The sequence below is a fragment of the Tsukamurella sp. NPDC003166 genome, from assembly GCF_040611135.1.
In the GTDB taxonomy this organism is placed as follows: Bacteria; Actinomycetota; Actinomycetes; order Mycobacteriales; family Mycobacteriaceae; genus Tsukamurella.
Map to the genome: position 1 here is coordinate 1 of NZ_JBEXNL010000014.1, position 54157 is coordinate 54157.

Annotated in this window: 63 protein-coding genes and 4 tRNA genes (1 of these 67 cut by a window edge); 21 read left to right on the plus strand and 46 right to left on the minus strand. The window is 70.4% G+C overall.

Annotated features, from left to right (window positions below; all coding sequences use genetic code 11):
- Positions 1-562: 562 nt before the first annotated feature.
- The 4 genes from ABZX10_RS15760 to ABZX10_RS15775 are packed head-to-tail and all read right to left on the minus strand — an operon-like array spanning position 563 to position 2814.
- The gene (locus tag ABZX10_RS15760) at positions 563-937 is read right to left on the minus strand and encodes a VOC family protein (RefSeq protein ID WP_355541538.1); all 375 of its coding nucleotides are present in this window, start codon (positions 935-937) and stop codon (positions 563-565) included.
- A gap of 41 nt (positions 938-978) precedes the next feature.
- Positions 979-1581 carry a dienelactone hydrolase family protein gene (locus ABZX10_RS15765; RefSeq protein WP_355541541.1) on the minus strand — a complete coding sequence of 201 codons (603 nt, stop codon included), beginning with the start codon at positions 1579-1581 and terminating at the stop codon, positions 979-981.
- The gene (locus tag ABZX10_RS15770) at positions 1578-2168 is read right to left on the minus strand and encodes a TIGR03086 family metal-binding protein (protein ID WP_355541544.1); all 591 of its coding nucleotides are present in this window, start codon (positions 2166-2168) and stop codon (positions 1578-1580) included. The genes ABZX10_RS15765 and ABZX10_RS15770 overlap by 4 nt, the downstream gene beginning before the upstream one ends.
- A gap of 55 nt (positions 2169-2223) precedes the next feature.
- Entirely contained in the window at positions 2224-2814 is a 591-nt protein-coding gene (locus ABZX10_RS15775) for a TIGR03086 family metal-binding protein (RefSeq protein WP_355541547.1), read from the minus strand.
- Between the two features lie 63 nt (positions 2815-2877).
- Here ABZX10_RS15775 and ABZX10_RS15780 point away from each other — a divergent pair, with 63 nt between their 5' ends.
- Entirely contained in the window at positions 2878-3792 is a 915-nt protein-coding gene (locus ABZX10_RS15780; protein ID WP_355541550.1) for a WYL domain-containing protein, read from the plus strand.
- Here the strand turns inward: ABZX10_RS15780 and ABZX10_RS15785 are convergent.
- Positions 3779-4114 (minus strand): hypothetical protein, encoded by a 336-nt coding sequence (locus ABZX10_RS15785; protein WP_355541553.1) that lies wholly within the window; start codon positions 4112-4114, stop codon positions 3779-3781. The two genes, ABZX10_RS15780 and ABZX10_RS15785, sit on opposite strands and share 14 nt — an antisense overlap.
- A gap of 34 nt (positions 4115-4148) precedes the next feature.
- Between ABZX10_RS15785 and ABZX10_RS15790 the strand changes: the two genes are divergently transcribed.
- The gene (locus ABZX10_RS15790) at positions 4149-4523 is read left to right on the plus strand and encodes a YccF domain-containing protein (protein ID WP_355541556.1); all 375 of its coding nucleotides are present in this window, start codon (positions 4149-4151) and stop codon (positions 4521-4523) included.
- A gap of 10 nt (positions 4524-4533) precedes the next feature.
- On the opposite strand, the gene ABZX10_RS15795 is transcribed toward ABZX10_RS15790, so the two are convergent.
- The 12 genes from ABZX10_RS15795 to ABZX10_RS15850 all read right to left on the minus strand — a co-directional run bounded on the left by ABZX10_RS15795 (position 4534) and on the right by ABZX10_RS15850 (position 20972).
- Entirely contained in the window at positions 4534-5202 is a 669-nt protein-coding gene (locus ABZX10_RS15795) for a hypothetical protein (RefSeq protein ID WP_355541559.1), read from the minus strand.
- Positions 5203-5244: 42 nt separating this feature from the next.
- Entirely contained in the window at positions 5245-5667 is a 423-nt protein-coding gene (locus ABZX10_RS15800) for a DoxX family protein (RefSeq protein ID WP_355541562.1), read from the minus strand.
- Between the two features lie 794 nt (positions 5668-6461).
- The gene (locus tag ABZX10_RS15805) at positions 6462-10418 is read right to left on the minus strand and encodes a DNA-directed RNA polymerase subunit beta' (protein WP_355541565.1); all 3957 of its coding nucleotides are present in this window, start codon (positions 10416-10418) and stop codon (positions 6462-6464) included.
- 30 nt (positions 10419-10448) lie between these two features.
- Positions 10449-13967 (minus strand): DNA-directed RNA polymerase subunit beta, encoded by a 3519-nt coding sequence (gene rpoB, locus ABZX10_RS15810; protein ID WP_355541568.1) that lies wholly within the window; start codon positions 13965-13967, stop codon positions 10449-10451.
- Positions 13968-14481: 514 nt separating this feature from the next.
- A complete protein-coding gene (locus ABZX10_RS15815) occupies positions 14482-15633 on the minus strand; it encodes an ABC transporter ATP-binding protein (protein WP_355541571.1) in 1152 nt (383 codons plus the stop codon).
- 241 nt (positions 15634-15874) lie between these two features.
- Positions 15875-16267, minus strand: a complete 393-nt coding sequence (gene rplL, locus ABZX10_RS15820) for a 50S ribosomal protein L7/L12 (RefSeq protein WP_355541574.1) — start codon at positions 16265-16267, stop codon at positions 15875-15877.
- A gap of 98 nt (positions 16268-16365) precedes the next feature.
- Entirely contained in the window at positions 16366-16896 is a 531-nt protein-coding gene (gene rplJ / locus ABZX10_RS15825; RefSeq protein ID WP_355541577.1) for a 50S ribosomal protein L10, read from the minus strand.
- A 409-nt stretch (positions 16897-17305) separates the two neighbouring features.
- Positions 17306-17785, minus strand: a complete 480-nt coding sequence (locus ABZX10_RS15830) for a TIGR04338 family metallohydrolase (RefSeq protein ID WP_355541916.1) — start codon at positions 17783-17785, stop codon at positions 17306-17308.
- A 4-nt stretch (positions 17786-17789) separates the two neighbouring features.
- Positions 17790-18710 (minus strand): hypothetical protein, encoded by a 921-nt coding sequence (locus tag ABZX10_RS15835; RefSeq protein ID WP_355541580.1) that lies wholly within the window; start codon positions 18708-18710, stop codon positions 17790-17792.
- Positions 18707-19438 carry a hypothetical protein gene (locus tag ABZX10_RS15840; protein WP_355541583.1) on the minus strand — a complete coding sequence of 244 codons (732 nt, stop codon included), beginning with the start codon at positions 19436-19438 and terminating at the stop codon, positions 18707-18709. The genes ABZX10_RS15835 and ABZX10_RS15840 overlap by 4 nt, the downstream gene beginning before the upstream one ends.
- A complete protein-coding gene (locus ABZX10_RS15845) occupies positions 19435-20160 on the minus strand; it encodes a hypothetical protein (RefSeq protein WP_355541586.1) in 726 nt (241 codons plus the stop codon). Before ABZX10_RS15845 ends, ABZX10_RS15840 begins: the two co-directional genes overlap by 4 nt.
- Positions 20157-20972 (minus strand): DUF2786 domain-containing protein, encoded by an 816-nt coding sequence (locus ABZX10_RS15850; protein ID WP_355541589.1) that lies wholly within the window; start codon positions 20970-20972, stop codon positions 20157-20159. The genes ABZX10_RS15845 and ABZX10_RS15850 overlap by 4 nt, the downstream gene beginning before the upstream one ends.
- A 151-nt stretch (positions 20973-21123) precedes the next feature.
- On the opposite strand from ABZX10_RS15850, the gene ABZX10_RS15855 reads away from it, so the two are divergent.
- Positions 21124-21540, plus strand: a complete 417-nt coding sequence (locus tag ABZX10_RS15855) for a hypothetical protein (RefSeq protein ID WP_355541592.1) — start codon at positions 21124-21126, stop codon at positions 21538-21540.
- A 3-nt stretch (positions 21541-21543) separates the two neighbouring features.
- On the plus strand, positions 21544-21999 hold the full coding sequence (locus ABZX10_RS15860) for a DUF4190 domain-containing protein (RefSeq protein WP_355541595.1): 456 nt from the start codon (positions 21544-21546) through the stop codon (positions 21997-21999).
- An 87-nt stretch (positions 22000-22086) separates the two neighbouring features.
- Here ABZX10_RS15860 and rplA read toward each other — a convergent pair whose 3' ends face one another.
- From rplA to ABZX10_RS15915, 11 genes are all read right to left on the minus strand, one after another.
- Positions 22087-22800: a 50S ribosomal protein L1 gene (gene rplA / locus ABZX10_RS15865; protein ID WP_355541598.1), complete on the minus strand. Its 714-nt coding sequence runs from the start codon at positions 22798-22800 to the stop codon at positions 22087-22089.
- 124 nt (positions 22801-22924) lie between these two features.
- Positions 22925-23356: a 50S ribosomal protein L11 gene (gene rplK / locus ABZX10_RS15870; RefSeq protein ID WP_068523954.1), complete on the minus strand. Its 432-nt coding sequence runs from the start codon at positions 23354-23356 to the stop codon at positions 22925-22927.
- Between the two features lie 62 nt (positions 23357-23418).
- Complete coding sequence (nusG, locus tag ABZX10_RS15875; RefSeq protein ID WP_355541602.1) at positions 23419-24267, minus strand: transcription termination/antitermination protein NusG; 849 nt, start codon at positions 24265-24267, stop codon at positions 23419-23421.
- A gap of 42 nt (positions 24268-24309) precedes the next feature.
- Entirely contained in the window at positions 24310-24702 is a 393-nt protein-coding gene (gene secE, locus ABZX10_RS15880; protein WP_355541605.1) for a preprotein translocase subunit SecE, read from the minus strand.
- Between the two features lie 75 nt (positions 24703-24777).
- Positions 24778-24850: transfer RNA gene (locus ABZX10_RS15885), tRNA-Trp, on the minus strand.
- Between the two features lie 200 nt (positions 24851-25050).
- Positions 25051-25476, minus strand: coding sequence for a (3R)-hydroxyacyl-ACP dehydratase subunit HadB (gene hadB / locus ABZX10_RS15890; RefSeq protein ID WP_355541608.1), 426 nt, complete (start codon positions 25474-25476; stop codon positions 25051-25053).
- Positions 25463-26029, minus strand: a complete 567-nt coding sequence (gene hadA, locus ABZX10_RS15895) for a (3R)-hydroxyacyl-ACP dehydratase subunit HadA (protein ID WP_355541611.1) — start codon at positions 26027-26029, stop codon at positions 25463-25465. The genes hadB and hadA overlap by 14 nt, the downstream gene beginning before the upstream one ends.
- A gap of 93 nt (positions 26030-26122) precedes the next feature.
- The gene (rpmG, locus tag ABZX10_RS15900; RefSeq protein WP_013125415.1) at positions 26123-26290 is read right to left on the minus strand and encodes a 50S ribosomal protein L33; all 168 of its coding nucleotides are present in this window, start codon (positions 26288-26290) and stop codon (positions 26123-26125) included.
- A 34-nt stretch (positions 26291-26324) separates the two neighbouring features.
- Positions 26325-26398: transfer RNA gene (locus ABZX10_RS15905), tRNA-Met, on the minus strand.
- A 32-nt stretch (positions 26399-26430) separates the two neighbouring features.
- Positions 26431-26503, minus strand: a tRNA-Thr gene (locus ABZX10_RS15910).
- Between the two features lie 139 nt (positions 26504-26642).
- Positions 26643-26724: transfer RNA gene (locus ABZX10_RS15915), tRNA-Tyr, on the minus strand.
- 96 nt (positions 26725-26820) lie between these two features.
- On the opposite strand from ABZX10_RS15915, the gene ABZX10_RS15920 reads away from it, so the two are divergent.
- Positions 26821-27312, plus strand: coding sequence for a YajQ family cyclic di-GMP-binding protein (locus ABZX10_RS15920; RefSeq protein WP_355541615.1), 492 nt, complete (start codon positions 26821-26823; stop codon positions 27310-27312).
- Here the strand turns inward: ABZX10_RS15920 and ABZX10_RS15925 are convergent.
- From ABZX10_RS15925 to menD, 8 genes are all read right to left on the minus strand, one after another.
- Positions 27309-27437 carry a hypothetical protein gene (locus ABZX10_RS15925; protein ID WP_355541618.1) on the minus strand — a complete coding sequence of 43 codons (129 nt, stop codon included), beginning with the start codon at positions 27435-27437 and terminating at the stop codon, positions 27309-27311. The two genes, ABZX10_RS15920 and ABZX10_RS15925, sit on opposite strands and share 4 nt — an antisense overlap.
- Before the next feature lie 462 nt (positions 27438-27899).
- Positions 27900-28814, minus strand: coding sequence for a hypothetical protein (locus ABZX10_RS15930; RefSeq protein ID WP_355541621.1), 915 nt, complete (start codon positions 28812-28814; stop codon positions 27900-27902).
- A 235-nt stretch (positions 28815-29049) separates the two neighbouring features.
- Positions 29050-29910 carry a M48 family metalloprotease gene (locus ABZX10_RS15935; RefSeq protein WP_355541624.1) on the minus strand — a complete coding sequence of 287 codons (861 nt, stop codon included), beginning with the start codon at positions 29908-29910 and terminating at the stop codon, positions 29050-29052.
- A 9-nt stretch (positions 29911-29919) separates the two neighbouring features.
- Complete coding sequence (locus ABZX10_RS15940; RefSeq protein WP_355541627.1) at positions 29920-30912, minus strand: polyprenyl synthetase family protein; 993 nt, start codon at positions 30910-30912, stop codon at positions 29920-29922.
- A gap of 4 nt (positions 30913-30916) precedes the next feature.
- A complete protein-coding gene (locus ABZX10_RS15945) occupies positions 30917-31606 on the minus strand; it encodes a demethylmenaquinone methyltransferase (protein ID WP_355541630.1) in 690 nt (229 codons plus the stop codon).
- 10 nt (positions 31607-31616) lie between these two features.
- Entirely contained in the window at positions 31617-32771 is a 1155-nt protein-coding gene (locus tag ABZX10_RS15950; protein WP_355541633.1) for a glycosyltransferase family 1 protein, read from the minus strand.
- A gap of 37 nt (positions 32772-32808) precedes the next feature.
- Complete coding sequence (locus ABZX10_RS15955) at positions 32809-33276, minus strand: DUF3592 domain-containing protein (protein WP_355541636.1); 468 nt, start codon at positions 33274-33276, stop codon at positions 32809-32811.
- Entirely contained in the window at positions 33273-34910 is a 1638-nt protein-coding gene (gene menD, locus ABZX10_RS15960) for a 2-succinyl-5-enolpyruvyl-6-hydroxy-3-cyclohexene-1-carboxylic-acid synthase (RefSeq protein WP_355541639.1), read from the minus strand. Before menD ends, ABZX10_RS15955 begins: the two co-directional genes overlap by 4 nt.
- Before the next feature lie 90 nt (positions 34911-35000).
- Between menD and ABZX10_RS15965 the strand changes: the two genes are divergently transcribed.
- Positions 35001-35657: a Fic family protein gene (locus ABZX10_RS15965; protein ID WP_355541642.1), complete on the plus strand. Its 657-nt coding sequence runs from the start codon at positions 35001-35003 to the stop codon at positions 35655-35657.
- A 4-nt stretch (positions 35658-35661) separates the two neighbouring features.
- Here the strand turns inward: ABZX10_RS15965 and ABZX10_RS15970 are convergent, their stop codons facing one another.
- Positions 35662-36075 (minus strand): MarR family transcriptional regulator, encoded by a 414-nt coding sequence (locus tag ABZX10_RS15970; RefSeq protein ID WP_355541645.1) that lies wholly within the window; start codon positions 36073-36075, stop codon positions 35662-35664.
- Between the two features lie 74 nt (positions 36076-36149).
- Here ABZX10_RS15970 and ABZX10_RS15975 point away from each other — a divergent pair, with 74 nt between their 5' ends.
- Positions 36150-37229 (plus strand): AbrB family transcriptional regulator, encoded by a 1080-nt coding sequence (locus tag ABZX10_RS15975; RefSeq protein WP_355541648.1) that lies wholly within the window; start codon positions 36150-36152, stop codon positions 37227-37229.
- Positions 37230-37279: 50 nt separating this feature from the next.
- On the opposite strand, the gene ABZX10_RS15980 is transcribed toward ABZX10_RS15975, so the two are convergent.
- Positions 37280-37786 (minus strand): hypothetical protein, encoded by a 507-nt coding sequence (locus ABZX10_RS15980; protein WP_355541651.1) that lies wholly within the window; start codon positions 37784-37786, stop codon positions 37280-37282.
- A gap of 101 nt (positions 37787-37887) precedes the next feature.
- Positions 37888-40458 carry an AAA family ATPase gene (locus ABZX10_RS15985; RefSeq protein ID WP_355541654.1) on the minus strand — a complete coding sequence of 857 codons (2571 nt, stop codon included), beginning with the start codon at positions 40456-40458 and terminating at the stop codon, positions 37888-37890.
- Between the two features lie 136 nt (positions 40459-40594).
- Between ABZX10_RS15985 and ABZX10_RS15990 the strand changes: the two genes are divergently transcribed.
- Both ABZX10_RS15990 and ABZX10_RS15995 read left to right on the plus strand, forming a co-directional pair.
- Positions 40595-40876, plus strand: a complete 282-nt coding sequence (locus ABZX10_RS15990) for a nickel-binding protein (protein WP_355541657.1) — start codon at positions 40595-40597, stop codon at positions 40874-40876.
- Positions 40877-40956: 80 nt separating this feature from the next.
- Positions 40957-42222, plus strand: coding sequence for a saccharopine dehydrogenase NADP-binding domain-containing protein (locus tag ABZX10_RS15995; protein WP_355541660.1), 1266 nt, complete (start codon positions 40957-40959; stop codon positions 42220-42222).
- On the opposite strand, the gene ABZX10_RS16000 is transcribed toward ABZX10_RS15995, so the two are convergent.
- Both ABZX10_RS16000 and ABZX10_RS16005 read right to left on the minus strand, forming a co-directional pair.
- Positions 42219-42479: a metal-sensitive transcriptional regulator gene (locus ABZX10_RS16000; RefSeq protein WP_355541663.1), complete on the minus strand. Its 261-nt coding sequence runs from the start codon at positions 42477-42479 to the stop codon at positions 42219-42221. The genes ABZX10_RS15995 and ABZX10_RS16000 overlap by 4 nt on opposite strands.
- On the minus strand, positions 42476-42871 hold the full coding sequence (locus ABZX10_RS16005; protein ID WP_355541666.1) for a DUF302 domain-containing protein: 396 nt from the start codon (positions 42869-42871) through the stop codon (positions 42476-42478). The genes ABZX10_RS16000 and ABZX10_RS16005 overlap by 4 nt, the downstream gene beginning before the upstream one ends.
- Positions 42872-42963: 92 nt before the next feature.
- Here ABZX10_RS16005 and ABZX10_RS16010 point away from each other — a divergent pair, with 92 nt between their 5' ends.
- Positions 42964-43125, plus strand: coding sequence for a hypothetical protein (locus ABZX10_RS16010; protein ID WP_355541669.1), 162 nt, complete (start codon positions 42964-42966; stop codon positions 43123-43125).
- A gap of 10 nt (positions 43126-43135) precedes the next feature.
- Here ABZX10_RS16010 and ABZX10_RS16015 read toward each other — a convergent pair whose 3' ends face one another.
- Complete coding sequence (locus ABZX10_RS16015) at positions 43136-44566, minus strand: amidase (protein WP_355541672.1); 1431 nt, start codon at positions 44564-44566, stop codon at positions 43136-43138.
- Positions 44567-44676: 110 nt separating this feature from the next.
- On the opposite strand from ABZX10_RS16015, the gene ABZX10_RS16020 reads away from it, so the two are divergent.
- Positions 44677-45309 (plus strand): TetR family transcriptional regulator, encoded by a 633-nt coding sequence (locus tag ABZX10_RS16020; protein ID WP_355541675.1) that lies wholly within the window; start codon positions 44677-44679, stop codon positions 45307-45309.
- Between the two features lie 99 nt (positions 45310-45408).
- Here ABZX10_RS16020 and ABZX10_RS16025 read toward each other — a convergent pair whose 3' ends face one another.
- Positions 45409-45888: a hypothetical protein gene (locus ABZX10_RS16025; protein ID WP_355541678.1), complete on the minus strand. Its 480-nt coding sequence runs from the start codon at positions 45886-45888 to the stop codon at positions 45409-45411.
- Positions 45889-45986: 98 nt separating this feature from the next.
- Here ABZX10_RS16025 and ABZX10_RS16030 point away from each other — a divergent pair, with 98 nt between their 5' ends.
- Positions 45987-46451 carry a hypothetical protein gene (locus ABZX10_RS16030; protein WP_355541681.1) on the plus strand — a complete coding sequence of 155 codons (465 nt, stop codon included), beginning with the start codon at positions 45987-45989 and terminating at the stop codon, positions 46449-46451.
- 2 nt (positions 46452-46453) lie between these two features.
- On the opposite strand, the gene ABZX10_RS16035 is transcribed toward ABZX10_RS16030, so the two are convergent.
- The gene (locus tag ABZX10_RS16035; protein ID WP_355541919.1) at positions 46454-47377 is read right to left on the minus strand and encodes an o-succinylbenzoate synthase; all 924 of its coding nucleotides are present in this window, start codon (positions 47375-47377) and stop codon (positions 46454-46456) included.
- Between the two features lie 75 nt (positions 47378-47452).
- Between ABZX10_RS16035 and ABZX10_RS16040 the strand changes: the two genes are divergently transcribed.
- From ABZX10_RS16040 to ABZX10_RS16055, 4 genes are all read left to right on the plus strand, one after another.
- Positions 47453-48379 (plus strand): 1,4-dihydroxy-2-naphthoyl-CoA synthase, encoded by a 927-nt coding sequence (locus ABZX10_RS16040; RefSeq protein ID WP_355541684.1) that lies wholly within the window; start codon positions 47453-47455, stop codon positions 48377-48379.
- A gap of 6 nt (positions 48380-48385) precedes the next feature.
- On the plus strand, positions 48386-48805 hold the full coding sequence (locus ABZX10_RS16045) for an HIT family protein (RefSeq protein ID WP_355541687.1): 420 nt from the start codon (positions 48386-48388) through the stop codon (positions 48803-48805).
- 32 nt (positions 48806-48837) lie between these two features.
- Positions 48838-49287 carry an SRPBCC family protein gene (locus ABZX10_RS16050; protein WP_355541690.1) on the plus strand — a complete coding sequence of 150 codons (450 nt, stop codon included), beginning with the start codon at positions 48838-48840 and terminating at the stop codon, positions 49285-49287.
- Positions 49288-49460: 173 nt separating this feature from the next.
- Entirely contained in the window at positions 49461-49901 is a 441-nt protein-coding gene (locus ABZX10_RS16055) for a hypothetical protein (RefSeq protein WP_355541693.1), read from the plus strand.
- A gap of 31 nt (positions 49902-49932) precedes the next feature.
- Here ABZX10_RS16055 and ABZX10_RS16060 read toward each other — a convergent pair whose 3' ends face one another.
- Positions 49933-50277, minus strand: a complete 345-nt coding sequence (locus ABZX10_RS16060) for an extradiol dioxygenase (protein WP_355541696.1) — start codon at positions 50275-50277, stop codon at positions 49933-49935.
- 26 nt (positions 50278-50303) lie between these two features.
- Positions 50304-51443, minus strand: coding sequence for a BTAD domain-containing putative transcriptional regulator (locus ABZX10_RS16065; RefSeq protein WP_355541699.1), 1140 nt, complete (start codon positions 51441-51443; stop codon positions 50304-50306).
- 207 nt (positions 51444-51650) lie between these two features.
- Here ABZX10_RS16065 and ABZX10_RS16070 point away from each other — a divergent pair, with 207 nt between their 5' ends.
- The 5 genes from ABZX10_RS16070 to menE all read left to right on the plus strand — a co-directional run.
- The gene (locus tag ABZX10_RS16070; RefSeq protein ID WP_355541702.1) at positions 51651-52889 is read left to right on the plus strand and encodes an inorganic phosphate transporter; all 1239 of its coding nucleotides are present in this window, start codon (positions 51651-51653) and stop codon (positions 52887-52889) included.
- 14 nt (positions 52890-52903) lie between these two features.
- Positions 52904-53203, plus strand: a complete 300-nt coding sequence (locus ABZX10_RS16075) for a hypothetical protein (RefSeq protein ID WP_355541705.1) — start codon at positions 52904-52906, stop codon at positions 53201-53203.
- A gap of 10 nt (positions 53204-53213) precedes the next feature.
- Positions 53214-53525, plus strand: a complete 312-nt coding sequence (locus ABZX10_RS16080; protein WP_355541708.1) for a DUF3349 domain-containing protein — start codon at positions 53214-53216, stop codon at positions 53523-53525.
- A gap of 146 nt (positions 53526-53671) precedes the next feature.
- Complete coding sequence (locus tag ABZX10_RS16085) at positions 53672-54046, plus strand: DUF3349 domain-containing protein (protein WP_355541711.1); 375 nt, start codon at positions 53672-53674, stop codon at positions 54044-54046.
- Positions 54047-54076: 30 nt separating this feature from the next.
- A protein-coding gene (gene menE, locus ABZX10_RS16090) for an o-succinylbenzoate--CoA ligase (protein WP_355541714.1) crosses the window boundary here: on the plus strand, positions 54077-54157 show its 5' portion. Its footprint extends 1071 nt past the window's final position; 81 of the gene's 1152 nt are visible here — the first part of the coding sequence; its start codon is at positions 54077-54079; its stop codon lies off the right edge, out of view.

The following is a 54157-nucleotide window of genomic DNA, read 5'->3' on the forward strand; positions in this document are numbered from 1 at the left end:
GTCTCGGTGAAGGAGAGCTTGCAGTACTCCAGCCCGGTGCACGCGATGAGGTTGCGGCGCCACCGCGAGGGCCGGGGCCGGGGCCGGGGCCGGGGCCGGGGCCGGGGCCGGGGCCGGGGCCGGGGCCGGGGCCGGGGCCGGGGCCGGGGCGATGGTAGTCGATGCGAGAAGTCATGCGCCCCGCGCATACCCCGCATTCATGCAGGTCAAAACACATTTCCTGGCGACAGGGTATGCGTGGATGGCATAACCGGGTACAGCCGGTGGGACAGCACTCCGTGGGTTGTAAGGCGCAGTGCGTGTGGGCGATCCCTCGCGTGGTCCCAGTTCCGCCGATCATCCCCGCGACCCCACCGAGTGCCGCCGCCCCGACGCCGGCGGGCAGTCGTCCCCCGCGCGGCGCCGACAGGCGGGGCGGGCGCTCGCTCCCTCGTCAGACGCCGCGCTTCTCATGAGGGCTCGGCCGTCCCCCGCGCCGCGCCGCCGTCCCCCACGCCACGCCGCCGTCCCCCGCGCCGCGCCGCCGTCGCCCACGCGGCGCCGTCGTCCCCCGGGTGGCGACTCAGGCGGCGGTGAGGGCTTCGAGGGCGTGGCCGTCGGGCGAGGGGAAGTAGACACCGCGGCCGCCGAAGCGGTGGTTGATCTCGCCGACGCCGGACCCATCGGGGTGGGCGTGGAACGCGAGGCCGCGCTCGCGGATGCGGGCGAAGATCTCGTCGAACTCCTGCTCCGAGACGAGGAACGCGTAGTGCTGCGGGTGGATCGGCCCGGGCACGGTCATGACATCGAGGACGACGTCGTTGGCCAGACGGACCTGCTGGAAGTGCCCGCCGCCGACGTCCACCGGCGCCTCGAGACCGAGCAGCTGGGTGAGGAACCGCGCGGTCTCGAGGTTGTCGGACGCGGCGACGATGGTGTGGTTCAGTGCGATGCTCATACCGGCGACGCTAGGACCTCAACCGCCGTTCATGTCAATGACTAACGGCCGCCGGCGTCCCCAGCGGCGCCCGCGTCCACGAACCGGAGCACCGCATCCCAGAAGACCTCGGTGGAGGCACCGTCGAACTCGTCGGGCAGGGACGGATCGGTGAACAGGTGACCCGCCCCGGGGTACTGGACGAACTCGCCGATCGCGCCCGCCTCGCCGACGGAGCGCAGCACGGATTCGACGGAGCCCGGGGTCAGGAACGGGTCGTCGAGCGCGTAATGCAGCTGTGCGGGCACGCCTTGCGGCCAGTGCTCCTGGCCGATCATCTCGAGCGGCAGCGCGCCGGAGCACAGCACGGCGCGACTCACCGGCCGGTTGCACGCGACGTAGGTGGGCATGCCGCCGCCGTTGGAGAAGCCCATGACCACCAGCTCGTCCGGCAGCCCCTCGACCGCTGCCAGCGCCGACGCCATGAGCGCCGGGTAACCGATGCCCTCCGCGAACGCGGCGGCTTCGTCGTACGAGTCGAAGACGCGGCCGTCGTACTGGTCGACCACGTGCACGGTGTGCCCCGCCGCGCGGAGCCGGTCCGCGGCCACCCGCACACCCTCCCGCACGCCGAGAACCGAGTGGAACACCGCGACGGTGCTCATGCGCCCCAACCTACTGCGCTGCGGCCGTTCCAGTTGGCGAGGCGCTCGGTGGGGCCCGCACCGTCGCGCGGTTCGACGACGGGGCCGAACGGGAACTCCGGCACCGCACGCAGTTCCGCCGGAATCGCGACCCGCGCCACCTCGAGGGCGGCCGCGGCGACGGCACCGTCGGGGATCTCGGCGGGCTGCCCGGTGGCCACGGCGATGTCCCACCCGTGCACCAACGCCTCGTTGACGTAGGTCGCCAGCGCCTCGGCGCCGGAGGCCGGACCCCACGGCGCGGTCACCGTCCCGTCGAGCGACGCGTCCGCCCACGCGGCGAGCGACCGCGCCCGGGCATCGGCGTAGGTCGCGGCGTCGTGCTCCGTCACCGTGTTCGGCAGGCCGGCGACGGTGCCCGTCTCCGCGAGCGCGGTCAGCTGCAGGCAATGGGCGGTCAGGTGCCCCGCCAGCGCACGGACATCGAGCTCGCCACCGGACGGCGTGGGCCTGTCCAGCTGGTCGGCGGTGACGCCCTCCAGCAGGGACAGGACCCACGCCGTGGCCGTGGCGTAGTCGGGGCGGGGATCGGAAACGGACTCTGTCATGACGTCGATTCAACAGGTCCCAGCGGTCAGTTCCCGACCTCAATGAGCTCCGGCGTCACGCCACCCAGCCGACGGCGCTGCGGCCGTTCCAGTTGGCCAGACGCTCGGTGGGGCCGGCACCGTCGCGCGGTTCGACGACGGGCCCGAAGGGCACGCCCTCCATCCCGCGGATCTCGGCCGGAAGTGCCGCGTGGACAGCCGCGAGCGCACCCTCGACGACGGCCGGATCACCGCCGAACTCGGCGGGCTGCCCCGTGGCGACGGCGAGGTCCCAGCCGTGGACGAGCGTCTCGCTGATGTACATGCCCAGCGCCGCGAAGCCGGGGACCACGCCCCACGGGACGGTGACCTCGCGGTCGAGCGGGGCGACGTCCCAGGCCGCGAGGGCGCGTTCCCGAGTGGCGCCGTAGGCCTCAGCGCTGTAGTCGTCGGCGAGGAAGGGCTGCCCCTCGACGGTGGCGACCTCGGCGAGCGCGACGGACCGCAGGCCGACGGCGCCGATGTGCTGGGCGAGGGCGCGGACGTCGAACTCGTCGCACGGCGTGGGGAGACTGAGCTGCTCCTCCCGGATGCCCTCCAGGAGGGATTGCATCCAGGCGGAGACGGCGGCGTAGGCGGGGCGGGGGTCAATGGCTGCGTTGGTCATGGCACCGATTCAACCGCCCGAACATGACACCTTCTGTCATGTTTCTCTGACACTCTGAAGGACATGCGCGCCGACCGTCTCCTCTCCGTCCTCATGCTGCTGCGCCACCGCGGCACCATGACGGCCGCACAGCTCGCCGCGGAGCTCGAGGTGTCCACCCGCACCGTGCTGCGCGACGTCGAGGCGCTCTCCACCGCCGGCGTGCCCGTCTACACCGATCGCGGCCGCGGCGGCGGCATCCGCCTGCTCCCCGGTTATCGCACCGACCTCACCGGACTCACGCTCGATGAGGCCAAGGCGCTGCTGTCCGGAGCGCCGTCCCCCGCGTTCGCGAACGCGATGCGCAAGGTCGCCGCCGCGCTGCCGGAGGCGCACCGTCGGGAAGCTGCGGCCGCCGCCCAGCGGATCCACGTGCGCCCCGACGGGTTCGCCCGCGCGCCCGAGCCCGACCCGTTCCTCGGCGAGCTGCAGCGCGCCGTGATCGACGGGCTGCGCGTGCGGGCCGACTACCGCCCGCGCGGGGGCCGGGCGGCGGAACGCGTGCTGGACCCCGTCGGGCTGGTGCACGCCGGGCAGGCCTGGTACCTCATGGCCCTGCGCGACGGCGAGCGGCGCACCTATCGCACCTCGCGGTTCTCCTCCGTCACAGTCCTTTCCGAGCCCGCACAGCGGCCCGACCAGGTGGACCTGGCCGCCGAGTTCGAGGCCTCCCGCGCCTCCTTCCGGTCCGGGCACACCGGAACGACGGTGACCGTGCGCGCCGACGAGTACGGCTGGGCGAAGCTCGCGACGTTCGGCACCGTCGTCACGCCGCCCGGGCCCGACGGTGCCGGGGTCCTGGAGTTCGGCGACACCGGCCGGGCGATCTGGACACTGTGGGGCGCACTGCCCTTCGTCACCGTTCTCGGCCCACCCGAGATCCGGGCCGCCCTCGCCGCGCGGCTGGCGGAGGTGACCGAGGCGCTCAGCGCAGGGTGACGGTGACGGCCGTGCCCTTCGGACCCGACGAGGCGACGGCGCGGCCCGTGCGGTCACCGTCGGCGAAGTGGAGCGTGAGGTCGGCGCCCTCGCCGGAGAAGTTGCGCCACCACTGCTTCTGGTCCGGCATCGCGACGCCGATGACGACCTCGTCGCCGCGGCGCCGATACGCGACCGGCAGCGAGAACGACTTGCCGGACTTGCGGCCGGTGTAGCTGATGGTGACCATCGACTTGCCCAGCGCCGGCCCGACGACGGGGAGGGAGAGCAGGGGCGTAAAGGCGGTGTTGAACAGCTTGGTTCCGCGCTGGAAGAGGTTCATGCCACCACGGTAGCCGCGTCGGCATACTGGGGTGGTGAAGCTGATCCTCAACATCATCTGGCTGGTGCTGTGCGGGTTCTGGATGGCGCTGGGCTACGCGGTGGCCGGTGTCATCTGCTGCGTGCTCATCGTGACGATCCCGTTCGGGCTGGCGTCGTTCCGGATCGCGAACTACGCGCTGTGGCCCTTCGGGCGGACCGTCGTCGACCGGCCCGGCGCCGGCGCGGCGTCGCTGGTGGGCAACATCATCTGGCTGCTGGTGGCGGGCATCTGGCTGGCGATCGGGCACATCGTGACCGGGATCGCGCTGTGCCTGACCATCATCGGGATCCCGCTGGGGATCGCGAACTTCAAGATGATCCGGCTGTCACTACTGCCGCTCGGTTCGGAGATCGTGCCGACGGCGTAACCGGTCAGCGTCAGGCCGCCGCCACGACGATCATGAGCAGCAGCATCAGCACCAGCAGCGCGATCGGTACGGCCATGACCGCGACGAGGATCCCCACGCCGTTGTACTTCTGCTCCCCCTCGCCGAGCGACCCGGCGCTGAAGGTCCACACCGGCGCCTTGTACTGCAACTCGGTGGGGCGGCCGGGTACGACGTCGACGACGAGGTCCGCAGGGCCCGTCCGCGACGGGAAGACGTACGGCACGTGCACGTGCACGTGGTGCCGGCCGGGCCCGACCGGGATCGGGTTCGGGCCCCAGACGCCGCGGGACTCGTGGCCGTCGACGGCGATCACGGGCTTGCAGAACGCGAACATCCACGACAGCGGGAAGTACTTGGTGGTGATCACGAGGCCCGGCACCCCCTGCTGCGCGTAGGCGGCCGGGGGCTGCTGAGGCCCGCCGTAGGGCGGTCGGCTCACGGGCGGGTAGCCCGACGGTGCCGCCTGCTGGGGGTTGCCCGGGTGCTGGGGCCGGCCCGGCTGGTGCAGATGGTCCGGCAGGGACGGGAATCCCTGCCGCTGAGGCGGGAAGCCCTGCTGCTGAGGCGGGAGCGGCTGCTGGCCGCCCTGCTGCGGCGCGGGGCCACCGGGGCCACCGGGGCCACCGTACGGACCGTGGGGCGGGACACCAGCGTTCATGCGGGAAGGATATGCGCCCGGCGGCCGCGTCGTGCACGCGCCCTACCGTCCGAGGATCGCGCGGCGCAGGTCGGGACGGCGCAGGATCATCGCGACCCAGATGAGCACTCCCACGTACGCGCCGGACAGCACGAAGCCGGCGATCGGCTGCTCCGCGCGCAGGTTGATCGCCACGGCCCCGCCGAGGTAGCCGGTGAGGTAGATCGCGCCGATCACCGCGGTGCGCGGGATCGTCCACAGCACGACGCCGGCGAGCAGCACCAGCCCGATGACCAGGATGTGCTTCTCCTGGAAGCCGAGCTTCAGCGTGCCGTCGATGACGGCCTGCGGCTTCGTCAGCTTGCCGACGACGTCGAAGACGAGGAACGCCCAGACCAGCACGGTGATCACCATGCCCGCGATCCAGGACTTCGAGCGGCCCTGTGCGGCGGATTCTGCGGTTGCGGGTGCGACATCGGCGGTCATAAGAGGCTCCTCTGTTCAGTGTTCACGGCGTGAACATCAGCAATGTTCACACCGTACACACAACCGATCGGTTGCGTCAATGGGTCGACCCCGCGGCGTTCGGGAAATCGGTGTCCGGTGTGGGAGAGCCGGCTCCTCATGGGGATCGGCGTGCGGTGTGGGAGAGCCGGCTCCTCATGGGGGAATCGGCGCCGCGAGGGGGACGACGCCTCCCCCACCGCACGAACGGCGTCTCATGGGGGACGGAACGCCGGGGCCGCGGATCGGCGCGGCGCGGGGGACGAACACGCCGCGTGGGGGACTACGCCTCCCCCATGGGAAGCCGGTCGTCTCGTGGGGGACCGACTCTCCCCCACGCCCCGTCGACGCCGCGCGGGGGACGACGCCGGCGACACCGGTTTCCCAGCGGTTTCGGTGGACGATTCGCAGGTCACCGCCACCGAGACTACAAACAATCGCGCCGAACCCCGCACGCCGGCGGCACCTGCTGCCGATATCCGCGAGCGCTGCCGACTACCGGCAGCGCCGGCAGTCATGGGCAGCGCCGGCAGTCATCGGCAACGCCGGGCGCCGACTGTCTAGGAGGGATGGGGTGGGAGGACGCTGCGAACGATTCTGCAGCCCCCGAAGCGCTAGCGAAGTGGAGCGAAGCCTAGTGAGCAACGGCCTCCCACCCCAGCCCGGCCCTGAGCAGCGACGCCCCCGCCCGGCCCGGCCGACAGTCACCGTCGGACCAACGAAAACGGCCCCCGACCTGCTTACGCAGGTCGGGGGCCGGATTCGGCTAGCTGTGGCTACCGGTAGCCGTCGGAGAAGCCGTAGTCGTCGAGCGGCACCGCGGCGCCGGACGGGGCGCCGAACGCACCCTCCGGGCCGTAGTACTGGTCGTCGAAGGTCGGCACCGAGTACGCGGCCGCGCGGGCCTCCTCGGTCGGCTGCACCTGGATGTTCCGGTACTTGTTGATACCCGTACCGGCCGGGATGAGCTTACCGATGATGACATTCTCCTTGAGGCCCACCAGCTTGTCGGAGCGGGTGTTGATCGCGGCGTCGGTGAGCACGCGGGTGGTCTCCTGGAAGGAGGCCGCCGACAGCCACGAATCGGTCGCGAGCGAGGCCTTCGTGATGCCCATGAGCACCGGGCGGCCGGCCGCGGGCTCGCCGCCCTCGGCCACGACACGACGGTTCGCGGCCTCGAACTCGGCGCGCTCGGTGAGCGAGCCGGGCAGGAACTCCGTCGAACCCGAGTCGATGATCGTCACGCGACGCAGCATCTGCCGGACGATCGTCTCGATGTGCTTGTCGTGGATCGACACACCCTGCGACCGGTACACCTCCTGGACCTCGTTGACCAGGTGCACCTGCACCTGACGCGGACCCATGACGCGCAGCACCTCGTGCGGGTCGGCAGCGCCCTCGAGGAGCTGCTGGCCCACCTGCACGTGGTCACCGTCGGCCAGCAGGCGCTCGCTGCCGTCCTCGTGCTTGAACACGCGGAGACGCTGGCGCTTGCTGATCTTGTCGTACACGACCTCCTCGCCGCCGTCGTCCGGCGTGATGGTGATCGTGTAGAACCGGTCGTCGTCCTCCAGGCGGATACGGCCGGAGACCTCGGCGATCGGGGCCTTGCCCTTGGGGACACGGGCCTCGAACAGCTCGGTGACTCGCGGCAGACCGCCGGTGATGTCGTCACCGACGCCACCCTGGTGGAAGGTACGCATGGTCAGCTGCGTGCCGGGCTCACCGATCGACTGCGCGGCGACGATACCGACGGCCTCGCCGATGTCGACGAGCTGGCCCGTCGCCATCGAGCGGCCGTAGCAGGTGGCGCAGACGCCGGTGCCGGTGGTGCAGGTGAGCACGGAGCGCACCTTCACCTCCGCGACGCCGGCGGCGAGCAGCGCCTCGATCTGCGGGTCGCCCAGGTCGTGGCCGCGCTCGACGATGACGTTGCCGCCCTTGTCCTTCGCGTCCTCGGCCAGGGTGCGGGCGTACGCCGAGGTCTCGACGTGCGCGTCGCGGATGAGCGAACCATCGGCCTGCACCTCGGCCAGCGGCACGACGATGCCGCGGCTGGTGCCACAGTCGGTCTCGCGGACGATGACGTCCTGCGAGACGTCCACCAGACGACGGGTCAGGTAACCCGAGTCGGCGGTACGGAGCGCGGTATCGGCCAGACCCTTACGAGCACCGTGGGTGTTGATGAAGTACTCCAACACCGTCAGGCCCTCACGGAAGGACGACTTGATCGGGCGCGGGATGAACTCACCCTTCGGGTTCGTCACCAGGCCCTTCATGCCGGCCAGGTTCCGCACCTGGGTCATGTTGCCGGTGGCACCCGACTTCGGGATCATCGTGATCGGGTTGTCTTCGGGGTAGAAGTCGTCGATCGCCTTACCGACCTCGTCCGTCGCCTGCTTCCAGATCTCGACCAGCGCGTCGCGACGCTCACCCGAGGTGAGGGCACCGCGCGCGTACTTGCGCTCGATGCCGTCGGCCCGCTCCTCGTAGCGATCGAGGATGTCCTTCTTGCTCGGCGGAACGAGCACGTCGGACATCGAGACCGTGACGCCCGAACGCGTGGCCCAGTAGAAGCCGGCGTCCTTGAGCTTGTCGACGGTCTGCGCGACCACGATCATCGGGTACCGCTCGGCCAGGTCGTTGATGATCACGGCCTGACGCTTCTTCGGCATCTGCTCGTCGATGAACGGGTAGTCCGCCGGGAGCAGCTCGTTGAACAGCACGCGGCCCAGGGTGGTCTCGGCCGTCCAGGCCTGACCGCGGGTCCACGCACCGTCGAACAGCTCCGCCTCGACCTCGGCCGACGGGCGCTGCTGCGTGAGCCGCACCTTGATCGGCGCCTGGATCGACAGGTCGCCCAGGTCGACGGCCATGATGGCCTCAGCCGGCGACGAGTACACGCCGGTCTCCGGCTGGTCCTTGGCGGCGGGCGTGTACGCGCCCTTCGCGTCGTCCTTCTTCGTGGTCAGGTGGTACAGGCCGGTCACCATGTCCAGACGGGGCATGGCCAGCGGGCGGCCCGACGCCGGCGACAGAATGTTGTTCGACGACAGCATCAGGATGCGGGCCTCGGCCTGCGCCTCCGCGGACAGCGGGAGGTGCACGGCCATCTGGTCACCGTCGAAGTCGGCGTTGAAGGCCTCACAGACGAGCGGGTGCAGCTGGATCGCCTTGCCCTCCACGAGCTGCGGCTCGAACGCCTGGATGCCCAGACGGTGCAGCGTGGGAGCACGGTTGAGCAGCACGGGGTGCTCGGCGATGACCTCTTCGAGGACGTCCCACACCTGCGGCCGCTGCCGCTCGACCATGCGCTTGGCCGACTTGATGTTCTGCGCGTGGTTGAGATCCACCAGGCGCTTCATCACGAAGGGCTTGAACAGCTCGAGCGCCATCAGCTTCGGCAGACCGCACTGGTGCAGCTTGAGCTGCGGGCCCACGACGATCACCGAACGGCCCGAGTAGTCCACGCGCTTGCCGAGCAGGTTCTGGCGGAACCGGCCCTGCTTGCCCTTGAGCAGATCGGACAGCGACTTGAGCGGGCGGTTGCCCGGCCCGGTGACCGGGCGGCCGCGGCGGCCGTTGTCGAACAGCGCGTCGACGGACTCCTGCAGCATCCGCTTCTCGTTGTTGACGATGATCTCGGGCGCGCCGAGGTCGATCAGTCGCTTGAGGCGGTTGTTGCGGTTGATCACGCGACGGTACAGGTCGTTCAGGTCGGACGTGGCGAAGCGGCCACCGTCGAGCTGGACCATCGGGCGCAGCTCCGGCGGGATCACCGGCACCGCGTCGAGGACCATGCCCAGCGGCGAGTTGCCCGACTGCTGGAACGCCGCGACGACCTTGAGCCGCTTGAGGGCGCGGAGCTTCTTCTGCCCCTTGCCCGAGCGGATGGTCTCGCGCAGGATCTCGGCCTCGGCGTCGATGTCGAAGTTCTCGATGAGCTTCTTGATCGCCTCGGCACCCATGGCGCCCTTGAAGTACTCGCCGTACCGATCCTGCAGCTCACGGTAGAGCTTCTCGTCGACGATCATGTCCTTCGGAGCGAGCTTGACGAAGGTCGTCCAGATCTCGTCCAGCTCGTCGATGGCGCGGCCGGCGCGGTCGCGGATCTGCCGCATCTCGCGCTCGCCGCCGTCCTTGACCTTGCGGCGCTGGTCGGCCTTGGCACCCTCGGCCTCGAGCACGGCGAGGTCGTCCTCGAGCTTCTTGGCCCGGTTCTCCAGGTCCACGTCGCGCTGGTCCGCGAGGACCTTCTTCTCCGAGGTGATCTCGGCCTCGAGCGTCGACTGCTCGTTGTGGCGCTGCTCCTCGTCGACCTCCGTGATCACGTAGGCGGCGAAGTAGATGATCTTCTCGAGATCCTTGGGCGCCAGGTCCAGCAGGTAGCCCAGGCGCGACGGGACGCCCTTGAAGTACCAGATGTGGGTGACGGGCGCCGCCAGCTCGATGTGGCCCATCCGCTCACGACGCACCTTGGCGCGAGTGACCTCGACGCCGCAGCGCTCGCAGATGATGCCCTTGAAGCGGACACGCTTGTACTTACCGCAGTAGCACTCCCAGTCGCGAGTAGGTCCGAAGATCTTCTCGCAGAACAGGCCGTCCTTCTCGGGCTTGAGCGTGCGGTAGTTGATGGTCTCGGGCTTCTTGACCTCGCCGTAGCTCCAGTTACGGATGTCATCGGCGGTCGCCAGACCGATCTTCAGTTCGTCGAAGAAGTTGACGTCGAGCACTTCTCTCCTAATTCGTTCGGTTGGCGTGGACTAGTTCGCGAGATCTTCGGCGGAGGCGTTCTCGTTGCGCGAGAGGTTGATGCCGAGGTTGGCAGCAGCGCGCTCGAGATCCTCGTCGTCACCGTCGGCCATCTCGATGGCGGCACCGTCGGACGACAGGACCTCCACGTTCAGGCAGAGCGACTGGAGCTCCTTGAGGAGCACCTTGAACGACTCGGGGATACCCGGCTCGGGGATGTTCTCGCCCTTGACGATCGCCTCGTACACCTTCACGCGGCCGACCACGTCGTCCGACTTGATGGTGAGCAGCTCCTGCAGGGTGTAGGCGGCGCCGTACGCCTGCATCGCCCAGCACTCCATCTCACCGAAGCGCTGGCCACCGAACTGCGCCTTACCACCCAGCGGCTGCTGCGTGATCATCGAGTACGGGCCGGTGGAGCGGGCGTGGATCTTCTCGTCCACCAGGTGGTGCAGCTTGAGGATGTACATGTAGCCGATGGCCACCGGGTACGGGAAGGGCTCACCCGAACGGCCGTCGAACAGCGTCGCCTTGCCGTCGGCCTGGACCATCACGTCGCCGTCGCGGTTGGGCAGCGTCGAGCCGAGCAGGCCCGCGAGCTCCTCGTCCCGCGCACCGTCGAAGACGGGGGTCGCGGTGTTGGTGTCCTTGGGCTGGCTGTACATCTCCTCGGGCAGCGCCGACGCCCAGTCCGGGATGTTCCCGTTCTCGTCGCGAACGTCCCAGCCGGTCTTGGCGACCCACCCGAGGTGCGTCTCCAGGATCTGGCCGATGTTCATACGACGGGGCACGCCGTGCGTGTTGAGGATGATGTCGACCGGGGTGCCGTCGGGCAGGAAGGGCATGTCCTCGGCGGGCAGGATCTTGCCGATGACGCCCTTGTTGCCGTGGCGGCCGGCGAGCTTGTCGCCGTCCTGGACCTTGCGCTTCTGGGCCACGTACACGCGGACCAGCTCGTTCACGCCGGGCGCCAGCTCGTCGTCGTCGTCGCGCGAGAACACGCGGACGCCGATGACCTTGCCGGTCTCGCCGTGGGGCACCTTGAGCGACGTGTCGCGGACCTCGCGCGCCTTCTCACCGAAGATCGCGCGGAGCAGCCGCTCCTCCGGGGTCAGCTCGGTCTCGCCCTTCGGCGTGACCTTGCCCACCAGGATGTCGCCGTCGCGGACCTCGGCGCCGATGCGGATGATGCCGCGCTCGTCGAGATCGGCCAGCACCTCGTCGGAGACGTTCGGGATGTCCCGGGTGATCTCCTCGGCGCCCAGCTTCGTGTCGCGGGCATCGATCTCGTGCTCCTCGATGTGGATGGACGTCAGCACGTCCTCCTCCACCAGGCGCTGCGAGAGGATGATCGCGTCCTCGTAGTTGTGGCCCTCCCACGGCATGATCGCCACGAGCAGGTTCTTGCCGAGCGCCATCTCACCGTTGTCGGTGCAGGGACCGTCGGCCAGGACCTGGCCGGCCTCCACCCGCTGCCCGGCGTTGACGATCGGACGCTGGTTGGCGCAGGTGCCCTGGTTGCTGCGCGCGAACTTGCGCAGGCGGTGGGTCTTGCGGCTGCCGTCGTCGGCCATGATCGTGATGAAGTCGGCCGAGACCTCCTCCACGACGCCCGGCTTCTCGGTGATCACCACGTCGCCCGCGTCGACCGCGGCGCGCAGCTCCATACCGGTGCCCACCAGCGGCGACTCGGAACGGACCAGCGGCACGGCCTGGCGCTGCATGTTCGCGCCCATGAGGGCACGGTTGGCGTCGTCGTGCTCGAGGAACGGGATCATGGCCGTCGCGACCGACACCATCTGGCGCGGCGAGATGTCCATGTACTCGACCTGACTGACCGGGACGAACTCCACCTCGGAGCCGCGCTTACGCACGAGCACCTTGTCGTCGGTCAGGCGACCGGCGTCGTCGGTGGCGGCGTTGGCCTGCGCGATGTAGTACCGGTCCTCCTCGTCGGCCGTCATGTAGACGACCTCGTCGGTGGTGGCACCGTCGACGACCTTGCGGTACGGCGTCTCGATGAACCCGAACGGGTTGACCCGCGCGTACACCGACAGCGAACCGATCAGGCCGATGTTCGGGCCCTCAGGGGTCTCGATCGGGCACATGCGGCCGTAGTGCGACGGGTGGACGTCGCGGACCTCGAGGCCCGCGCGCTCACGGCTCAGGCCACCGGGGCCGAGCGCCGACAGACGCCGCTTGTGGGTCAGGCCCGACAGCGGGTTGTTCTGGTCCATGAACTGCGAGAGCTGCGAGGTGCCGAAGAACTCCTTGATCGCCGCCGAGACCGGGCGGATGTTGATCAGGGTCTGCGGCGTGATCGCCTCGACGTCCTGCGTGGTCATGCGCTCGCGGACGACGCGCTCCATGCGGGACAGGCCCACGCGGAGCTGGTTCTGGATCAGCTCACCCACGGTGCGCAGGCGACGGTTGCCGAAGTGGTCGATGTCGTCGACCTCGACGGGCACCTCGACCCCACCGTCCGGCACGGTCATGTACGTCAGCTGCTCCGACGGTGCCTCGTGCAGGCGCACGAGGTACTCGATCGTCGCGACGATGTCCTCCTCGGTGAGCACCAGCGGCTGCGTGCCGTCGGAGTTCGCCGGGAGACCGAGCTTCTTGTTCAGCTTGTACCGGCCGACGCGGGCCAGGTCGTAGCGCTTCTCCTTGAAGAACAGGTTCTCCAGCAGGGTCTGCGCCGACTCCTTCGTGGGCGGCTCGCCCGGGCGCAGCTTGCGGTAGATGTCGAGCAGCGCCTCGTCGGTGCCGGCCGTGTTGTCCTTCTCCAGGGTGGAGCGCATGATCTCCGAGAAGCCGAAGCGCTCGAGGATCTGCTCGGCGGACCAGCCGAGGGCCTTGAGCAGCACGGTCACGGGCTGGCGACGCTTACGGTCGATGCGGACGCCGACGGTGTCGCGCTTGTCCACGTCGAACTCCAGCCACGCACCGCGGGCCGGAATGACCTTGACGCTGTGCAGCGGCTTCTCGGTCGACTTGTCGATGTTCTCGTCGAAGTACACGCCGGGCGAACGGACCAGCTGCGAGACGACCACGCGCTCGGTGCCGTTGATGATGAACGTGCCCTTGTCCGTCATCATCGGGAAATCACCCATGAAGACGGTCTGCGACTTGATCTCGCCGGTGTTGTTGTTGATGAACTCGGCGGTGACGAACAGCGGAGCCGCGTACGTCATGTCCTTGTCCTTGCACTCCTCGATCGAGGCCTTGACCTCGTCGAAGCGCGGATCGGAGAAGGAGAGCGACATGGAGCCCGAGAAGTCCTCGATGGGCGAGAGCTCCGCGAGGATGTCCTCCAGACCACCGGTGGGCTGCGCCTCACCGCGCGCTGCGGCCTTCTCTCGCCATGCGGGGGTGCCGACGAGCCACTCGAACGAGTCGATCTGCAGGTCGAGCAGTCCCGGAACCGGGAGGGGCTCCTTGATCTTTGCGAACGAGACGCGCTTGGGGGCCCCGGGGACCACCGCGCTGTTCTGATCGTTCTGAGTCTGGCTGGAGACGGAGACTGCCAAGATGCGTCCTCTGCTGTGACTAGTAACGTTGCCTAATTGTGCTGACGGCAACCCGCAGAGATAACGACCTCAATCGCTGAGGCAATATTCAGATGGGCAGGAGGCAGCCAGCGCAACGTCCAACATTAACAGAGGAACGACCACCCCGCAAGAGGCAGTCCAGACTAAGCCCCGAGGGGCTCCCGCGCAAGCACGACGCGCGCCGTTACATCGAACACCGGCACCACCGGTCGGACTCGCCGCCGCACCGGCCCCGGGCTGGCTACCTCGGGGGCCGCGTGCACTCGATGATGCTCCCACGTGGACACGAGCACGTCGCGTCCTGCCGATAACTGTGACCCGTATCCGCACGGACGTCAAGCGAAACCGCCGATTTCCTTCGAATATCGGCCGTGCCCGCGACCTGAGGGCCGGCTCCAGGAGGCCTGAACGGCCGCTGAGACGACGAGACCGGCCCGGGGGAGATTCCCCGGGCCGGTCCGATGTCCGTGTTCGACGGTGCGCCGTGGTCGACCTAGCGGCCGTCGACCTTGGGCAGGTGGTCGGTCGGGTTCTCGTCGATCTGGGTGGTCGGGTACGCACCCGTGGGCGAGTCGTCGCCCGAGTAGTCCTTCTGGATGGACACGGGAGCCGTCGCCGGGGCCTGCGCGGCGACCTGCGCCGGCGCCGTGGTCGCGAACTCGGCGGGATCGTCACCCAGGTCACGCGCGATGGCGATCTGCGCCTTGTGCGGCAGGGTGGGCAGGATCTGCCGGACGCGAGCCTTGCGCCGCTGCTCGCCCTTACGGGGCGGCATGCCCGGGGTGGGCTGCATCTGCGGGGCGATCTCGTCCGGAACGTCGACGCCACCGTCGGAGTGGCCGGCAGCGACGCGGGCGGCCTCCGCCTCCATCTGCGCCGAGTCCTTCTCCTCCGACATACCGATCGGGCCGATCATCGAACCGGAGAGGAACTGCTTGACCACCGGCTCCTCGGAGGTGAGCAGCACCTCGCGGGGGCCGAACATCACCAGATGCTTGAGGAACAGCATGCCCATGTTGTCCGGCACCGTGCGGGCGATGTTGATGTTGTGCGAGACGATCAGCGTCGTGCAGTCGATCTGCGCGTTGATGTCCATCAGCAGCTGGCTGGTGTACGTGGTACGCACCGGGTCGAGGCCCGAGTCCGGCTCGTCGACGAGCATGATCTGCGGGTCCATCACCAGGGCGCGGGCCAGGCCGGCGCGCTTGCGCATACCACCCGAGATCTCGCCCGGCAGCTTGTCCTCCGCGCCGATCAGACCGACCATCTCGAGCTTCTCCATCGTGATCTGACGGATCTCGCTCTCCTTCTTCTTCGTGTGCTCACGAAGCGGGAACGCCGTGTTGTCGTACAGGTTCATCGAGCCGAAGAGGGCACCGTCCTGGAACAGCACGCCGAACATCTTCCGGATCTCGTACAGTTCCGACGACGTACACGTGAGGATGTCCGTACCGTCGATGATGATCTCACCCTCCTCCGGGCGCAGCAGACCGATCAGCGACTTCAGGAACACCGACTTACCGGTACCCGACGGGCCGAGCAGAACCGACACCTCACCCGCGGGCAGGGTCAACGAAACGTCGGACCAGATGTTCTGGGACCCGAACGACTTCGTCAGGTTCTTGGTAGTTACTTCGACACCCACTGTCGGGACCTTTCGTCGCATCGAGATGTGGCTCGCGCCACAGACCGCTGCATGGACAGTACCTCAGTACCCGCTGGTCGCGGTACCGGACCCGGTAGCCGCTACTGACGGGTCACTCCGCGCACCATCGACGGTGCGCCGCGGCACCGTCGGGCGGGGTGACCTGCGGGTCCGCTCCGGAGACGACGAACGGCCCCGTCGCACAGGGCGACGGGGCCGTTCGAGGCGTTGTGGAACGGTCCTACTTGACCGAAACCGAGGCGCCGGCCTCCTCGAGCTTGGCCTTGGCGGCCTCGGCGGCCTCCTTGTCGACCTTCTCCAGGATCGCCTTGGGGGCGCTCTCGACGAGGTCCTTGGCCTCCTTCAGGCCGAGGCCCGAAACCAGCTCGCGGACGACCTTGATGACCTGGATCTTCTTGTCGCCGGCGGCCTCGATGACGACATCGAACTCGTCCTGCTCGGCGGCGGCGTCAGCGCCGCCGGCCGCGGGGGCGGCACCGGCAGCCGCGACAGCGACCGGAGCAGCAGCGGTGACCTCGAAGGTCTCCTCGAAAGCCTTCACGAACTCGGAGAGCTCGAGCAGGGTGAGCTCCTTGAACTGGTCGAGCAGCTCTTCGGTGGTGAGCTTCGCCATGGTGGCGTCCTTCCGTTAGATCTTGCTCGCTGATCCGCGAGGCAAGGTGATGATGGTCCCGCGTGCGGAGCGCGCGGGGGTTCGCTGGATCAGCGGTCTTACGCGGCGGCCTCGTCGGCTGCCTTCTTCTCCTGCAACGCGGCGGCCAGGCGGGCCACCTGCGAAGCGGGAGCATTGAACAGGCCAGCGGCCTTCGCCAAGTTGCCCTTCATGGCACCGGCGAGCTTGGCCAGGAGCACCTCGCGCGACTCGAGATCGGCGATAGCCTCGACCTCGGCCACGGACAGCGCCTTGCCGTCCATGTAGCCGCCCTTGATGACCAGGGCCTTGTTGTCCTTGGCGAACTTCTTGATCGCCTTGGCGGCCTCGACCGGCTCACCCTCGATGAAGGCGATCGCGGTCGGACCCTCGAACAGCTCGTCCAGGCCCTCGACGCCGGCATCCTTCGCGGCGATCTTGACCAGGGTGTTCTTGGCGACGGAGTAGGTGGCACCAGCCCCGAGCGAACGACGCAGCTCGGTGATGGAACCGACCGACAGCCCGCGGTACTCGGTGACCACGGTGGCCGTGGACTTCGAGAACTTCTCGGCGATCTCAGCGACTGCTGTGACCTTCTCGGCGTTTGCCATACTTCGCCTCCTCTCTACGTGTCGTACCGACGGCCGAAGGTTCGGGCCAGAAACGACGAGAACCCCGGCGCAGGGCGCACGGGGTTCGTAGAAGAAGCCTCGTCCTCCTGCGTGGGTCGCCGGCTCGGGGCCGGACCTTCGATCGGGCTGACGCCCGACGACCGACGGTCTTCGGTGGAACGATCCGGTGGAACACCGGATTCCAAGGGACCATCGTACGCGAGCGCTTGGTCCGTCACCAAATCGTAGTTCGACGGTGCGCGCTGCGCCGATGGGCGGAACGGGTGCGGGAACGCATCCGCACCTGATTCGCCCAGCCGCACCCGGCATGACGGGTGCGCTCGCGCGTTCCGGGTGCGCTCGCGCGTTCCGGGTGCGGGAGGGCATCCGCACCGGTTCGCCCGCCGACTCAGCCGACCGCGACGCCGGACTCGGTGTAGACGATGCGCAGTGCCAGGCCCGCCTCCGGGCCCATCACCCGAGTCGCGAGCTCGACGAACGCCGCGGTGAACGACGGGCCGTGGGCGGCATCGTCGGCGCTGCCGGGCCCGGCGGCCGAGAGCGCGACGTGGTGCGCGAGCTCGTGCAGGACCACCAGCTCCCGCAGGGCCCAGGCACCGTCGCGCCCGGCCGGGACGGCGACGACCGGCGTCCGGCCGGTCCCGCTCTCGTAGTGGGCGCCGGACGCGCCGCGGCGGGCGCGCACGCGCACCTCGCCGGGCCCGAGAACCCGGTCGGCGTACCTCTGGACCGACTCCACGGACGCGAACCGGGCCTCGGGTGGCAGCGTCAGCGGCACGCCGAGGACGTCGACGCTCCGCCCCACGCCGCCGTGGTCGAACAGGCCGCGGACCATCTCCTCCGCCCGGTAGACCGCGGCGCGCTGGATGTCCCTAGACGTCCTTCGCCACCTTCAGCGAATCGAGGATCGCCTTGCCCGTGGCGGCCATGTCGGCCCGCCCGATCGGGATGACGATCATCGCGTAGGTCTGCGGCGCGGAGGCGATCACGACGACGGTGACGTCGTCACCCGGGACGGTGACATTGGGCGCCGTGACCAGGATCTTGCCAGTGACCTTGGCCGCGGACACCCCGTCGACCGTGATCGTCTCGGGCGCGCTCTGTTCGACCCGACGGGACGTGGCGCTGTTGTATCCGGCGCCGTCGGCGATGCACTGGATCATCCGCGCCGCGGCGTCCTTCGGGTCCAGCTTGGATCCGAAGTTGGTCTGCCCGACCTCTGCGCCGGCCTGCCATGATTGGCCGTCACCCGTGGACTTCTGCAGGCCCGCCGCGGCGATGCTCTGCGCGTACACGGTGTAGCTCTCCTTCTCCCAGCCCGGGGCGGCCGAGACGGGGAAGGACAGCGGGCCGGAGGCGACGCGGTCGGTGATGTCGGACGCCAGCCCCGTGCCGGGCATGCCGCAGCTCGCCCCTGTGGCGCCGCCGCTGGTGGTGGCTGCCGCGCTCGTGGTGGCCGCGGCGGTGCCGCTGCCCTCCGAGCCGGAGTTCATCACCATGACGACCGCGGCGATCGCGACTGCGATGACCAGGACGACGGCCACGCCGATCGCGACGAACAGGCCGGTGCGCTTCGGCTTCTGCGGTGGCTGCCCCTGCGGCGTCTGGCCCGGATACTGATACCCCGGCTGCTGATAACCCTGCTGGTAGGGCTGCTGCGCGTACGGGTTCTGCTGCTGGCCGTAGCCGTACTGGTAGCCGCCCTGCGCGTACGGGTCGGGCTGTGCGTACGGGTCGGGCTGCTGCCCGTAAGGGTTGGGCTGCTGCCCGTACGGATCCTGCGGGTTGCTCATACGTCCCTCGCCACCTTGAGCTGCTCGAAGACCTGCTGGGCCACCGCCGCGAGGGCGGTATCCCCGATCGGGGTGTCCGACTCGAAGTATGCCTGGGGCGCCGAGTCGATCACCACAACAGTAACCACGTCGCCCGCCAGACTCAGTCCGGAACGATCGACGAGGAATCGGGCCGTCACGCGATGCGCCCGCACGCCGTCGACCACGACCGCCTCCGGTGCAGTCACCGCCTCGACCCGCGCTGCGCCGTGGTTGTACGCGGCCCCGGCGGCGATGCACGGGATCAGGCGGCGCGCGGCCTCGTCGGACGGGACCTTGGCGTCGAAGTTCGTCATCCCGATCTCGACGTGCGCCTGCCACGGCTCGCCCGGCACCATCAGGTACAGCCCCTGCGCCTCCACGCTCTCCGCGACGGTCGTGTAGCCCATCTGCTTCCATCCGGGTGCCGCTGATGCGGGGAAGGACAGCGGCCCGGACACCACGCGCTCCGCGACCGGGGTGGTCGACGAACGCCCCGGCGTCCCGCAGCCCGCGGCAGCGGTCGTCGACCGGCCCGCGATCGACGACGGTGCCTCACGCGCACCGTCCGCCGCCTGGCTGCGCACCACGACGACGCCCGCGGCGACCGCCACAGCAAGGACCAGGACCACCGCGACGCCCACGGCCCACCACAGGGCGCGGTTCGGCCGCTTCGGCGCAGGCGCACCGGAGCCGAACGGCTGATTCATACGTCCCTCGCAACCTTGAGATGGTCGAAGATGTCCTGCGCCACGGCGGCGAGCGCCGCGTCGCCGATCGGACTGTCCGACTGGAAGTAGGTCTGCGGGGCGGACGCGATCACCACGACCGTCAGCACGTCACCGGTGATGTCCAGCCCCGCGCGGCTGACCAGGATCCGGCCGGTGACGCGGGCCGCGGGCACCCCGTCGACCGTGATCGCCTCCGGCTCCGTGAGACCCTCGAGCCGCGGACGGTACGAGTCGTACCGGCTGCTCGCGACGATGCACGGGATGATCCGGCGCGCCGCGTCCTCGGCCGACGCCTTGGGGGCGAAGGTGGTCTGCCCGATCTCGGCGTGCGCGTCCCATTGGTGGCCGGGCACCTTCTGCCGCAGGCCCGCGGTCTGCGCTCCGGGCGCGAACAGCTGGTACCGCTGCGCCGTCCACCCCGGCGCCGCCGAGACGGGGAAGGACAGCGGCCCGGAGACCACCCGGTCCGTGATCGGCACCGTCGAGCCCGGCCCGGGCATGCCGCATCCGCCCGTCCCCGCCACCGAGGTCGACGGTGCCGCCACCGTCGACGGGGACGGGCCGCGGCCCGAGGACCGGACCAGGAGCACCGCGGCGACCGCGACGACCACCAGGACGAGCGCGACCGCGCCCCCGAGCGCCCACCACAACGCCGGCCCGCGCCGCGGGGGCGGCGGGAACGGCGAAGAGGGCGGGCTCACGGCGCACCGCGTTCCAGGGCGCGCCCACCGCCCAGCTCGGCGTGGTCGCCGAGCCGGGCCGACCGGCCGGCCTTGTCGCCCGCGCGGCGCGCACCGTCGGAGTAGCCGGCCGACGCCCTGGAGCCACGCCATTGCCCGCGGGCCGTGGACTCACCGCGGTAGAACGACGCGAGCTCGACCTCCTTGTCGCGCAGCGCGATGGCGGTGCCGGGCTCGCCCCGCTCCACGACCTGCGCCGTCTCCGCCGCGCGCGCCTCGGCGAGCCGCGCGCCGATCCGCGCCGCGAACGCGGACTGGAAGTTGATCCGCGCCGTGACCCCCGAGACCGGCTTGGTCTCGACCCACCGCCGGCGCGTGCGCCGGTCCTCGTAGAGCTGCTGCACCGTCTCGGACTTGTGGGCGCCCGAGCGCAGGTAGGCGTCCGACGCGCGGACCATCTGGATGACCAGCGACGCGTACAGCGCCTCACACGCGTCGACATCCTCCGCGAAGCCGTAGGCGAAGACGAAGGTGGAGTTGGACGCGACATCGCACCGCACGTCGTTGGACTGGGCGATCGCCACGAACAGCTCGACGAAGGTGCGCAGGCCCCGCCGGCCCGCCTCCCCGATCCGGACGGTGCGCTGCTCCGGCGCCGCCCGCGCCCGCTCGGTACCGCGCTGGTGGGCGCGGGCCACAGCCAGGTCGATCGACGCGGCGGTGGCGAGCCGCTGTGCCGCCTCGGTGAACGTGGCCGCCTCGTGCTCGTTGTCGGTCCCCTCGGCCTGCCGCAGCAGCGCGCCGATCCGCGTCAACAGCCTGTCGTCGTCCATGGCGCGAGGATACCGACGTCGGGTGACAGGTTTTCGAGGTCGCACATCGACCGGGTCTCGATGTTCCAAGGCGCCTCCAAGTGATCCGCCAGCGGCTTTCGGTTACGCTTATCCGGACCTAAGCTTCGCATTACCAAGGGGAGAATTCACTATGTCGACGCCCAATGATCCGTACGGCCAGCAGCCGGATCCGAACCAGTACCCCGGCCAGCAGCCGTACGGCCAGCAGCCCGACCCGAACCAGTACCCCGGCCAGCAGCAGCCCTTCGCCGGGCAGCCGTACCCGGGCCAGCCGGCCCCCGTCGGCCCGAACGGCGAGCAGCTCAACGACCCCGACAACACGCTCGGCATCGTCGGCCTCGTGCTGGTGTTCGTCTGCGGCGGCATCGTCGGCCTCATCGTCAGCTGGATCGCGCTGAACAAGTCCAAGCAGCGGGGCTACAAGAACACGCCGGCCCTCATCGGCGTGATCCTCGGCGCCATCGGCACCGTTCTCCTCGTGCTGTGGCTGATCCTCGGCGTGGCACTGGCCGCCAGCGGCTCGTCGACCTCCTACTTCCTCGTCTGACGCATGGGCTACCCCGAGAACCCGCAGGACCCGTTCAACAAGGATCCGTACGCCACGAACGACCCGAACGCGCAGTACGGCGCGGGCCAGTACGGCGCCGGGCAGTACGACCCGTACGGTCAGGCACCGTCGTACCCCGGCCAGGGCTACCCGGCGGCCCAGCCGTACCCGGGCGGCTACCCCGTGCCGAACGGGGAGATGCAGGACCCCGACAACGCCATGGGCATCGTCGGACTGGTCCTCAACTTCGTCTGCTGCGGCCCGATCGGCCTGATCGTCAGCTGGATCGCGCTGAACAAGTCGAAGGAGCGCGGCTACAAGAACACCGTCGCGCTGGTCGGTGCCATCCTCGGCGGCATCAGCAGCGCGATGCTGCTGGTCGTGGTCGTGATCTACGCGATCATCTTCATCGCGGCCATCAGCTCGAGCTCCAGCTCGTACGTGCTGTCCCTGCTCTGAGCGCGGCGTCCCCGGACACGACGAAGCCCCCGACCTCCTCGCGGAGATCGGGGGCTTCGTGGATCAGGGCCCTGATGCGGGGAAGGCCTACGCCTCCTCCTCCGCGAGGTTGCTCACTCGCGACGGGTCCACCGGGATGCCCGGTCCGGTGGTCGTCGAGACGGTGACCTTCTTCAGGTACCGGCCCTTGGCCGCCGACGGCTTCGCGCGCAGGACCTCGTCCAGCGCGGCGCCGTAGTTCTCCACCAGCTGCTTGGCGTCGAAGGACGCCTTGCCGATCACGAAGTGCAGGTTCGACGCCTTGTCGACGCGGAACGTGATCTTGCCGCCCTTGATGTCGCCCACGGCCTTGGTCACGTCGGGGGTGACGGTGCCGGTCTTCGGGTTCGGCATGAGGCCACGGGGGCCGAGCACGCGAGCGATGCGACCGACCTTGGCCATCTGGTCCGGGGTGGCGATCGCGGCGTCGAACTCGAGCCAGCCGCCCTGGATCTTCTCGATCAGGTCCTCGGCGCCCACCTCGTCGGCACCGGCGGCCTTGGCCTCCTCGGCCTTGTCGCCGACGGCGAACACGATCACGCGCGCCGTCTTACCCGTGCCGTTCGGCAGGTTGACGGTGCCGCGCACCATCTGATCGGCCTTGCGGGGGTCGACACCGAGGCGCATCGCGACCTCGACGGTGGCGTCCTGCTTGGTGGAGGAGGTCTCCTTGGCGAGCGTGACGGCCTCGAGCGGGCTGTACAGCTTGTCCTTGTCGACCTTCTCGGCAGCGGCCTTGTAGGCCTTGCTGTTCTTGCTCATGAAAACTCTTTCGTTTCTTGCCCGGCTAGTGGGCAGTGAGTGGTTCTGCGGGCCGAGCGGGCCCTCCCACGGGACGCACGAGACGTCCCGATAACACTCGGGCGCGCGAGCGCGCCCTGGCGACTTACTCGACGGTGATGCCCATCGAGCGAGCAGTACCGGCGATGATCTTCGCGGCCTGATCGATGTCGTTCGCGTTCAGGTCTTCCTTCTTGGTCTCGGCGATCTCGCGCACCTGATCCCAGGTCACCTTGGCGACCTTGGTCTTGTGCGGCTCGCCCGAGCCCTTCTGCACGCCTGCGGCCTTGAGCAGCAGCTTCGCAGCAGGAGGAGTCTTCAGCTTGAAGTCGAACGAACGGTCCTCGTAGACCGTGATCTCGACCGGGATGACGTTGCCACGCTGCGACTCGGTCGCGGCGTTGTACGCCTTGCAGAACTCCATGATGTTGACGCCGTGCTGACCAAGCGCGGGACCCACGGGCGGAGCAGGGTTGGCCTGCCCGGCCTGGATCTGCAACTTGATGAGCCCGGCGACCTTCTTCTTCTTCGGGGGCATCCTCAGTATCCTTTTTCATCACCCCGCGCCCGTGTACCGGCGCGGGAAGCATTGGTGTCGCGCTAGGAGATCTTCTCGACCTGGTTGAACGCGAGCTCGACGGGCGTCTCACGGCCGAAGATCGAGACGAGCACCTTGACCTTGCGCTGCTCGGCGTTGATCTCGCTGATCGACGCGGGCAGGGTGGCGAACGGGCCGTCCATGACGGTGACCGACTCGCCGACCTCGAAGTCCACCTCGACCGCGGGGCCCTGCGACACGGCGCCACCGGACGCGGCCGCGCCGGACCCGTCGGCACCCACTGCGCTCTTGTCCTTGGCGGGCTTGGTGCGGGCGCTCTCGGGGAGCAGGAACTTCACGACCTCGTTCATCGTGAGCGGCGAGGGCTTGCTGGTCAGGCCGACGAAGCCGGTGACGCCGGGGGTGTTGCGCACCGCGCCCCAGGACTCGTCGTTGAGGTCCATGCGCACCAGGATGTAGCCCGGCAGCACCTTGCGGTTGACCCGCTTCTGCTGGCCGTTCTTGATCTCGGTGACCTCCTCGGTGGGGACCTCCACCTGGAAGATGTAGTCGCCGACGTCGAGGTTCTGCACACGGGTCTCGAGGTTGGCCTTGACCTTGTTCTCGTAGCCCGCGTAGGTGTGGATCACGTACCAGTCGCCGGGGGCGGTGCGCAGCTGCGCCTTCAGCTCCTCGACGGGGTCGATCTCGACCTCTTCCTCGGCCTCCTCCTCGACGAGCTCGGCGCCGTCGCCGGCGGCCGCGTCGTCGTCGGGGGTGCCGAACACGCTCTCCTCGGCCTCGATCATGGCCTCGTCCTCGGCCGACTCGACCTCGGTCGCCTCGGCGCCATCGACCAGCACGCCCTCAGGGGAGTCCTGCTCGGCCTCGTTGTGCTCCGGGGTGCTCACAGCGCCGAAGTTCCTTCCGTCTCGTCTTCTCGGGCGGTCCGGCTACTTGCCGAACGCCCACAACATCAGCTTCGCGAAGCCGAGGTCGAGGAGGCTGATCATCGCGGTGAGGATCACCACGAAGAGCAGCACGATGATCGTGTAGTTGACCATCTGGCTGCGGGTGGGCCAGATGACCTTGCGCAGCTCGGCGACGACCTGGCGGATGTACAGCCAGATGGCGGCGAACGGATTGCGCGAGGGCTTCGCGGCCGCGGACTTCTTCGCAGTACCGGACACCGTCGTCGACTCACCGGGCTCGGGCGCCTCGGCCAGCGCCGTGCGGCCACGCCGGCCGCTGGAGCGCTTACCGGAGGGGCGGGCCTGCTGGGCGTCTTCGGCGGCGCTGTCCCCGGCGGTCTCGCCGGTGGTCGCGTCGTCCTTCTCGTCGCTCACGCACTTCCCTCCGCTGTTCCTCCGGCGACCCGTGGGCCGACCGATGTCAGAGCCGGGCGCCGGGGCCCGCCTGTGCAGGGGCGACAGGACTCGAACCTGCGACCTGCGGTTTTGGAGACCGCTGCTCTACCAACTGAGCTACACCCCTTTGCGGGACCTCGCGGTCCCGCACCCGCACCGTTCGATGGGCGCGCTTTCGCACGCCCGCCGCGTGGTGCGGACAGTTCAGTGTACGGCACATCGGTGCCGCACCTCAAAACGCCCCGTCAGAGGCCCGGCAGTCCATCCCGGTCGGGCCGGTCCGACGGTGACCCGTCGTCCGGGCCGGCGGGACCGCGCACCGTCGTACTAGCCGAACTGGACGGTGGCGACCGGCTTGCCGAAGATCTTGCGGTCGCCCTGCTTGACGGTGAGGAAGACGACGCCCGTCTTGCTCTCCTCGTCGAGGGACTTGATCTTGCCCGAGTACAGCAGCTCCGCCTTCTGGTCGGCGGGAACGAACACCGGCGCGGTGAAGCGGACGCTGTACTCCTTCAGCGCGCCCGGATCACCCAGCCACTCGGTGATGTAGTTCGAGCCCAGGCTCATGGTGAGCATGCCCTGCGCGACGACGTCCTCCATGCCGGCCAGCTTCACGATGTGATCCGACCAGTGGATGGGGTTCGGGTCGCCGGTGACGCCGGCGTAGTTGACGAGGTCGCCGCGGGTCAGCTCGAAGACCCGCTCGGGGAGCTCCTCGCCCACCGACACGTCCGCGAAGTTACGAAGCGCCATACATCATCACCTTTTCCATTGCACTGACGAATCCCGCATCCTCACCCTCACCCGACCGGCCGGCCAGCGTGGTCCAGGACGTGACGAGCGGGTTGCCGTCCTGATCGGAGATCTCGTTGCGCGTCACGATCAGATCCACACCCGCGACCTGCTTGAACGCGTCGAAGTGGACGTGCGTGGTCAGCGTCATGCCCGCGAGGATCGGGGCGTGGAACTGCACCTTCTGCTCCGACTGCACGACGGGGCGGCGGCCATAGCCGACGATCGCGTTCTCGAACAGCGGGCGATGCGCGATGATCCCGATCAGCGAGAACATGATGGGCGGCGCGACGAGGTCGGCGTAGCCGGCGGCCCGGGCCGCCTCCACGTCGTGATGGACGGGATCGCTCAGCTGGCTCGCATTGGCGAACTCCCGGACCTTCTCGCGGCTGACGAAGTACTTCTCGGAGAACTCGTAGTTGTAGCCGACGGCGGCGCGTGTGCGCTCCGCGACCTCTTCCGGGCTGAGCTGCTCGGTGACCGGACCACCCGGTACATCGATGTCATTGCTCACGTGGGGAACCTACCTAACGTGAATGGGCTGGAAGCAGTATGCCAAAGGGGAGGGCATCCTTGGCGGATGCCCTCCCCTTCGTCAACGTTTCGCTTAGCGCGACTCGCGATGCGCCTGATGCGAGCCGCAGTTCGGGCAGAACTTCTTCAGCTCGAGGCGATCGGGGTCGTTGCGACGGTTCTTCTTGGTGATGTAGTTGCGGTGCTTGCACACCTCGCACGCCAAGGTGATCTTGGGGCGAACATCTGTCGATGAAGCCACGACGTTCCCTCTTTCGCAAATCTCTTGTCAGTTGTAGCGGTGGGGAGGCTCGATCTCCCGACCTCACGATTATGAGTCGTGCGCTCTAACCAGCTGAGCTACACCGCCCTGAGCTATCAGCACATTGCACTGGTCTAGCGAGCCCCCTGACGGAATCGAACCGTCGACCTTTTCCTTACCATGGAAACGCTCTGCCGACTGAGCTAAGGGGGCGTGGTCCCGGGGGCACCGTCTCCGGCGCTCCAAGAGCCTCAACGAGATTACACACCGCGACCGAGAAGAACCAAATCCGCAGGTCAATCCGTTTTCGCAGCGACCCCCGGCGATCGAGATCGCCGGGGGTCGAGGCGGGTGGCACGTGTAGGATTCGAACCTACGTAGGCTAAGCCGACGGATTTACAGTCCGCTCCCATTGGCCGCTCGGGCAACGTGCCGTTCACTGCCCGTGAAGGCAGCGGAGAGTAGACTACATCGCCCCCACCGGGACCGCGCAAACCCGCAGGTCAAACAGATTAGGAGTCCAGCCAAAGATGGCCGATTCGTCGTTCGATGTCGTGAGCAAGATCGACCGCCAGGAGGTCGCCAACGCCCTCAACCAGGCGGCGAAGGAGCTCAGCCAGCGGTACGACTTCCGCGGCACCAACACCACGGTCGAGTTCTCCGGCGAGGACAAGGTGGTCCTCACCTCCGACGCCGAGGAGCGCGTCAAGGCCGGCCTCGAGGTGTTCCAGGAGAAGCTCATCAAGCGTGGACTGTCGCTCAAGGCCTTCGACGCCGGTGACCCGGTCGCCTCCGGCAAGACCTACAAGATCACGGGAACCCTGGTCGAGGGCATCACCAGCGAGAACGCCAAGAAGATCAGCAAGCTCATCCGCGACGAGGGCCCCAAGTCGGTGAAGGCCCAGATCCAGGGCGACGAGCTCCGCGTGACCAGCAAGTCGCGCGACGACCTGCAGTCGGTCCAGGCGCTGCTCAAGGGCGCGGACCTCGATATCGCGGTGCAGTTCGTCAACTACCGCTAGGCCCCCTGGTTCGACGGTGCACCGTCGCGCCGGGTGGTGCGACGGTGTGCTCGCGGTTCGACGGCGCGCTCGCGGCCGGCCGCGTAGTTCGACGGTGCGCTCGCGGCCGGGCCAAAGGGCGGCATCGCCGCTCGCTGGGCTTCGCGCCCTCGCCTATCGGCTCGGCCACTGCAGAATCGCTCGGCGGCGACGCCGCCCTTCGTCCCTCGTTCGGTTCCTGGTCGCCCCGCTGGAGGTAGCGGCCGTGGGGTCCGTGATCTCGGCTGTGGGTTTCCTCACGTCAGGAGAGGAGCGGCGGATTTCGTCACGCCTCGGGCACAGCGTCGCCGTCCCCCACCCCGCGGTCGCTCCCCGGCCACACGCCGACCCCCACCCTGGCGTTCCAGCCCACGCCAAACGCCGTTCCTCCGGTGGGGGATCGGTCGTCCCCCGTTCGGCGCCGAATCCCCCACTGGACGCCAACTCCTCCCTCACCCCACGTTCGCGCCCCCGCCAAACACCGGTTCTCCCCTTCCAGAAGCCGACTCCCCCGCCCGACGCCGACTCCCCCGCTGCACGCCGAATCCCCCCACTGGACGCCGGCGGCACTACGCGGAGAGGAGGCCGTGGCGCGCGAGGGTCGGAGTCAGCTTCGCGCGCAGGAGGGCATCGTTGAGCAGGTCGTCCCAGTCCCACCGCACGACTTCGAAGCCGGCGCCCACGAACAATGCGTGCCGGTCCTTCTCCGCCTCGAGGGCCGCGGCGCGCTCGGCGTCGGTGGTGCCGTACTTGCCCTTGCCGTCGAACTCGCCGATGAGCGACCCCCACTCGAAGTCGGCGAACACCCGCCGGCCGCCGAAGTCGAACGGGGTCTGCAGCCGCGGCGCCGGCAGCCCCCACGAGTGGATCAGCACCCGCGACCACGATTCTCCCGGCGATCCGGAGCAGTCCACGGACATCCCCAGCGCACGACGGGCGACCGCGGAACCCCGCCGACGCCCCAACCGATCGAGGCAATCCGTCAGCGCGGCCAGCGACACCGGCGGCGGATCCGTCGGCTTCGGGAACCGCGGCGCGTGCCGCACCGCATCGATGGCGGCCACGCCGCGGATCAGATCGCCGGTCATGGCGACATCGATCGGGGTGCGCGTCCGCGAGGTAACCCGCGTCCCGTCGAGCTGCACGACCTCCCCGGCGGCGAGCGGCCGCGGGTGCACGTGGATCCCCGGCCGCCGGCCGCCGCCGTGCACTCGGTCAACCGTGAAATGCACATCCTTCCGCTCCGGCCGCAGGTACGGGACGTCGAGCAGGACCGCCGCGCTCTCGTGGCTGAGCACCCCGCCGCACGACATCGCCGCCGCGAGCACCCGCATCCGGTACAGCTCGGGCGCGGAGTAGTCCGCGCCGAGCGCGTACACGCCCTTCGCCAGCCAGATCAGCTCGCCCCGGTCCACGGCGCGACTGATCTCGGCGCTACTCCGACCCGTAGCGAGGAGATACTCCCTCGTCAGCAGCTCCCCCATGCACCGCAGTCAACCAGTGCCCGAGCTTCGAGTTCGCTCCGAAGACCCGTTCATCCACAGGCTACTGGCGAGTACTCACAGCTTTTCGTCCCCCGCGCGACACCGATTCCCCCACCAGGCGTTCCACCCCACACCAGACGCCGTTCCGCCGGCAGGGGCTCGAATGTCCCCCACTCGGCGACCGGTCCCCCACCACACGCCGCCGAACCCACCAGACACCGCACCGTCGAACCGGCTACGCGGTCAGCGCCTCCAGGCGCTCGACCCGCCGCTCCACCGGCGGCTGGGTGCGGAAGACGCGACCGAGGCGGTCGCCGTCGAGGAACGGGTACACGAGCATCGTGTCGGCGTGTACGGCGAGGTCCGGTTCAGGCGGCAGGGGGGCGCGCGCGGCACCGTCGGACACGGCGCGCAGGGCGCGGATCAGACTGGACGGCGCGCCCGTGAGCAGTGCCGCGGAATGGTCGGCGCGGTAGTCGACGGTCCGCGAGACACCGAGCCGGATCAGCGCACCGGCGATCGGGGCGAGCACCGACAGCATCGCGTCGACGACCCGGCTGCGCCGTGATCCCCCGTCGCCGAACCCCAGCAGATACCCGAACCCGGCGAACCCGCAGATCACGGCGCCGAGCGCGCCGGCGACCGAGGCCGTCAGGGTGTCCCGGGCGCCGATCCGCGCGAGCTGGTGTGCGAGCACCGCGCGCAGCTCGTCCTCCGGCAGCAGCTCGAGCAGCCCGACGGTGACGCACACCGCCGCGTGCGACGGCCCGTGGCCGGCGGCGAGGACGTTGGGTGCCGCGGTCGGGGAGACGTACACCGCGGGCATCGGCAGCCGCGCGGAGGTGGACAGCTCGCGGACCAGCCGGAACAGCGCGGGTTGCTGCAGCTCGGACACCCGCCGGGCGTGCATCGCGCGCAGGGGCAACGACGGTCCGCTGACGTACAGGTAGGCGCAGACCCCGGCGGCCAGGACGATCGACAGCAGGAAGGTGGTGCGCCCGAAGATCGCGCCGCTGGCCATCACGAAACCCGCGACCAGCGCCAGCAACAGCGCGGTGCGGATCAGATTCCCGGTACGGCTCCGGGGGCCCAGCACGCGCAGACCTCAGCCCAGGCGGGCGACCGTGAAGGTGACGAGGGATTCGAGCGAGGCGCGCGGCTCGGACTCGGGCAGCGCGGCGAGCTCGGCGCGGGCCTCGTCCGCGTACCGCGCGAGCACGGCCTGGGCCTCCTTCATGCCGGCGGAGCGGCCGAGGAGCTCGATGGCCTCGTCGACCAGGGCATCGTCGGTGACGGGGCCGACGAGGATCTCGCGCAGCCGGTCGGCCTCCGGCCCGGAGTCGCGCAGCGCGTAGTGCACCGGCAGGGTGAACACGCCCTCGCGCAGGTCCGTGCCGGGCGTCTTGCCGGACTCCGTGGCGATCGAGCTGATGTCGATGATGTCGTCGCTGATCTGGAAGGCCATGCCGATCGCGGCGCCGATGCGGTACATCCGCTGCGCCGTCTCCTCGTCCGCGCCGCCGTGCAGCGCGCCGAGCAGGCCGCACGTGGCGATGAGGCTGCCGGTCTTGCCCCAGATGGTGTCGAGGTAGTGCTGCACCGGATCGCCCTCGCCGGCGCCCTTGAGCTCGAGCATCTGCCCGGTGACGAGCTCGCCGAAGCACTTCGCGATCACTCCCACGGCCCGGGGACCGAGGTCCGCGCCGTACGCGGAGGCGCGCGCGAACAGGTAGTCGCCCGCCAGGATCGCGATCGAGTTGCCCCACCGCGCGTTGGCCGACGGTGCGCCGCGGCGCGTGTCCGCCTCGTCCATCACGTCGTCGTGGTACAGCGTTGCGAGGTGGGTGAGCTCCATCGCGGCCGCGGCGGTGATCACCTCCTCGGACGGCGAACCGCCGATCCGGCCGGAGAGGACCGTGAACATGGGCCGGAACCGCTTGCCGCCGGCCTGGAACAGGTGCAGGGCCTCCTCGATCACGCACCCGTCGGCCTCGGCGATGCCGTCCGCGATGACCTGCTCCACGCGGGCCAGATCCGCGCGGATCCCGGCCGCGAACTCGTCGGACCCCAGTGAGACCCCGGCTACCGTCTTCTCCACGGGTTCAGCCTAGCGGGCGGGTCGCGGTGTGCAGTGCGACGATGCCGCCCGTCAGGTTCGTCCAGGACGCGTCGCCCCAGCCCGCCTCGCGGACCAGCGCCGCGAGGTCGGCCTGCGCCGGCCAGTTCCGGATCGACTCCGCGAGGTAGGTGTAGGCCTCCGGATTCGACGATCCCTTCGCCACCACCTGGATCGCCTCCAGCGCGACCTTCTCGTACAGCGCGCGGAAGGCGCCGTTGGTCGGCGTGGAGAACTCGCACACCACGAGCCGGCCGCCGGGCCGCACCACGCGGGCCATCTCGCGCAGGCCCGCGACGGTGTCCTGGACGTTGCGCAGCCCGAAGGAGATGGTCGCCGCGTCGAAGGAGTCGTCCGCCAGCGGCAGCGCCATCGCGTCACCCGCGACCATCGGCACGCGCCGGAACGCACCGGCCTTGAGCATCCCCGTCGAGAAGTCGCACGCCGCGACCCACGCGCCGGACCGGGCGAGGTCCACCGTCGAGACGCCCGTCCCGGCGGCGAGGTCGAGGACGCGGTCCCCCGGCTTGAGGTCGAGCGCACGCCGGGTACGGGCGCGCCAGTACCGGTCCAACCCGCCCGTCATGAGCGTGTTCGTCCGGTCGTAGCGGCGCGCGACACCGTCGAACATCGACGCGACGTCGCCGGGTTTCTTGTCCAGGGAGGCCCTTGCCATGACCCGAAAGCTACACGACCGCGCGGACGCCACGATTCGTCGCAGGTCCGGCGATCACGCTCGCGTAGTGCGCGAACAGCTGGTCGCACAGCGCGGGCCAGGTGCGCGCGAGGACCGACTTGCGGGCGGCCTCGCCGAACCGGGCGCGCAGCGCGGGATCGGCCAGGGTGTCGATCACGCCGGGCAGCAGGTCGGCGAACTCGGCGACGGGCAGCAGGTAACCGTTACGGCAGTGCGCGACCAGGTCGCGCGGGCCGCCCTGGTCCGGCGCGATCGACGGTACGCCCGATGCGAGCGCCTCCTGGACGGCCTGGCAGAAGGTCTCGTGCTCGCCGGCGTGCACGAACACGTCGAGCGAGGCGTAGGCCGCACCCAGCTCCGCGCCGCCCAGCTGCCCGGTGAACACGGCACCCGGCAGCACCTTCTCGAGCCGCGGACGTTCCGGCCCGTCGCCCACGATGACCAGCTGCACGTCGTCGCGCCCCGCCAGCCCGGCGAGCCGCTCGACGTGCTTCTCCGCGGCGAGCCGCCCGACGAACCCGACGACCATCCGGTCCGGCCGGTCCCCCAGCCAGGCGGCGCGCAGCGAGGCGCTGCGGTGCGACGGGGCGAACCGCTCACCGTCGACGCCCCGGGCCCAGGTCTTCACGCGCGGGATGCGATGCGCCTCGAGATCGGCCACGGACGCGCTCGACGGCGCCAGGGTGAGGTCGCACTGCTTGTGCATCTGCCGGGTCCACCACCACGCGGCCCGCTCCAGCGGCCCCAGCCCGTAGGAGCCGGCGAACCCGGCGACATCGGTCTGGAAGATCGCGACGGTGGGGATGCCCAGGCGCTTGGCCGCGGCCAGGCCGCCCGCGCCCAGGAAGTAGGGCGAGGCGAGGTGCACCACGTCGGGCTCGAACGCGCGGAGCACGTCGAGGATCCGCATGTTCGGCTGCCCGATCGGCAACGACGAGATCCGCGGCAGCATCCGCGCCGGCACCCGGTACACGGGGAACCCGAGGTGCTCGAGTGGCGCGGGTTCCTCGCCGGGCACCGAATCCGGCGCGATCACGATCGCTTCGCTCCCCGTCCGGCGGCAGTGTTCGAGGACGCGGAGCACGGAGTTGGTGACCCCGTTGACGTTCGGCAGGAAGGACTCGGCCACGATCGCGATACGCACGTGACGAGTGTGTCGTGCACGAGGGCCGTGCCGGAGCCTAAGGGTCGACGGTGCGCGGAACGTCAGGTGAACTCTCGGGCCGGGATCCGTCGCCGCGACGATGGCCGACGGCGAGCAGCACCATGATCGCCCCGATCACCAGCCAGGTCCCTGCGGCGACGGATGCCGCGGGCACGACCGCGACCACGGCGGACCGTCCGGCCACCCGGACCAGCTCCGGGTCCGACCGGCTGTACTCGACCTGGATCCGGTCGCCCACCGACAGCTCGCTGGGGTAGAGCACGCCCAGCGCAGGATTGTGGTTGACGCCGTCGGTCGTGTAGAAGCTGATCGTCGAGCGCCGGGGGCCCGCGGAGAGCACCTCCGCGGTGGCGGTGCCGCGGTCGGCGTCGATGGTGCGGTCGTCGCGCCAGGCCGCCGCGACGAGGACCACGCACAGCCCGGTGATGAGGATCGCCGCCGACAGCAGCACCAGCTGCACCCGGCGCAGCGCCGTGCGGCTCACGCTCGCCCGCCCGGGATCCGCGCGCGCATCCCCGCGTGCAGGGCCCGGAGCCCGGCCCGCTCGGTCCGGACCTCGACGACCCGCAGTCCGTCCGGTTCCCATCCCAGGTCGTCCAGGGACGCCCGACGGTACGCCGTCCCGTACGCCGCGCACAGCGCCTCGATGTCCGTGCCGTGGGGCGTGCCGAACACCCGGGCGGCGGCACCGTCGTACTCCTCCCCGGAGTAGCGCTCCTCGCCCTGTTCGAGCAGGTTGAAGATGCCGCCCCCGTTGTCGTTGGCGACCACGACGGTGAGGTTGTCGGGCCGGGGCTCCTCGGGGCCGATGAGCAGCCCGGACGCGTCGTGCACGAAGGTCAGGTCGCCCATCAGCGCGACGGTGCGCCGGTCCGGGTGGGCGAGTGCGGCGCCGATCGCGGTGCTGACGGTGCCGTCGATCCCGGCGACGCCCCGGTTGGACAGCACGCGCACGCCGTCGGGCACGTGCCCGGCGAGCGCCACATCGCGGACGGGGTTCGACGCGCCGACCACCAGCTGGTCGCCGGGGCGCAGCGCCGCGCACACGGCCCGCGCGACGTGCAGGCCGGTCACCGGGCCGTCCGCCAGGCCCTGCGCGACGGCCTCGCGGGCCGCTGCGTCGGCGTCGGCGCAGCGCTGCAGCCAGACCGGATCGGGCTCGCCGACGGGCACGACGCGCGTCCCCGTCGCGGCGACGTTGCCGGACACGTCGGGCCAGCGCGGCCCGGTCGTCACGGCGTAGACGGTGACCTCCGGGTCGGCGAGCAGGGCGCTCACCTCGCGGTGCAGGGTCGGGCGGCCGCAGATGATGGCCTGCCTGGGCTTCAGCGCCGACAGCGCCCACGGATGCAGCGGGTTCGCCGCCTGCGGCGCGGTCGGCTCGGCGACCGTCGGCAGGCCAGCGAGGGCGGGGTTCTCCCCCGCCCCGTGTCCGGAGACGACGACGGTGTCCGGCGTCAGGTCGATCGGTAGCGGCACGTCGAGGGTGGCGACGGGCGCGACGGTCCACGGCCCACCGTCGGGCCTGCCCTGCGCGAGGGCGGGCGACGGGTCGTCGGGCACGAGGGGCTCGCGGAGCGGGATGTCGAACTGGACGGGACCCGCGTTGCCGGTGCGGGCGCCGCGGGCCGCAGCGAGCGCGCGGCAGACGGCGCTGCGCCACTGCGAGTTGCGGTCGAGGCCGGGCTCGGCGAGACCGAGGCTCAGGGCCGCGCGCACCTGCGTGCCGAAGATGCCGAACTGCTCGACGGTCTGGTTGGCACCGGATCCGAGCAGCTCGTAGGGGCGATTCGCGCTGATCACGAGCAGCGGCACCCGGGCGTAGTTGGCCTCGAAGACCGCCGGCGAGAGGTTCGCGACGGCGGTGCCGGAGGTCATGATGACCGGCACGGGGCGTCGGCTCGCGGCGGCCAGGCCGACGGCGAGGAAGCCCGCGGTCCGTTCGTCGATCCGCACGTGCAGCCGCAGCTCGCCGCGCCGGTCCGCGGCGTGGACCGCGAACGCGAGCGGCGCGTTGCGCGAGCCGGGGCACAGGACCACGTCGGTGACGCCGCCGCGCACCAGCTCGTCCACGATCACGCGCGCCTGCAGCGTGGACGGATTGGGCGGCTTCTGCATGCGCACCACCTTACGACCGCATTCGCGCTCGCTCGGCTCCCGGCACCTGACGTACCGTCGTTGCGGGACGTCGCGAGGAGGGAACAGAGGATGACCGCGATCACCGTCGCCGACCTCGCGCGCGTCGTGTATTCGTCCGGCAAGGTCTTCGACGGGCTGTCGACCGGCCGTCTCGACACGGAGAACTTCCTCCGTTCAGGCAGTGTCGAGGGGATCACCTCGCGCGCCGATCTCGCCCTGCTGGAGGACCTGCGCGACGCGGCCTCGTTCATCCTCGACCAAGCGCGCCGCTCGACCGATGCGGCGTTCGTCCGCGCCATCAATGCACGCCTCACCCGCAGCGGCGCCTTGCACCCCGGCGAGCTGCGGACCGACGACCAGCAGATCGGCGTGCGCACCCGGTACGGCCGGCACTCCCCCGAGGCCCTCACCGACGCGGGACTGCAGGACCTCGTCGCGATGCTCACGGCCGGTGCGGATCCGATCGAGTCGGCGCTGTCGCTGTTCGTGGGCGTCGCGCGGGCTCAGCCCTTCGAGGACGGCAACAAGCGCACCGCCCTGTTCTCCGCGAACCACCTGTTGCTCCACGCGGAGACAGGCCTGCTCCTGGTGGTGCCGGTCTCCGACACCGACCCCGCCGTCGCCGACGCCTTCAACGACCTGCTCGCTCGCGCCTATCTGTTCGGCGAGGACGACGGCGTGAAGAACCTGCTGCGCCGGGACGGGATCGTGCCGATCGGCGCGTAGCCCACTAGCCACCGGCCAGCTTCGCCAGCACGGGACCGGCGAGCAGGAGCACGTCGCGTTCGAGCGGGGTGAGCCGCTCGGCCATGGCGGCCTCGAGCCATGCGTTGCGGGTCGCGCGGTCCTCCTCTATGACGGTGCGCCCCGCGGCGGTGAGCTCCACGTACTGCCGCCGACGGTCCGCCTCGTCCCGGCGCCGTCCCACGAGGCCCGCGTCGGTGAGGGCGTTGAGCGCGGGGGTGAGGGTCTGCGAGCGCACGTGCAGGGCCTCACCGAGGTCGGCCGGGGTCGCCGGACCGTCGCGGTCGAGGCTGCCGAGGATGAGGTACTGGGTCTCGGTGAACGGTCCGGGCCGGCGGTGCGCACGGATCTCCCGGCTCAGGGAGTGCACGCCGTACCGGAGTTCGCTGACATCGGACATAGCAAGAGTTTACTTCACACTTTTGTGCATTTTGCGAGTTGCATAGCGCATTTATCACGCAGATACTTGTTGTCATGCGCAGCGAACTGACGAGGTGGGCCGGTCTGATCGTCGCCTCCTGCGCGCTCTCCGCGGCGCTCCTCGCCGCCGGCGTGCCCAGCGCCCCGCTGTTCGCGGCGCTGGTGTGCGCGGTGGCCGCGGCACTGTTCGGGCGGGCGCCGGGGCCGATCCCGCGGCCGGTGCAGCTCGCGGCGCAGGGCGTGCTCGGCGCCTACATCGGCACGCTCATGCAGGCGCACACCATCGCGGCGCTCGGATCGCGGTGGCCGGCCGCGCTGCTGGTCGGATTCGCCACCCTCGTGCTCTCCGTGGGCGCCGGAGCACTGCTCGGCCGGCACCGGGACACGGATTCGATCACCGGCTCGCTCGCGCTGGTCGCGGGCGGCGCGTCGGGATTGGTCGCGATCGCCCGGGAACTGGGCGGCGACGAGAAGACGGTCGCCGTGGTCCAGTACCTGCGCGTGGGCCTGGTCACCGTCTCGCTACCGCTGGTCGCGGCGCTGTACCCGCACGTCCCCGGCGCGTCGGTCGCGGAGTCCGGCCCGAGCCGGCCGTGGTGGTTCGACCTCGGGTTCACGGCGATCTGCGTGGGCGGCGGGCTCGCCGTCGGGTTGGCGACCCGCCTCCCCGCGGGCGGACTCCTCGGCCCGCTGGTCACCTCCGCCGCGCTGTCGCTGTCGGGTGTCGCCGCCGGGGCGACGGTGCCGGGGCTCCTCGTGATGGCCGGGTACCTGGTGATCGGCTGGCAGGCCGGCGTGGGCTTCACCCGGGAGTCGCTGCGGTCGATGGCCCGCCTGCTCCCGTGGGCGATCCTGCTCATCGTCGGAGTCGGGATCGGCTGCGCCGGTCTCGGTTTCGCCCTGTCCGCGATGACCGGCGTCTCCACCCTCGACGGCTACCTCGCGACCACGCCGGGCGGGATCTACGCGGTGCTCGCCGTGGCCGCGTCGTCGAACGTGGACATCACCTTCGTCGTCGCGGCGCAGCTGATCCGCGTGCTGCTCATGCTCTTCCTCGCCCCCGCGGCGGCCCGCGGCTTCCAGCGTCGCCGCTCCCGTCGCGACGACGAGGCCCGCGTCGGCATCGGCTTGTGACGCGGGCGGCGCGCCACGCACGACGAGGTGCGCCGCCCCCACCGGCCGGATCAGAACTGCCGAACGGCCACGTTGCTCGTCGCGAACCGGTCGCCGCCCGTCGCGTAGGCAAGATGCACCTGGGCGTACACCTCGTCGGTGAAGTCGAAGGGGCCGTCGTCCTCGTTCAGGTACTGCCGTGGCACATCCATTTCCCGGAGGTAGTGCAGGCCCTCCCCCACGACCACCAGCTCCCCACCCGGGTAGGTACCGGTTCCCCCGGCGAACCGCTCGAACAGCACGGCGTCGTCGGTGCCGGGGTCGTCCCCGCGGAGCGTGTAGGTCACGCCACCTGCACGGTGGTCGTTCATGTACCTGATGATCGTCTTCGCATCCTCGACGCTCATCCGGAAGACGCCCTCGATGCGGACGTGGATGTTGAACCGGTTCGGCGCCGACACGGTCAGCACCGCACCCGTCGCAGCGGGCGCGGCGACGGCCACCGCGGGACCGGTGAGGGCAGCAACGGCGCCGGCCGCGATCAGCGTGGACAGTGCACGTCGGGTGAGGGAATTCATGGTCGCTCCTTGATGGGAAGGCAGTGCCGACCATCCGGCCGACGACGTCCACCTTCGCCGGGCGCGGCTGTGGACTCATCGGGAGCGGTCCCCCATCTTCCCTACGGGTCGATCACCCCCAATTCGCGCCCACGCCGGACCGCGTCGCGCCGGTTCACCACGCCGAGCCTGGTGAGGATCGCCGATACGTGGTGGTCCACCGTCTTCGCCGAGAGGAACAGCCGGCTCGCGAGCTCGTCGTTCGTCAAGCCCTCCGCGAGCAGGCCGAGGACCTCCTGCTGCCTGCTGGTCAGCCCGGCCGCGTTCGCCAACGTCGACCGACGTCGGCGTGCGGGCACCACCGTCGCGCCGCCGGCCCGCAGGTCCCGGCGCAGCTTGTCGGCCACCGCGAACGCGCCGAGCCCGTCGAGCGATGTCAGGCCCGCGGCGACCGCGCGATCCCCGCCGCTCTCGACCGATGCCACCGCCGCGTCGTAGACGGCGCCGATGCGCCCGAACTCGAGGGCGGCCCCCGCGATGTCGCCGTCGAGCCACGAGCGGTACGGCCCGGCTACCACACCGGCGGGCTCGCCGGTGCCGCCGGCCCGGCGAGCCCAGAGCGCGAGATCGCCGAGCGCCCACTGCGTCCCGGCGGCGCCGTACCGGTCCAGCAACTCGGCCACGGCGCCGACCCGTGGATCGGGAATGCCGGTCAGCCACTGTTGCTCGGTCAATGCGGAGGCCGCTGGGAGCACCCGGAGGGGCTCGCCGTACCGCGCCGCCAGCTCCCATGCGGTGTCCAGCTCCGGCGCGGGCAGGCCCGTCGACCGCACGGAGACCAGTCCGCGTACCAGCGACGGCCAGATCCGCGCGAGTGGGGCTCCCGGTCCGTCGAGCACCGTCGACGAGTCCGCTACTGCGGCAGGCCAGTCCCCCGTGATCAGGGCCAACCTGCCGCGCGAGCCGACCTGCCACACGCGGCACACGGGCAGGTCCCGTTCGAGAGTCATCTCGATGGCGCGGCCGAGGAGCTCCGCCGCCTCGGGGAGCCGTCGCTGCTCCACGTCCAGGGCACCGAGGTTGCTGTAGCCGCTCGAGTAGATCTCGTCGAGGTGCTCGGGGCCGTGCGCGAGCAGGTCGAGCACGGCGTCGCGCGCCGACGACCTCTCCGTCAGCACGTCGCACACCCCGCTGATGATCGATACGCGCGCGGCGAGTTCGACGGATCCGCACGCGCGGGCGATCGCGTCGGCGTGGCGCAGCGCCTCCCGCGCATCGTCCACCTGCGAGGATTGCATCGCCAGAAACGCGCTCATCGCGAACGCATGGCCCCGGTGCACCGAGTCGGAGGTGTCGTCGCCGTCACCGACTGCTGCCCGCACGTGGTCGTCCGCCGTCGTCCGGTCGGCGTTGTACCAGTGGTAGACCGCGAGCGCGTTGTGCGCCGAGCGCATCCCCTCCTCGTCCCGCGCCGCGCGACGCGCAGCGAGCGCGCGCTCGCCCGCGTCCACAGCCTCGTCCAGCCGGTCGATCAGGTAGCACTCGGCGGCGAGCGCCTCCAGGAGTTCCGCATCGTCCGAGTCCGGTCCGCCGACGGCGCCCGCATCGAGCGCCATGCGATAGAACTCCGCGCTCTGCCTGTGCGCGCCCGACCTGGCGCAGTAGCGCGCAGCGTCGATCGTCGCGATCCGCAGCCGCTCGCGGTCGCCCGCCGCGGCCGCGTGATGGGCCACGATGACGGGGTCGGTGCCACCGACGCCGTCGTAGGCGGCGAGCAGCCGGCGATGCAACTGCGGCTCGGCGCCCGGCGGGATCACCTCGAGCACCGCCAGTCGGCACAGATCGTGCCGGAACGCGATGCCGCGCCCGGTCCGGTGGATCAGATGCAACTCGTCCAGCCTGCGGAGAGCCTCGGTCGATACCCCGAGCGGGCCCAGGACGGCGTCGCTCAGCGGCCCCGGTGCGCACGCCAGGAGGTTCATGACCTCCCAGCACGCGGCGGGGAGTCCGACGGTCCGCGCGAGAACGGCGTCGCGCACCGTCGCGGGCAGGGTCTGCCCCTGATGCTCGATCATCTGGGTCACGAAGAAGGCGTTCCCCGCGGTGACGCGGTGCAGGACCTGCGGGTCGAGCGGCAGCTCACCGACCAGCTGCGCGACGCCCCGCGCGGAGAGCGGCCGAACCGCGATGGACGCCGATCCCGCAGTCCGGGCGATGTCGCCCGAGAGGAGCCGCACCACGTCGGCCGACTCACCGCTCCGCGCTCCGACGACGACGAGCGCACTGATCCGCCGGATCCGCCGGAGGAGGTGTCGCAGCAGGTCCGTGGTGCCCTGGTCCGCCCAGTGGGCGTCGTCGATGATCAGGAGGGTGGCCTCGCGCGCGAGATCGGCCGCCACGGCGTCGAAGATCTGATAGGCGTGTTCCGCGCTCGTCAGCGCGGCCCGGGTCGGCTCGCCGAGCGCTGCCGCCACGTCGAACAGCGGCCCGAGCGGACGGGGCGTACCCAGCGGATCGCACGCGCCCCACACCACCCGCAGGCCGTGATCACCGGACGCGAACTCCTCGAGCAGCGACGATTTCCCGGCGCCCGCCTCGCCCGTGACGAGCACCATACTGCCCTCGCCCGCACGCGCCCGGGCGGCGTGCGCGACCAGCACCGACAGGTCGTCGTCGCGTTCGATGAGCTCCACCGGCCGAATGTACGCGCGCCGGTGACCGGCGAACAAGATCCCCGGCGCCGCAGAGATGGGGAGGTTCTCCCGATGTCTGCGGGCCCGTCCGGCCGGATGGTGAAGGAGTTCGAAAACCCGAAGCTAGGAGAACACCATGACCACCATGAAGACCTTCGTCATCGAGCGGGACCTTCCCGGCGCGGGCGCGCTCGACGATGCGGCGCTCGCGGAGATCGCCGCCACATCGAACACGACCGCCGAATCGCTCGGCGTGCCCTATCGCTGGATCACGAGCTACGCCGCGGGCGACAAGGTGTACTGCGTCCACCAGGCGGACAGCGAGGCGACGATCCGCGAGCACTCACGGCGAGCGGGCTTCCCGTGCACCACCGTCACTGAGGTGGGCGCCGAATTCGGTCCCCGGACAGCGCCGTAGGCCCCCGCGTCCCACCGCGCGCCGATCCGCGGTGGGACGGGTGAGCCCCCTCCCCCGCGAACACTGCTAACATTGCCGGCATGACTGCGGGTACCAGGGAATTCGACATCATCGTCTTCGGCGCGACGGGCTTCGTCGGCGAGCTGACGGCGCGCCACCTCGCGAACCACGCGCCGGACGGCGTGCGCATCGCCCTCGCGGGCCGCACGCAGGCCAAGCTGGAGAAGCTGCGCGCGGGCCTGGGCGAGAAGGCGAAGGAGTGGGGCATCGTCGTCGCGGACGTCGACAAGCCCTCCACCCTCGACGAGATGGTCGCGTTCACCACGGTCCTGTGCAGCACCGTCGGCCCCTACGCCCGGTACGGGGAGACGGTGGTGGGCGCGTGCGTCAACGCCGGCACGCACTACACCGACCTCACGGGCGAGGTGCTGTTCGCGCGCCGCTCGATCGACAAGTTCCACGAGCAGGCCGTCGCGAACGGCACGAAGATCGTGCACTCGTGCGGGTTCGACTCCATCCCTTCGGATCTGGGCACGTTCCTCGTCTACGAGCGCGCCAAGGCCGACGGTGCCGGCACGCTCGGTTCCACGACGCTCGTCATGCGCGATCTGCGCGGCGGCGCGAGCGGCGGCACCATCGCCTCCGCGATCGGCCTCGCCGACGAGGTGAGCGTCGACCGCGAGGCCCGGCGTATCGCAGGCCGGCCGCATTCGCTGACCGTCGACCACACCCGCGAGACCCCGAAGCAGCCGGGCGACCTCTCCGTGGTGGACGCGAAGACGGTCGATCCGTCGCTGACGGGCACGCTCGCGCCGTTCTTCATGGGCAGCTACAACACCCGCGTCGTGCGCCGCAGCAACGGCCTGCTCGACTTCGGCTACGGCCCCGAGTTCACCTACCGGGAGACGATGGCCGTCGGCTCCAACCCGATCGTCTCGACGGTGGCCTCGCGCGCCGTGCAGGGCGCCCTCGCCCTGGGCATGGCGGCGCTGGCGATCAAACCGCTCCGCCCCGTCCTCGACCGGATCCTCCCGGCCCCCGGCGAGGGTCCGAGCGAAGCCTCGCAGGCCAAGGGGCGCTTCCGCGGCGAGGTGTACACCCGCACCACGAGCGGCCGGCGCTACCGCTCGACCATCGGCGCGCAGCTCGACCCCGGCTACAGCGGCACCGCCGTCATGCTTGGCGAGGCCGCCTTGGCGCTGGCGCTGGACGGCGACACCGCCCGCGGCGGCGCACCCCTGCCCACCTACGCCGGCGTCCTGACCCCCGCCGTCGCCCTCGGCGACGTACTGGCCGACCGCCTGCGCGCCCAGGGCTTCACCGTCACCGTCGACGAGCTGACCTAGGCCAACGACAGGAACAACTTCTCCAGCTTCTTCTGGTCCACGTTCTCGGGGCCCTCGGTCGCGATGCAGTGCTGCAGACCGGTGGCCACGAGGGCGTAACCACTGCGCCCCAGAGCCTTGTTCACTGCAGCGAGCTGGGTGAGCACGTCCTCGCACTCCTCTCCCTCTTCCAACATGCGGATCACCGAGGCGAGGTGGCCGTGCGCGCGCCGCAGGCGCGTCACGATCGGCTTCGCACCCTCCTCCGGGATCTTCATGCCGCCAGCCCGTCGAGCATGCGGCCGAGCCGCTCGCGCGCGTCCGCCGCGACACCGGACAGCGCTGCGGTGCCGGTGAATTCGGGCATGACGTTCGGGTCCATGACCTCCACCAGCGACTGCGCGGCGCCCGACGCCGACACCACGACGTTGCACGGCAGCAGCGCGGCCACCCGCGGGTCGATCCCGAGGGCCTCGTGCGCCAGCTGTGGGCGGCACGCGCCCAGGATCACCTTCGGCGGCACGTCCACGCCCAGCTTCGCCTTGAGCGTCGCCGTCAGGTCGATCTCCGTGAGCACGCCGAAGCCGACCTCCGCCAGCGCGGCGCGCACCCGCGCCACCGCCTCGTCGTAGGGCGCGTCGATCGTCGCGCGCATCGTGAACTCCGCCATGGTCCGTTCCCTCCGTCGCCGTCACCGCCATCCTGACACATCCCCCCTGGGGGATACATCCGGCGGCGGTCCGCGGGTGTAATGTCCGGCCCATGTGCAGTGCCATCACGTGCCGCGTGTGCGGCAAGACCACCTGGACGGGCTGCGGCTCCCATGTCGACGCGGTCCGCGCCACCGTCCGCCCCGAGGACTGGTGCGACGGTCACGCCGTGCCCGGCGAGCAGCCCGCCACGCGAAGCTGGTTCCGCCGCTGACGCGGACCCGTTACTGGTCGATCCGTGCGAAGGGGCGCAACTCCTCCACCTCGTAGGCGAGCTCGAGCAGCACCGCCTCGGTGCCCGCGGGGCCCGCGAACTGGGCACCCAGCGGGAGCCCGGCATCGTCGGACCCGCACGGCACGGAGATGGCGGGGCCGCCCGAGACGTTGTTCAGCGGCGTGATGCCCACCATCGCGATGGTGCGGGCCATGAACTCGTCGAACGGCAGGTTCGGGTCGAGGTGGCCGATCCGCGGGGTGGTGTTCGTCATGGTCGGCGAGAGCATCGCGTCCACGCCCTGCTCGACGAACATCCGCTCGTACTTCCCGGTCACCGCGCGCAGCCGCGCAATCGCACCGGGGATCGACGGTGCGCTGCGCAGCCCCGCCCGCAGCAGGCTCCGGGTCACAGGGTCGAGCCGGCCGAACCGGCCCGGCGTCAGCGCTCCCGTGCTGGCGACCTCGAGCCCGGCGAGCAGGCCCCAGTAGTGCAGGAAGTCGTCGACGAAGCCGCCGTCGATCCGCAGGTCGGCCATGCTCAGTTCGACGATCTCGTGCCCCTGATCCGTGAGCTCGTCGGCGAGGGAGAGGACGGGCGCGACACACTGCGCGGCGATGCCGAACTCGGTGACCGACTCCGTGACCAGGCCGATCCGGCGGCGCCGGCCGGGCCCGCGCACGTGCCCGACGGGCGGCAGCGCGGGGTTCCGACGGTGCCGCTCGGCCGCGGCGACGTACCGCGCGGTGTCGCGGACGGTACGCGTGAGCACGCCCTCGCACACCACGTTGACGGGGAGCACCTTGAGCTCCGGCATCTCGGCCAGCCGGCCGCGCGTGCCCTTGAGCCCGACGAGGCCGTTCAGCGCCGCGGGGATGCGGATCGAGCCACCGCCGTCGTTGCCGTGCGCGATCGGCAGGGCGCCCGAGGCGACCAGTGCGGCCGAGCCCGACGACGAGCCGCCCACGGTGTAATCCGTGTTCCAGGGGTTGCGGGCGGGCGCGCGGTCGGCGAACTCCGCGCTCGCGGTCATGCCGTACTCCGGCATGACCGTCGAGGCCAGCACGTTGACCCCGGTCGCCGCGAACTGCTCCGCGACCGGCCCGGAGCGCTTCGCGGGCGTCGTCGGCAGGGCCGCCGAGCCCATCGTGGTGGGCAGGCCCGCGAAGGCGGTGTTCTCCTTGATCGCCGACGGGACGCCGTAGAACGCCGCGTCCGCGGGGGCCTGCGGCCCGGTCCCGCCCTCGGGCAACCACCAGCGCACCGCGCGCGTCGCTGGGTCGACGGCGCGGATCCGCTCCGTCGCGGCCGCCGCGGCCTCGGCTACGCCGACGGTGCCGTCGGCGATCATCTCGGCGAGGCCGGTGGCGTCGAGCGTGCCGAGCGCGTCGTCGCTGAAGGCATTGACGCGCGTGGACTCGTGCGTGAACTCGATGGTCATGACCTGGCCCCTCCCGGCGTTGCGCCGAGTCTGTACAAACTTACAGAGTCTGACCCTAGCCCGAGTCTGTAACTTTGTACAGACTTCTGATTCGTCCTAGACTGCGGGGCGTGGAGGAGCGCAAACACCGCCGGAGCACCCTTGAGCGCAGGCGTGCGCTCCTGGAGGCGACCGTCGACATGGTCGGCGAATCGGGCTACGCCTCGGTGACCCATCGCGCCGTGACCGCCCGCGCCGGGCTGCCCACGACCTCGATCGGCTACTTCTTCGCGTCCATCGACGACCTGACGCACGAGGCCATGCGCGTCTTCGTCGCGGAGGAGTTCGAGCGGCTGGACCGGTTGGCGGGCCACCTCGGCGACACCGCCGCCCCGCCCGATCGCGTGATCGCCGCGTTCGCCGAGGTCACCGGGACTCGGGGAGCCGAGTCGCTCGCGCTCATCGAGGCCTACCTGCGTGCGGCGCGCGACCCGGCCTCCCGCGTGGTGATCGAGGAGTACCTGCGCGCTGCCGACGCGGTCGCGCAGGACGCCGCGGCGCTCGCGGGCGTCGAGATCACCCCGACCACCGCACGCGGCGTGATCGCGCTGATCAACGGATTCACCGTGATCGACTCCGCGCTCCCCGGCGACGCCAACATCGAGGTCAAGAAGGCAGCGCTGCGCACCATGCTCATCGGCGCACTGTTCGAGCAGGGCCAGGAGGACGCCGCCCGCGCCCTGCGCGACCGCCCGCCCGGCTGACGGAACCCCGGCCGCTGTGGCCGCCGGAACGGCGAGGACGCCGCACGCCGGTCCTCCCGCGGGATCCGCGCGCCGGAACTGCCCGCAACACCGTCGCGCTCAGGAGCCAGTGGCCGGGCTCGGCTGCCCGGTTCGATCCCCCGCCGCGATCCGCGCGGCCAACCGCTCCTGCCCCTCTCGGATGACGGTGGCGTAGGCCGGGTCCGGTGCGGAATCGAGCGCGAAGTCGAACTCCCGGCTGGTCTGCAGCCGGTCCGACGCCTCGGCGAACCGCCCCTGGCGGCGGTAACCGTCGGCGAGGTTCAGGTGCAGCGAGGGCATGAAGCCGGCCACCGACAGCGACTCGTGCACCGCCTGCAGGTCCGCGTCGGACACGTGCGCGGACTCGGCGAGCGCCACCTCGTCCCATTCGACCTCCGCATCCAGTTCGCCCTGAACATCGGCGATGTAGTGCGCGGCGATGCACCGGGACGCATGATCCGACGGCTCGAGCCGCACCCACACCGACTCGAGCTTCTGCTTGCGCTCCGCCCGCTCACCGGTCATCGCGGCGCCGAGCTCCGTCATCAGGTTCTCCATGCCCCGCACCCTAGACCGACCCACCGACAGGAAACTCCCAGCGGATTCCGACCCCGGAACTGCAGGCGACACCTCATCGGTAGGACTACAAAAGAATGATGAGACGATCACTGACGACCCTCCTGACCGTCATCGCGATCGCAGCCGTGGGCGCGCCGGCGGCCAACGCCGCGAACCCCGAGGCCGCGATCGCGCGCGGCATGACGCTCATGGGCACGGACACGTACGGCGAATACGGCTGCGAGGACTTCGTCGACTTCGCGTACGGGCGCACCGTCAGCACCGGCATCCCGCACGACTCCGCCCGCTCCTTCTATCAGAACCTCGCCGCCAAGGGGCTCGGCCACTCCTCCCTGCCCGCTCCGCGCGGCGCGCTCGTGTTCTCCCAGAGCGACTACGGCTACCACGTGGACATCTCGCTCGGGAACGGCACGTACCTCAGCGGCGGGGTCCAGGGCCTCAGCCGCGGCTTCGGCGACGGCTCGCAGATCCAGATCATCCCGAAGCCCGACATCGCTCCCAACTCCACCCTGCTGGGCTGGGCGTACGCGCCCTGGAAGTAGCGCTACCCCAGCAGGGCGGCACACCGCCGCAGGCGGGCGAGCCACCAGTCCCGTTGCTCCCCAGACACTTCCAGGGCCTCGACCCGCTGCACCGAAGGCGCGACGGCGCGCACCCGGAGCGCACCGTCGACCAGAGGATGCTCGCCCAGATCCGCGGCGAAGAAGCCTCCAGTCCCGAGCCCCGCGGCGTTGCCGTCGGGGATGCACGCGGCCGCGACGATCCCCGCCGACATCCCGACCGCCGTGTCGAGCGCGGAGGACACCGTGACCCGCACGCCCGCAGCAGCTTTCAGCGTCTGCGCCACCTCCAGCACGGCGCGCACCCCGCCGAGCGGGGCGACCTTCACCACCGCCACGTCGGCGGCGCCCAGCTCGGCGACGCGCATCGGATCGCCTGCGCGGCGGATGGATTCGTCCGCGGCGAGGTCACAGGCACCGTCGAGGCGGCGGCGCAGTTCGGCGAGCTCCTCCACAGTGGCGCAGGGCTGCTCGGCGTAGTCGAGCGGGCCGCCCTCGAGCAGCCGGGCGATCGCGCGCTCGGCCTGATCCACGGTCCAGCCGCCGTTCGCGTCGACGCGGATCGCCCCGTCGGGCAGCGCCTCCCGCACGGCCGCCACCCGGGCCAGGTCCTGCGCCAGCGTCTGCCCCGTCTCGGCCACCTTCACCTTCGCGACCCGGCAGCCGGGGAACCGCGCCAGGATCTCCGGGACCCGGCTCGGCCCAACGGCGGGCACCGTCGCGTTCACCGCCACCGCGTCCCGCAGGGGCGCCGGGAAGCCCTCGTACGCGGCCTCGATCCCCGCCCGCAGCCAGTGCGCGGCCTCGGCATCGTCGTACTCGGGGAAGGGGCCGAACTCGCCCCAGCCGGCCGGCCCGTCGAAGACGACGACCTCGCGGGCCGTGATCCCGCGGAAGCGCACGCGCATCGGCAGGCGCACCACGCGCGCCGCAGCCACCAGTTCGTCGACGTCCACCACGCCCCCAACAGTAGAGTCGATTCCGTGACTTTCAACGCCGAGCTGTGGCAGCCGGTCCCCGGGTTCGAGGACCTCACCGACATCACGTACCACCGGCACATCACGCAGGGCACCGTCCGCGTGGCCTTCGACCGCCCGGAGGTGCGCAACGCCTTCCGGCCGCACACCGTCGACGAGCTGTACCGCGCGCTGGATCACGCCCGACGGTCCGCCGACGTCGGCGCGGTGCTGCTCACCGGCAACGGCCCGGCGCCGAAGGACGGCGTGTGGTCGTTCTGCTCGGGCGGCGACCAGCGCATCCGCGGGCGCTCCGGCTACCAGTACGCGACGAGCCACGACTCCGACGTCGAGGCCGCGACCGCCGACGGTGTCGACGAGGCGCGGGTCAAGGCCGAGGGCGGCCGCCTGCACATCCTCGAGGTGCAGCGCCTCATCCGGTTCATGCCGAAGGTCGTGATCGCACTGGTCAACGGCTGGGCCGCGGGCGGCGGGCACTCGCTGCACGTGACCTGCGACCTGACGCTGGCTTCGCGCGAGCACGCGAAGTTCAAGCAGACCGACGCCGACGTGGGCAGCTTCGACGCCGGCTACGGCAGCGCCTACCTGGCCAAGCAGGTGGGCAACAAGTTCGCGCGTGAGATCTTCTTCCTGGGCGATGTGTACAGCGCCGAGGACATGCACCGCATGGGTGCGGTGAACCGCGTCGTCGATCACGACGAGCTCGAGAACGTCGCGCTGGAGTGGACCGCGAAGATCCTCGGCAAGAGCCCGCAGGCGCAGCGGATGCTCAAGTACGCGTTCAACCTGCCCGACGACGGGCTCGTGGGGCAGCAGCTCTTCGCCGGCGAGGCCACCCGCCTCGCGTACATGACCGACGAGGCCGTCGAGGGCCGCGATGCCTTCCTGCAGAAGCGCGATCCCGACTGGTCGCCCTACCCGTACTACTACTGAGAAGCCATGCCGGAGTGCGTGTTCTGCGCGATCGTCGCGGGTGAGGCACCCGCGGCGGTCGTCGCGGAGACCGATGACCTGCTCGCCGTACTCGATGTCCGCCCCGTCAGCACGGGCCACACCCTCGTGGTTCCGAAGGCACACGCCGCACGGCTCGCCGAGCTCGACGGCGCCCTCGGCGAGCGCATGTTCGCACTAGGGCACCGTCTGGCCCGCGCCGCACGCGAGGGAGGGCTCGGCGCCGACGGGGTGAACCTCGTCGTCAACGACGGGCGCGCCGCCTTCCAGACCGTCGATCACGTGCACCTGCACGTGATCCCGCGGTTCGCCGGCGACAAGCGGGCCGTGCTCGGCCGGGTCCTCCGCCGCCGGCCCCGCACGTCCGACGGTGCCGCCGCCCTGCTGCGCGCGGCGCTGCAGGACTGACACCACCCGCTCGCCCGCGTATCGTGCTCCGCATGGACGTGGACGTGGTGGTCGATCGCGTGATTCCCGTTGCGCGCGAGCGGGTCGCGGGGTTCGCGGGTGATCCGTCGAACGCCCCGCGGTGGTACGCGAACATCCGGTCCGTCGCCTGGCGGACGGAACCGCCGGTGCGGATCGGCTCGCGGATGGACTTCGAAGCGCGGTTCCTCGGCCGACCGCTGGCCTACACCTACGAAGTGATCGAGCTCGTCGCGGGCGAGCGGATGGTGATGCGCACGGCTGACGGCCCGTTCCCGATGGAGACCACGTACACGTGGGAGACGGTGCCGGGCGGCACGCTCATGCGGCTCCGGAACCGTGGCACCCCTACTGGATTCGCCCGCATCGCCGCGCCGGTCATGGCGCGGGCCATGCGCTCCGCGATGACGAAGGACCTCGACCTGCTGAGCCGGCTCCTCCTCGAGGACGATCCGGGCGCCTGACGTGTGCGATCGTCACCGCTGAGCGGGCACAATCGCACACACCTCGGTCCGTACCGGGCGGAGCACGGCCGGCCTCACCATTTTTCTGTGCCTTCGGTAACGAATTCGATCGGCCCACGCGATAGTCGGGTGTCAGAGACGACGCACCTTCGACATCGAGGAGCACTGATCACATGACCGCACGCACCACCCGCATCGCCCTGTCCGCCGCCTGCGCCGCGCTCGCACTGGAGGCGCTGCCCGCGGCCGCGCACGCCGACACCGCCGTCCGGTTCGACGGCTGGGTCACCACACCCGGCTTCGCGGACCCGATGCCCTTCCCGACGGTGCACTACACGGGAACCGTCGACGCCAAGGGCTGGATCACCGTTCGGCCCGACTGCATCAAGGGCGCGCTGGGCGGACCGACCGCGCCGTGCGTCGACAATCCAGGCACCCGCGCGCAGATCGCCACCCGCACCCTGAGCTGGTGGAACGACGGCAAGCGATACGGCGGCGAGGTGAAGGCGCAGCCCGACGGCTCCTTCACCACACTGATCGGCGAGAAGCAGGTGACCTTCACCGTCGGCGGGCCCGGCACCGTCGGGAAGGCGATCGGCCACTTCTCCGCCTGACGGGTGCCCCGCCCGACGGCGCCGTCGAGGCTCAGCCGTGCGCGCGCTGGTGGCGCGGCTGGTACAGGCCGATCGCGCCGCCACCCGGCAGCGCCAGCGAGGTGAGCAGACCCCACCCCTGATCGCTGATCGGCGTGGTCTCGACACCCTTCGCCGCGAGCGCCGCGGCCTCGGCGACGACGTCGTCGCACATCAGGTACAGCTCCTGATTCGGCGCGCCGTCGGTGGGATGCACCGCTATCTCCGAGGCCGGCAGCGGCAGGATCAGCCAGCCCTGGCCCGCGTCCACCCCCTCGACGCCGAGGACCTCGCGCAGGAACACGCGGTCGGCCTCCGCATCGGCGGAGTAGTGGATGATGTGCGCCCCGTTGATCATCGCCCCACCGTAGCCCGAACCGCGAGCTACTCCTCGAGCACCCGGAACCGGAAGGTGGTGCGCCCCAGGGTGAGTTCGTCACCGTCGGACAGGGGAAGCTGGCCGGAGACCCGACGCTCCCCCACATAGGTCCCGTTGGAGGACTGCAGGTCGCGGACGGCGAAGCCGCTGACGGAGCCGGTGATCACGGCGTGCTCGCGGGAGACCTTGGTGTCGTCGATGCTGATGTCGTTGTCGGGCAGGCGGCCGAGGCGGACCTCGCCGTGCACGAGGTACTCCGTGCCGTCGGCGCCCGTGAGGGTCCCGCGCGGGCCCGCGGCGGCCACGGAGACGTCGGTCTCGGTCTTCTCGAAGGCCCGAGGGTCGCCGGGCACCGAGGTCGGACGCGCCACGGCGAAGGCGAGCGGCTCCTGGCGCAGCACCTTGCCCTCGAGCTCGACGAGCGCGGGTGTCGGGTCCGCGCCCAGCTCGTCGGCGAGGGTGCGGCGCAGGTCGCGGGCCGCTTCGAGCGCGTCGGCCTGCCGCCCGGTGACGTAGAGCGCCGTGATGAGCTGCCCCCACAGCGGCTCCTGCAGCGGATGTTCGGAGACGAGCCGGCGCAGCTCGCCGATGACGGAGGCCGCCCGGCCCGCCGCGATCTCCGCGTCGTACATCGCGGACTGCACCGCCGCGCGCTCCTCCGCCATCCCGACCGCGAAGTTGTCCGCGAACTGCAGGCCGCGCAGGTCGGCGACCGCATCGCCGCGGAACTCGGACAGCGCGGAGGCGAACATCAGCGAGGCCTGGTCGTAGCGCCCGGCCGCGGCGAGCTCGGCGCCCCGTCGACGGGCGGCGTCGAACCGCCCGACGTCGGACTGCTCCGGTTCCAGATCCAGACGGTACGTCGACCCGGACGTCACCAGCAGCGCGTCGAGCCCCGATCCCGCGCCGGGGCCGCGCAGCGCCTTGCGCAGCCCGCTCACGAAGACCTGCAGGCTCGCCCGCGCGGACGCGGGCGGATTCCCGTCCCACACCTGCTCGCTGAGCGAATCGACGGTCACTGCGCGCCCGCGGTTCATCACCAACAGCGCGAGCACCGACCGGGGCTTCACACCGGAGACCTCGTTCGGCGCACCGTCGACGGAGAGCGAGACCTGGCCCAGCACCCGGATATCCAAAGACGCCATGCAGGAATAGTAGTCAAGACATGTCAGCGCCCTGACGCAGCTCACTCAGAACCGGACAAAACGGACTCGTTGAGGAGATTCTGAGAGCGCGCTGAATGAACATCTGATGAACGATGGCCGGACGGTCATGAACCTGCAGGTCAGAAGGATGTCAGGCGCGTCTCACCCGTTTGGTGGATCAGCCCCTTCGGCCGCACTATTTTCATCATGAACAGCGAACTCATCATCCTGCTGTTGGTGATCGTGACGGCCCTCGCCTTCGACTTCACCAACGGCTTCCACGACACGGGCAACGCGATGGCGACATCCATCGCGACCGGTGCCCTGAAGCCGAAGACGGCGGTGACACTGTCGGCGATCCTCAACCTGGTCGGCGCGTTCCTGTCCGTCGAGGTCGCTCTCACCGTGACCAACGCGGTGATCAAGATCCAGAACAAGGACGGATCCCCGAAGACCGAGTTCACGACGCAGCACGGTCGCGCGCTGCTCATCATCGTGATGGCGGGCCTGATCGGCGGCATCATCTGGAACCTGCTGACCTGGCTACTGGGCCTCCCCAGCTCCAGCTCGCACGCGCTGTTCGGCGGCATGATCGGTGCCGCGCTCGCCTCGGGCGCCGGCGTCGTCTGGGTCGGCCACGGCAAGATCGACGGTGTCGTCGGCAAGGTCATCATGCCCGCGCTGTTCTCGCCGGTCGTCGCCGGCATCGTCGCTGCACTCGGCACCTTCCTGATCTTCCGCATCGTCGCGGGCGTCGCCGAGCGGTTCACCGAGGAGGGCTTCCGCTGGGGCCAGATCGGTACCGCCTCGCTGGTCTCGCTGGCGCACGGCACCAACGACGCGCAGAAGACGATGGGCGTCATCACCCTGGCCCTGATCGGCTACAGCGCCTCGACCCCGAACTCGACGGGCCCGTTCGCGTGGCACGACACCCACGGCGTCCCGCTGTGGGTCAAGTTCGCCTGCGCCCTCGCGATCGCGCTGGGCACCTACCTCGGCGGCTGGCGCATCATCCGCACGCTCGGCAAGGGCCTGATCGAGATCAGCTCCCCGCAGGGCATGGCGGCCGAGGCCTCGTCGGCCACGATCATCCTCGCGTCGAGCCACCTCGGCTTCGCGCTCTCGACCACCCACGTCGCCACCGGCTCGATCCTCGGCTCGGGTGTCGGCAAGCCCGGTGCCAAGGTGCGCTGGAACATCGCCGGACGCATGGTCGCCGCCTGGGTCATCACGCTCCCGGCCGCCGCGATCGTCGGCGCCGTCATGTGGTTCGTCGCCGCGAAGATCCCCACGCTCGCGGGCCCGCTGGTCGCGTTCGCGATCCTCGTCGCGCTGTCCGGGTACATGTACCGGCGCGCGCAGCAGCAGAAGGTCGACAGCAACAACGTCAACGCCGAGTGGGACGAGGAGACGCACAGCGTCACCCCCGCCGAGGCCAAGGTCTAAGGGGCATTCACAGCATGGAAACCATCAAGCTCGTCCTCGAGTCCGTCTGGAAGATCCTCCTCGTCGGCCTGATCCTCGGCGCCGGCCTGCCCGCCCTGTTCGCCGTGGGCGTGCGCGGCCTCGCGATCGGTAACGGCCATGAGTCCGCCGACGGCACCGTCCACAAGCCGAACCCGCTCGGCAACGTGCTCGCCGCGATCGCCTTCCTGATCGTCATCGCCGCGATCGTGCTCGGCATCCTCATCATCGTGTCCTCGGGCTTCGGCATGAAGGTCAGCTTCGAGCACATCTACCCCACCCTCGTCGACAAGTAGGGATTGCAGCATGACCACCGAGAACACGCAGGACAACGTCCTCACCCAGGTCCTCGACTGGCTGCGCGCCGGCTACCCCGAGGGCGTCCCCCCGAAGGACTACTTCCCGCTCCTCGCACTGCTCAAGAAGCAGCTCACCGAGGACGAGGTGAACTCCGTCATCGGCCGCATCCTCGCGAACCGTCCCGACGAGGTGCACCGCGAGCAGATCGAGGCGGCGATCACCAAGGTCACGCAGACCGAGCCGAGCGAGACCGACCTGCGTCAGGTCGCGAGCAGGCTCGCCGCGGGCGGCTGGCCGCTCACCGGATTCGCGCACTGAGAGAAGTTCGCCCCGCTGTCGATCGCGACAGCGCGCTGACGGCCCCCTATGCTGGTCACACGCATAGGGGGCCGTCGCGATACCGTTCCCTGTGACATTGCAAGACGTGGCGCCACGCGGCGCACTGCACCGGAGGTGAACCGCTCATGAGTTCGGGTTCGGGCTTCCTCGCCAAGATCGTGGACTGGCTGCGCGCCGGCTATCCCGACGGCGTGCCCAGCACGGATTACCAGCCGCTCCTCGCTCTGCTGGATCGCCAGCTGACCAAGGAAGAGGTCAAGCAGGTCACGAGGGAGCTGATCGACGAGGCGCACCTGTCCCCCGAGGGCGCCGAGCCCATCACCCGGGTCGACGCCGGGGTAGCGATCAGCGGCCATACCCACGAGATGCCGCTGGACAAGGACATCGCCCGCGTCCGCGAGCGGCTCGAGCGCAAGGGTTGGCCCTTCGACGACGCCCCCCTCAATCCCGAGGGCTGTCCCCGGACCGGCCACGGCCCGGACGACCCGGACGCGCACTGACGGTCCGCTGTTCCGCAGTAGCCTCGACCCGTGAATCTCGAGCCGCTACCGATCGACACCGTCGAATCCGCCCTGCCGCAGCTGGAGGCGCTCCTCACCGGAGGCGCGCCC

What these genes read in the sequence shown, in the direction of transcription:
- ABZX10_RS15760 (WP_355541538.1), bottom strand. Translation starts at nt 937, where the DNA reads ATGAGCATCGCACTGAACCACACCATCGTCGCCGCGTCCGACAACCTC.
- ABZX10_RS15765 (WP_355541541.1), bottom strand. Translation starts at nt 1,581, where the DNA reads ATGAGCACCGTCGCGGTGTTCCACTCGGTTCTCGGCGTGCGGGAGGGT.
- ABZX10_RS15770 (WP_355541544.1), bottom strand. Translation starts at nt 2,168, where the DNA reads ATGACAGAGTCCGTTTCCGATCCCCGCCCCGACTACGCCACGGCCACG.
- ABZX10_RS15775 (WP_355541547.1), bottom strand. Translation starts at nt 2,814, where the DNA reads ATGACCAACGCAGCCATTGACCCCCGCCCCGCCTACGCCGCCGTCTCC.
- ABZX10_RS15780 (WP_355541550.1), top strand. Translation starts at nt 2,878, where the DNA reads ATGCGCGCCGACCGTCTCCTCTCCGTCCTCATGCTGCTGCGCCACCGC.
- ABZX10_RS15785 (WP_355541553.1), bottom strand. Translation starts at nt 4,114, where the DNA reads ATGAACCTCTTCCAGCGCGGAACCAAGCTGTTCAACACCGCCTTTACG.
- ABZX10_RS15795 (WP_355541559.1), bottom strand. Translation starts at nt 5,202, where the DNA reads ATGAACGCTGGTGTCCCGCCCCACGGTCCGTACGGTGGCCCCGGTGGC.
- ABZX10_RS15800 (WP_355541562.1), bottom strand. Translation starts at nt 5,667, where the DNA reads ATGACCGCCGATGTCGCACCCGCAACCGCAGAATCCGCCGCACAGGGC.
- rplL (WP_355541574.1), bottom strand. Translation starts at nt 16,267, where the DNA reads ATGGCGAAGCTCACCACCGAAGAGCTGCTCGACCAGTTCAAGGAGCTC.
- rplJ (WP_355541577.1), bottom strand. Translation starts at nt 16,896, where the DNA reads ATGGCAAACGCCGAGAAGGTCACAGCAGTCGCTGAGATCGCCGAGAAG.
- ABZX10_RS15835 (WP_355541580.1), bottom strand. Translation starts at nt 18,710, where the DNA reads ATGAGCAACCCGCAGGATCCGTACGGGCAGCAGCCCAACCCTTACGGG.
- ABZX10_RS15840 (WP_355541583.1), bottom strand. Translation starts at nt 19,438, where the DNA reads ATGAATCAGCCGTTCGGCTCCGGTGCGCCTGCGCCGAAGCGGCCGAAC.
- ABZX10_RS15850 (WP_355541589.1), bottom strand. Translation starts at nt 20,972, where the DNA reads ATGGACGACGACAGGCTGTTGACGCGGATCGGCGCGCTGCTGCGGCAG.
- ABZX10_RS15855 (WP_355541592.1), top strand. Translation starts at nt 21,124, where the DNA reads ATGTCGACGCCCAATGATCCGTACGGCCAGCAGCCGGATCCGAACCAG.
- ABZX10_RS15860 (WP_355541595.1), top strand. Translation starts at nt 21,544, where the DNA reads ATGGGCTACCCCGAGAACCCGCAGGACCCGTTCAACAAGGATCCGTAC.
- rplA (WP_355541598.1), bottom strand. Translation starts at nt 22,800, where the DNA reads ATGAGCAAGAACAGCAAGGCCTACAAGGCCGCTGCCGAGAAGGTCGAC.
- rplK (WP_068523954.1), bottom strand. Translation starts at nt 23,356, where the DNA reads ATGCCCCCGAAGAAGAAGAAGGTCGCCGGGCTCATCAAGTTGCAGATC.
- hadB (WP_355541608.1), bottom strand. Translation starts at nt 25,476, where the DNA reads ATGGCGCTTCGTAACTTCGCGGACGTGTCGGTGGGCGAGGAGCTCCCC.
- ABZX10_RS15920 (WP_355541615.1), top strand. Translation starts at nt 26,821, where the DNA reads ATGGCCGATTCGTCGTTCGATGTCGTGAGCAAGATCGACCGCCAGGAG.
- ABZX10_RS15925 (WP_355541618.1), bottom strand. Translation starts at nt 27,437, where the DNA reads ATGCCGCCCTTTGGCCCGGCCGCGAGCGCACCGTCGAACTACGCGGCC.
- ABZX10_RS15930 (WP_355541621.1), bottom strand. Translation starts at nt 28,814, where the DNA reads ATGGGGGAGCTGCTGACGAGGGAGTATCTCCTCGCTACGGGTCGGAGT.
- ABZX10_RS15945 (WP_355541630.1), bottom strand. Translation starts at nt 31,606, where the DNA reads ATGGCAAGGGCCTCCCTGGACAAGAAACCCGGCGACGTCGCGTCGATG.
- menD (WP_355541639.1), bottom strand. Translation starts at nt 34,910, where the DNA reads ATGCAGAAGCCGCCCAATCCGTCCACGCTGCAGGCGCGCGTGATCGTG.
- ABZX10_RS15965 (WP_355541642.1), top strand. Translation starts at nt 35,001, where the DNA reads ATGACCGCGATCACCGTCGCCGACCTCGCGCGCGTCGTGTATTCGTCC.
- ABZX10_RS15970 (WP_355541645.1), bottom strand. Translation starts at nt 36,075, where the DNA reads ATGTCCGATGTCAGCGAACTCCGGTACGGCGTGCACTCCCTGAGCCGG.
- ABZX10_RS15975 (WP_355541648.1), top strand. Translation starts at nt 36,150, where the DNA reads ATGCGCAGCGAACTGACGAGGTGGGCCGGTCTGATCGTCGCCTCCTGC.
- ABZX10_RS15980 (WP_355541651.1), bottom strand. Translation starts at nt 37,786, where the DNA reads ATGAATTCCCTCACCCGACGTGCACTGTCCACGCTGATCGCGGCCGGC.
- ABZX10_RS15990 (WP_355541657.1), top strand. Translation starts at nt 40,595, where the DNA reads ATGACCACCATGAAGACCTTCGTCATCGAGCGGGACCTTCCCGGCGCG.
- ABZX10_RS15995 (WP_355541660.1), top strand. Translation starts at nt 40,957, where the DNA reads ATGACTGCGGGTACCAGGGAATTCGACATCATCGTCTTCGGCGCGACG.
- ABZX10_RS16000 (WP_355541663.1), bottom strand. Translation starts at nt 42,479, where the DNA reads ATGAAGATCCCGGAGGAGGGTGCGAAGCCGATCGTGACGCGCCTGCGG.
- ABZX10_RS16005 (WP_355541666.1), bottom strand. Translation starts at nt 42,871, where the DNA reads ATGGCGGAGTTCACGATGCGCGCGACGATCGACGCGCCCTACGACGAG.
- ABZX10_RS16010 (WP_355541669.1), top strand. Translation starts at nt 42,964, where the DNA reads ATGTGCAGTGCCATCACGTGCCGCGTGTGCGGCAAGACCACCTGGACG.
- ABZX10_RS16015 (WP_355541672.1), bottom strand. Translation starts at nt 44,566, where the DNA reads ATGACCATCGAGTTCACGCACGAGTCCACGCGCGTCAATGCCTTCAGC.
- ABZX10_RS16025 (WP_355541678.1), bottom strand. Translation starts at nt 45,888, where the DNA reads ATGGAGAACCTGATGACGGAGCTCGGCGCCGCGATGACCGGTGAGCGG.
- ABZX10_RS16030 (WP_355541681.1), top strand. Translation starts at nt 45,987, where the DNA reads ATGAGACGATCACTGACGACCCTCCTGACCGTCATCGCGATCGCAGCC.
- ABZX10_RS16035 (WP_355541919.1), bottom strand. Translation starts at nt 47,377, where the DNA reads ATGCGCGTGCGCTTCCGCGGGATCACGGCCCGCGAGGTCGTCGTCTTC.
- ABZX10_RS16045 (WP_355541687.1), top strand. Translation starts at nt 48,386, where the DNA reads ATGCCGGAGTGCGTGTTCTGCGCGATCGTCGCGGGTGAGGCACCCGCG.
- ABZX10_RS16050 (WP_355541690.1), top strand. Translation starts at nt 48,838, where the DNA reads ATGGACGTGGACGTGGTGGTCGATCGCGTGATTCCCGTTGCGCGCGAG.
- ABZX10_RS16055 (WP_355541693.1), top strand. Translation starts at nt 49,461, where the DNA reads ATGACCGCACGCACCACCCGCATCGCCCTGTCCGCCGCCTGCGCCGCG.
- ABZX10_RS16060 (WP_355541696.1), bottom strand. Translation starts at nt 50,277, where the DNA reads ATGATCAACGGGGCGCACATCATCCACTACTCCGCCGATGCGGAGGCC.
- ABZX10_RS16065 (WP_355541699.1), bottom strand. Translation starts at nt 51,443, where the DNA reads ATGGCGTCTTTGGATATCCGGGTGCTGGGCCAGGTCTCGCTCTCCGTC.
- ABZX10_RS16070 (WP_355541702.1), top strand. Translation starts at nt 51,651, where the DNA reads ATGAACAGCGAACTCATCATCCTGCTGTTGGTGATCGTGACGGCCCTC.
- ABZX10_RS16075 (WP_355541705.1), top strand. Translation starts at nt 52,904, where the DNA reads ATGGAAACCATCAAGCTCGTCCTCGAGTCCGTCTGGAAGATCCTCCTC.
- ABZX10_RS16080 (WP_355541708.1), top strand. Translation starts at nt 53,214, where the DNA reads ATGACCACCGAGAACACGCAGGACAACGTCCTCACCCAGGTCCTCGAC.
- ABZX10_RS16085 (WP_355541711.1), top strand. Translation starts at nt 53,672, where the DNA reads ATGAGTTCGGGTTCGGGCTTCCTCGCCAAGATCGTGGACTGGCTGCGC.